The 57,167-nt window shown below is 72.7% G+C and carries 53 protein-coding genes and 1 pseudogene (2 of these 54 only partly in view); 17 read left to right on the top strand and 37 right to left on the bottom strand.

All coding sequences use genetic code 11. The features are described 5' to 3' along the window. From OG559_RS25365 to OG559_RS25355, 3 genes are all read right to left on the bottom strand, one after another. Window positions 1–190, bottom strand: partial view of a hypothetical protein gene (locus OG559_RS25365; protein ID WP_405107934.1) — the 5' portion only. It extends 815 nt beyond the left edge of the window; only the first 190 of its 1,005 coding nucleotides appear in the window; its start codon is at window positions 188–190; its stop codon lies off the left edge, out of view. Window positions 191–221: 31 nt separating this feature from the next. Next, complete coding sequence (locus OG559_RS25360; RefSeq protein WP_396672862.1) at window positions 222–746, bottom strand: hypothetical protein; 525 nt, start codon at window positions 744–746, stop codon at window positions 222–224. Window positions 747–891: 145 nt separating this feature from the next. Then, the gene (locus OG559_RS25355) at window positions 892–1,989 is read right to left on the bottom strand and encodes a serine hydrolase domain-containing protein (RefSeq protein WP_405107930.1); all 1,098 of its coding nucleotides are present in this window, start codon (window positions 1,987–1,989) and stop codon (window positions 892–894) included. Window positions 1,990–2,327: 338 nt separating this feature from the next. On the opposite strand from OG559_RS25355, the gene OG559_RS25350 reads away from it, so the two are divergent. Further along, on the top strand, window positions 2,328–4,409 hold the full coding sequence (locus OG559_RS25350) for a heavy metal translocating P-type ATPase (RefSeq protein WP_405107927.1): 2,082 nt from the start codon (window positions 2,328–2,330) through the stop codon (window positions 4,407–4,409). 94 nt (window positions 4,410–4,503) lie between these two features. Here OG559_RS25350 and OG559_RS25345 read toward each other — a convergent pair whose 3' ends face one another. The 3 genes from OG559_RS25345 to OG559_RS25335 all read right to left on the bottom strand — a co-directional run bounded on the left by OG559_RS25345 (window position 4,504) and on the right by OG559_RS25335 (window position 7,027). Further along, window positions 4,504–5,037 carry a hypothetical protein gene (locus tag OG559_RS25345; RefSeq protein ID WP_405107924.1) on the bottom strand — a complete coding sequence of 178 codons (534 nt, stop codon included), beginning with the start codon at window positions 5,035–5,037 and terminating at the stop codon, window positions 4,504–4,506. Between the two features lie 82 nt (window positions 5,038–5,119). Then, window positions 5,120–6,397, bottom strand: coding sequence for a hypothetical protein (locus OG559_RS25340; protein WP_405107922.1), 1,278 nt, complete (start codon window positions 6,395–6,397; stop codon window positions 5,120–5,122). A gap of 114 nt (window positions 6,398–6,511) precedes the next feature. Further along, window positions 6,512–7,027 carry a DUF6194 family protein gene (locus OG559_RS25335; protein WP_405107919.1) on the bottom strand — a complete coding sequence of 172 codons (516 nt, stop codon included), beginning with the start codon at window positions 7,025–7,027 and terminating at the stop codon, window positions 6,512–6,514. A gap of 65 nt (window positions 7,028–7,092) precedes the next feature. On the opposite strand from OG559_RS25335, the gene OG559_RS25330 reads away from it, so the two are divergent. Continuing rightward, on the top strand, window positions 7,093–7,911 hold the full coding sequence (locus OG559_RS25330) for a MerR family transcriptional regulator (RefSeq protein ID WP_405116951.1): 819 nt from the start codon (window positions 7,093–7,095) through the stop codon (window positions 7,909–7,911). A 4-nt stretch (window positions 7,912–7,915) separates the two neighbouring features. After that, on the top strand, window positions 7,916–8,530 hold the full coding sequence (locus OG559_RS25325; RefSeq protein ID WP_405107916.1) for an HD domain-containing protein: 615 nt from the start codon (window positions 7,916–7,918) through the stop codon (window positions 8,528–8,530). A 233-nt stretch (window positions 8,531–8,763) separates the two neighbouring features. Here OG559_RS25325 and OG559_RS25320 read toward each other — a convergent pair whose 3' ends face one another. The 3 genes from OG559_RS25320 to OG559_RS25310 form a co-directional block, all read right to left on the bottom strand. Beyond that, on the bottom strand, window positions 8,764–9,381 hold the full coding sequence (locus OG559_RS25320) for a lipoprotein (protein ID WP_405107914.1): 618 nt from the start codon (window positions 9,379–9,381) through the stop codon (window positions 8,764–8,766). Between the two features lie 136 nt (window positions 9,382–9,517). Next, a complete protein-coding gene (locus OG559_RS25315) occupies window positions 9,518–9,766 on the bottom strand; it encodes a hypothetical protein (RefSeq protein ID WP_405107911.1) in 249 nt (82 codons plus the stop codon). A gap of 153 nt (window positions 9,767–9,919) precedes the next feature. Continuing rightward, window positions 9,920–11,161, bottom strand: a complete 1,242-nt coding sequence (locus OG559_RS25310) for a hypothetical protein (RefSeq protein ID WP_405107908.1) — start codon at window positions 11,159–11,161, stop codon at window positions 9,920–9,922. Between the two features lie 140 nt (window positions 11,162–11,301). Between OG559_RS25310 and OG559_RS25305 the strand changes: the two genes are divergently transcribed. The 5 genes from OG559_RS25305 (at window position 11,302) to OG559_RS25285 (ending at window position 16,667) form a co-directional block, all read left to right on the top strand. After that, entirely contained in the window at window positions 11,302–12,852 is a 1,551-nt protein-coding gene (locus tag OG559_RS25305) for an NAD(P)/FAD-dependent oxidoreductase (protein WP_405107906.1), read from the top strand. A gap of 258 nt (window positions 12,853–13,110) precedes the next feature. After that, a complete protein-coding gene (locus tag OG559_RS25300) occupies window positions 13,111–14,349 on the top strand; it encodes an FUSC family protein (RefSeq protein WP_405107903.1) in 1,239 nt (412 codons plus the stop codon). 100 nt (window positions 14,350–14,449) lie between these two features. Then, window positions 14,450–15,175, top strand: coding sequence for a FadR/GntR family transcriptional regulator (locus tag OG559_RS25295; protein WP_405107901.1), 726 nt, complete (start codon window positions 14,450–14,452; stop codon window positions 15,173–15,175). Further along, window positions 15,172–15,999: a sterol desaturase family protein gene (locus OG559_RS25290; RefSeq protein WP_405107898.1), complete on the top strand. Its 828-nt coding sequence runs from the start codon at window positions 15,172–15,174 to the stop codon at window positions 15,997–15,999. The genes OG559_RS25295 and OG559_RS25290 overlap by 4 nt, the downstream gene beginning before the upstream one ends. Beyond that, a complete protein-coding gene (locus OG559_RS25285; protein WP_405107895.1) occupies window positions 15,996–16,667 on the top strand; it encodes a lysoplasmalogenase family protein in 672 nt (223 codons plus the stop codon). Before OG559_RS25290 ends, OG559_RS25285 begins: the two co-directional genes overlap by 4 nt. An 87-nt stretch (window positions 16,668–16,754) precedes the next feature. On the opposite strand, the gene OG559_RS25280 is transcribed toward OG559_RS25285, so the two are convergent. From OG559_RS25280 to OG559_RS25250, 7 genes are all read right to left on the bottom strand, one after another. Then, window positions 16,755–17,024 (bottom strand): GlsB/YeaQ/YmgE family stress response membrane protein, encoded by a 270-nt coding sequence (locus OG559_RS25280; protein WP_396672878.1) that lies wholly within the window; start codon window positions 17,022–17,024, stop codon window positions 16,755–16,757. Window positions 17,025–17,177: 153 nt separating this feature from the next. Then, window positions 17,178–18,761 carry a hypothetical protein gene (locus OG559_RS25275; protein WP_405107892.1) on the bottom strand — a complete coding sequence of 528 codons (1,584 nt, stop codon included), beginning with the start codon at window positions 18,759–18,761 and terminating at the stop codon, window positions 17,178–17,180. Continuing rightward, window positions 18,758–19,057, bottom strand: coding sequence for a YciI family protein (locus OG559_RS25270; RefSeq protein ID WP_350883301.1), 300 nt, complete (start codon window positions 19,055–19,057; stop codon window positions 18,758–18,760). The genes OG559_RS25275 and OG559_RS25270 overlap by 4 nt, the downstream gene beginning before the upstream one ends. Window positions 19,058–19,112: 55 nt before the next feature. Then, a complete protein-coding gene (locus OG559_RS25265; RefSeq protein ID WP_405107889.1) occupies window positions 19,113–20,435 on the bottom strand; it encodes a hypothetical protein in 1,323 nt (440 codons plus the stop codon). A gap of 46 nt (window positions 20,436–20,481) precedes the next feature. Then, window positions 20,482–21,306 carry an SDR family NAD(P)-dependent oxidoreductase gene (locus OG559_RS25260; RefSeq protein ID WP_405107886.1) on the bottom strand — a complete coding sequence of 275 codons (825 nt, stop codon included), beginning with the start codon at window positions 21,304–21,306 and terminating at the stop codon, window positions 20,482–20,484. After that, window positions 21,303–22,283 carry an alpha-ketoacid dehydrogenase subunit beta gene (locus tag OG559_RS25255; protein ID WP_396672883.1) on the bottom strand — a complete coding sequence of 327 codons (981 nt, stop codon included), beginning with the start codon at window positions 22,281–22,283 and terminating at the stop codon, window positions 21,303–21,305. The genes OG559_RS25260 and OG559_RS25255 overlap by 4 nt, the downstream gene beginning before the upstream one ends. Beyond that, complete coding sequence (locus OG559_RS25250) at window positions 22,276–23,211, bottom strand: thiamine pyrophosphate-dependent dehydrogenase E1 component subunit alpha (RefSeq protein WP_396672884.1); 936 nt, start codon at window positions 23,209–23,211, stop codon at window positions 22,276–22,278. Before OG559_RS25250 ends, OG559_RS25255 begins: the two co-directional genes overlap by 8 nt. A gap of 130 nt (window positions 23,212–23,341) precedes the next feature. Here OG559_RS25250 and OG559_RS25245 point away from each other — a divergent pair, with 130 nt between their 5' ends. Then, window positions 23,342–24,472: a mandelate racemase/muconate lactonizing enzyme family protein gene (locus OG559_RS25245; protein WP_405107881.1), complete on the top strand. Its 1,131-nt coding sequence runs from the start codon at window positions 23,342–23,344 to the stop codon at window positions 24,470–24,472. Between the two features lie 46 nt (window positions 24,473–24,518). Here OG559_RS25245 and OG559_RS25240 read toward each other — a convergent pair whose 3' ends face one another. The 7 genes from OG559_RS25240 to OG559_RS25210 form a co-directional block, all read right to left on the bottom strand. Continuing rightward, window positions 24,519–25,265 (bottom strand): metallophosphoesterase, encoded by a 747-nt coding sequence (locus OG559_RS25240; protein ID WP_405107878.1) that lies wholly within the window; start codon window positions 25,263–25,265, stop codon window positions 24,519–24,521. 86 nt (window positions 25,266–25,351) lie between these two features. Further along, on the bottom strand, window positions 25,352–25,705 hold the full coding sequence (locus tag OG559_RS25235; RefSeq protein WP_405107876.1) for an L-rhamnose mutarotase: 354 nt from the start codon (window positions 25,703–25,705) through the stop codon (window positions 25,352–25,354). A gap of 79 nt (window positions 25,706–25,784) precedes the next feature. Next, window positions 25,785–26,618, bottom strand: a complete 834-nt coding sequence (locus OG559_RS25230) for a carbohydrate ABC transporter permease (RefSeq protein WP_396672887.1) — start codon at window positions 26,616–26,618, stop codon at window positions 25,785–25,787. Further along, window positions 26,615–27,574: a carbohydrate ABC transporter permease gene (locus OG559_RS25225; protein ID WP_387017921.1), complete on the bottom strand. Its 960-nt coding sequence runs from the start codon at window positions 27,572–27,574 to the stop codon at window positions 26,615–26,617. Before OG559_RS25225 ends, OG559_RS25230 begins: the two co-directional genes overlap by 4 nt. A gap of 62 nt (window positions 27,575–27,636) precedes the next feature. Continuing rightward, entirely contained in the window at window positions 27,637–28,932 is a 1,296-nt protein-coding gene (locus tag OG559_RS25220) for an ABC transporter substrate-binding protein (RefSeq protein WP_396672888.1), read from the bottom strand. 13 nt (window positions 28,933–28,945) lie between these two features. Then, entirely contained in the window at window positions 28,946–29,947 is a 1,002-nt protein-coding gene (locus OG559_RS25215; RefSeq protein WP_405107871.1) for a Gfo/Idh/MocA family protein, read from the bottom strand. Further along, window positions 29,944–31,191 (bottom strand): M20 family metallopeptidase, encoded by a 1,248-nt coding sequence (locus OG559_RS25210; RefSeq protein WP_405107868.1) that lies wholly within the window; start codon window positions 31,189–31,191, stop codon window positions 29,944–29,946. Before OG559_RS25210 ends, OG559_RS25215 begins: the two co-directional genes overlap by 4 nt. 110 nt (window positions 31,192–31,301) lie before the next feature. Between OG559_RS25210 and OG559_RS25205 the strand changes: the two genes are divergently transcribed. Next, entirely contained in the window at window positions 31,302–32,129 is an 828-nt protein-coding gene (locus OG559_RS25205; protein ID WP_405107865.1) for an amidohydrolase family protein, read from the top strand. Between the two features lie 80 nt (window positions 32,130–32,209). Then, window positions 32,210–33,139 (top strand): diacylglycerol/lipid kinase family protein, encoded by a 930-nt coding sequence (locus tag OG559_RS25200; RefSeq protein ID WP_405107862.1) that lies wholly within the window; start codon window positions 32,210–32,212, stop codon window positions 33,137–33,139. Window positions 33,140–33,319: 180 nt separating this feature from the next. Here the strand turns inward: OG559_RS25200 and OG559_RS25195 are convergent, their stop codons facing one another. After that, window positions 33,320–33,886 carry a snapalysin family zinc-dependent metalloprotease gene (locus tag OG559_RS25195; RefSeq protein WP_405107859.1) on the bottom strand — a complete coding sequence of 189 codons (567 nt, stop codon included), beginning with the start codon at window positions 33,884–33,886 and terminating at the stop codon, window positions 33,320–33,322. A gap of 135 nt (window positions 33,887–34,021) precedes the next feature. Here OG559_RS25195 and OG559_RS25190 point away from each other — a divergent pair, with 135 nt between their 5' ends. Beyond that, on the top strand, window positions 34,022–35,380 hold the full coding sequence (locus OG559_RS25190; protein ID WP_405107856.1) for a glycosyl hydrolase family 18 protein: 1,359 nt from the start codon (window positions 34,022–34,024) through the stop codon (window positions 35,378–35,380). A 15-nt stretch (window positions 35,381–35,395) separates the two neighbouring features. Here OG559_RS25190 and OG559_RS25185 read toward each other — a convergent pair whose 3' ends face one another. Next, a complete protein-coding gene (locus OG559_RS25185) occupies window positions 35,396–36,115 on the bottom strand; it encodes a hypothetical protein (RefSeq protein WP_405107853.1) in 720 nt (239 codons plus the stop codon). A gap of 249 nt (window positions 36,116–36,364) precedes the next feature. On the opposite strand from OG559_RS25185, the gene OG559_RS25180 reads away from it, so the two are divergent. Beyond that, entirely contained in the window at window positions 36,365–37,363 is a 999-nt protein-coding gene (locus tag OG559_RS25180; RefSeq protein WP_405107851.1) for a DUF1996 domain-containing protein, read from the top strand. 129 nt (window positions 37,364–37,492) lie between these two features. Here the strand turns inward: OG559_RS25180 and OG559_RS25175 are convergent, their stop codons facing one another. From OG559_RS25175 to OG559_RS25155, 5 genes and pseudogenes are all read right to left on the bottom strand, one after another. Then, window positions 37,493–38,248: a dienelactone hydrolase family protein gene (locus OG559_RS25175; RefSeq protein WP_405107848.1), complete on the bottom strand. Its 756-nt coding sequence runs from the start codon at window positions 38,246–38,248 to the stop codon at window positions 37,493–37,495. Between the two features lie 97 nt (window positions 38,249–38,345). After that, complete coding sequence (locus OG559_RS25170; protein ID WP_405107845.1) at window positions 38,346–39,281, bottom strand: ion transporter; 936 nt, start codon at window positions 39,279–39,281, stop codon at window positions 38,346–38,348. Between the two features lie 143 nt (window positions 39,282–39,424). Next, window positions 39,425–40,060 (bottom strand): RICIN domain-containing protein, encoded by a 636-nt coding sequence (locus OG559_RS25165; RefSeq protein ID WP_405107842.1) that lies wholly within the window; start codon window positions 40,058–40,060, stop codon window positions 39,425–39,427. A 216-nt stretch (window positions 40,061–40,276) separates the two neighbouring features. Then, the gene (gene araB / locus OG559_RS25160; protein WP_405107840.1) at window positions 40,277–41,944 is read right to left on the bottom strand and encodes a ribulokinase; all 1,668 of its coding nucleotides are present in this window, start codon (window positions 41,942–41,944) and stop codon (window positions 40,277–40,279) included. 102 nt (window positions 41,945–42,046) lie between these two features. Next, window positions 42,047–43,230, bottom strand: a pseudogene (locus OG559_RS25155) (Cmx/CmrA family chloramphenicol efflux MFS transporter); the annotation flags it as partial. A gap of 472 nt (window positions 43,231–43,702) precedes the next feature. Between OG559_RS25155 and OG559_RS25150 the strand changes: the two are divergent. Together OG559_RS25150 and OG559_RS25145 are read left to right on the top strand one after the other, a co-directional pair. Continuing rightward, window positions 43,703–44,716, top strand: a complete 1,014-nt coding sequence (locus OG559_RS25150; RefSeq protein WP_405107837.1) for a LacI family DNA-binding transcriptional regulator — start codon at window positions 43,703–43,705, stop codon at window positions 44,714–44,716. Between the two features lie 369 nt (window positions 44,717–45,085). Next, a complete protein-coding gene (locus tag OG559_RS25145) occupies window positions 45,086–46,543 on the top strand; it encodes a cellulase family glycosylhydrolase (RefSeq protein WP_405107834.1) in 1,458 nt (485 codons plus the stop codon). 61 nt (window positions 46,544–46,604) lie between these two features. Here the strand turns inward: OG559_RS25145 and OG559_RS25140 are convergent, their stop codons facing one another. The 6 genes from OG559_RS25140 to OG559_RS25115 form a co-directional block, all read right to left on the bottom strand. Next, a complete protein-coding gene (locus OG559_RS25140; protein WP_405107831.1) occupies window positions 46,605–47,744 on the bottom strand; it encodes a DUF3103 family protein in 1,140 nt (379 codons plus the stop codon). A 78-nt stretch (window positions 47,745–47,822) separates the two neighbouring features. Then, entirely contained in the window at window positions 47,823–48,863 is a 1,041-nt protein-coding gene (locus tag OG559_RS25135) for an ABC transporter ATP-binding protein (protein ID WP_405107828.1), read from the bottom strand. Window positions 48,864–48,891: 28 nt separating this feature from the next. Then, window positions 48,892–49,875: an ABC transporter ATP-binding protein gene (locus OG559_RS25130; RefSeq protein ID WP_405116949.1), complete on the bottom strand. Its 984-nt coding sequence runs from the start codon at window positions 49,873–49,875 to the stop codon at window positions 48,892–48,894. 68 nt (window positions 49,876–49,943) lie between these two features. Continuing rightward, window positions 49,944–50,825, bottom strand: coding sequence for an ABC transporter permease (locus tag OG559_RS25125; protein WP_405116947.1), 882 nt, complete (start codon window positions 50,823–50,825; stop codon window positions 49,944–49,946). Window positions 50,826–50,845: 20 nt separating this feature from the next. Continuing rightward, complete coding sequence (locus OG559_RS25120) at window positions 50,846–51,790, bottom strand: ABC transporter permease (RefSeq protein WP_405107825.1); 945 nt, start codon at window positions 51,788–51,790, stop codon at window positions 50,846–50,848. Between the two features lie 17 nt (window positions 51,791–51,807). Further along, window positions 51,808–53,349: an ABC transporter substrate-binding protein gene (locus tag OG559_RS25115; RefSeq protein ID WP_405107822.1), complete on the bottom strand. Its 1,542-nt coding sequence runs from the start codon at window positions 53,347–53,349 to the stop codon at window positions 51,808–51,810. 406 nt (window positions 53,350–53,755) lie between these two features. Between OG559_RS25115 and OG559_RS25110 the strand changes: the two genes are divergently transcribed. After that, complete coding sequence (locus OG559_RS25110) at window positions 53,756–54,307, top strand: STAS domain-containing protein (protein WP_405107819.1); 552 nt, start codon at window positions 53,756–53,758, stop codon at window positions 54,305–54,307. A 60-nt stretch (window positions 54,308–54,367) separates the two neighbouring features. On the opposite strand, the gene nhaA is transcribed toward OG559_RS25110, so the two are convergent. Then, window positions 54,368–55,687 carry a Na+/H+ antiporter NhaA gene (gene nhaA, locus OG559_RS25105; RefSeq protein WP_405107817.1) on the bottom strand — a complete coding sequence of 440 codons (1,320 nt, stop codon included), beginning with the start codon at window positions 55,685–55,687 and terminating at the stop codon, window positions 54,368–54,370. A gap of 326 nt (window positions 55,688–56,013) precedes the next feature. Here nhaA and OG559_RS25100 point away from each other — a divergent pair, with 326 nt between their 5' ends. After that, on the top strand, window positions 56,014–57,167 hold the 5' portion of the coding sequence (locus tag OG559_RS25100; RefSeq protein ID WP_405107814.1) for a PHB depolymerase family esterase. Its footprint extends 142 nt past the window's final position; only the first 1,154 of its 1,296 coding nucleotides appear in the window; its start codon is at window positions 56,014–56,016; its stop codon lies off the right edge, out of view.

The raw sequence follows: 57,167 nt of genomic DNA, 5'->3' as shown, positions 1-57,167 counted from the left end.
GCAGCACCCGCCGCTTGATGACGGTGCCGGGCGTCAGGTGATCCACGATCTTGGTCAGCGCGCGAGGGTCCGAGCGGTGGCTGGGCGTCACGTCGAGCAGCGAGATCCCGAAGCTTCCCTTGTCCTCAGCCGGATCTGTGGCGCTGGCCTGGGCGGGTGTCCCCAGGCCAGCGACGCACAGCAGCACCACGCAGGACCATCCGGCGAGCCGGCGGCGTGGGCTAGAACACCGAATGCGTCACCGTCCCGCGGTAGGTGCCCGGGGCCGATCCCGCCGGGACCGTGAACTGGAACTGGGGGTTCCAGGTCGCCGTGTCCCCGGTCGAAGCGGTGGTGGCGTTGACCACCGTCTGAGGTGCGCCACTGAGAGTGACCGGCGCGGTCGGAGTGCAGGTGGTGGTGCCGACAACCGTGCAGAACGGGATGACATAGGTGATGGCCGACGCGGGAACCGTCGCCCCGGCCGCCGCGTTGGCGAAGGCGGTGGACGACACCTGCGCTGTCCATGTCCCCGTGCTCGGGGCCTCGCTACGCCCGTCGGTGACCTGGACGTTCCCGAACGAGACAGCGGCCGGGACGCCCACCTGGACAAAGCCGAGGTCCACCGGGTCAGGCGCGGTGATGTCCAACGAGCCGCTGAAGGCGGTGAATGACGTATCTGAGTCAACTGAGGGGGCGGCGGCTGCCGGGGCAGCGACCGCCACCAACGCAAGGGCGGCGACGGCACCCCCCAGCACGATTCTCACAGAGCGCACGAGACGTGACTCCCTTTCGACGATTGGATGCCACCGGACGCCTCCTTGACGGAGGCATCTGGATTATCCCGGTATGGGCGGTTTGACATTACCCGTCCCAACAGGGGCTGCGGCGCGAAAGGGCCAACCTGCTGGTTCAGTCCTCCCCGACCACGGACAGGTCGTCGCCGAGGGCCGCGGCGATGGCCGCGGCGCGCGAGTGGTCGCCCAGCCTGCGGGTGAGGTACGCGCAGGCGTGGTGGTGGGTGAGTGACCACCAGGCGGCGGAGCCTCCGATGCCACCCTTCGCGATCTTGCCGCGGTCGCGGATGAAGCCGAGTGTCCAGGTGAGCCTGGTGCCGAAGACCTCGTCGTATCCGGTGACCTGGGATCTCAGCAGCTCCGCGTGCAGGTGGGGACCGAGTAGCTGACGCAGGGGCCCGTCGTCGCTGGTGAGGTGGGCGAAGAAGCCGGCCACGGCGGTTGCGGTGGTGTGCAGGTTGACCGCCGCGAAGACCGACTGACGCCAGATCCTGGAGTTCGCCTGCGTGGTGTCGAGCACGCCTGCGGGTATCTGCAGCCACGGGGCCGCGTGGAGTTGAGTTGGCCAATCCGGACTTGCGTACTCCAGGTCGGCGACGCGGTCCAGGGCGCCGTCCGGTACGCCGAACCACGCGTCCAGCCCGAGTGCGGGGCGTACGACGCCGTCGTACACCTCGTGAAGGGTGGCACCGGCGGCGGCGCGCAGGATGCCGTCGATGAGGTGGCCGTAGGTGAACGCGTGCTCCCCCAGCGACGCGCCGGGCACGTACTCCGGTGCCGCCTCGGCCAGGCTCGCCCGCAGGGCGGTGTCGTCGAGCAGGTCGAGTGTGGCGGCCTCGGCCGGGAATCGCGGTTGACCCGCCTGGTGGGTGAGCACCTGACGTAGCGTGGTCCGTTCCTTGCCTCTGGTGCCGTATTCCTTCCAGTAGGTGGCGATCGGCTCGTCCAGGGACAGCGCGCCGTCGCGGACGGCGATCAGGGCGGCGAGCGTGGCGAAGACCTTGGACAGTGAGTACGGCTGCACCAGGGTGTCGTCGCGCCAGGGCCGCCGCCGTTCGGGGTCGGCCCAGCCGCCGCTGAGCCGGACGACCTCCCGGCCGTCGCGCCAGACCGACACTCCCGCCCCGGTTTCCCGACCGTCGTCCAGCAGCTGTTGGAAGACCTGGCGCACCGCGTCGTACCCGTGCTCGGCGAACCCTTCGACCTGAACCATTTCCGCTCCCCGCTTCGCGGCAACTGACTGCTGCGGGGCCCCGGGACAGGCGATGATCGTTCCGGCGGCACCGCAGACAGCCTCTGACGTCACAGACGCACCTCGGACAGATCGAGGCACGCCGTTCGCAAAATTTACCCCCCGGGGGTATGTGAGGCAATGGGCGACGCCGGCGCGACGGGTGGCTTCGGACTTTTCGCGGTCGATGACATCGCCCGACCCAGGCGGGGTACGCCCCCAAGTCCGGAGAAACCAGTCCCAAAGGGGAGATTTCAGCCCGCCCCTTGCACCTATACCCCCGGGGGGTATATTGGCCACGAGGACAAGGAGGCGATGAGATGCGCCAGGACGTTACAAGCGATGGTTCGGGCCGGCCGGCGAGCGAGCATGATCAGCACGCCGGGCACGGTGGGCATCAGGGGCACGACAAGCACGCCGGGCACGACCCCGAGGTGTTCCGCCGTAAGTTCTGGCTGAGCTTCGCGCTGACGGTGCCGATCGTGGTCACCAGCCACATGGTGATGGACTGGTTCGGGTACTCGCTCGACTTCCCCGGCAGGTCATGGGTCGGGCCGGTGCTCGGCACGGTCGTGTTCCTCTACGGCGGCTGGCCGTTCCTGGTCGGCGCGGTCCGCGAGCTGCGCGACCGCGCGCCCGGGATGATGCTGCTGGTCTCGATGGCGATCACCGTCGCCTACGTCGCGTCGCTGGCCACCACCGCCGGAGCGTTCGACCTCGACTTCTGGTGGGAGCTGGCCGCGCTGGTGACGATCATGCTGCTCGGGCACTGGCAGGAGATGAAGGCCATCGGCCAGGCCCGGGGTGCGCTCGCCGCGCTCGCCGCGTTGCTTCCCGACGACGCCGAACGCGTCACCGAAGACGGCGTCCAGCGGGTTCCCGTGGATCAGCTGCGCGTCGGCGACGTGGTGCTCGTCCGCCCCGGCGCCCGGGTGCCGGCCGACGGGCAGATCGTGGACGGCAGGGCCGAACTCGACGAATCGATGATCACCGGCGAGTCGCGGCCAGTGCCGCGAGGTGCCGGCGACCGGGCGGTCGCGGGCACGGTCGCCACCGACTCCGCGATCCGGGTACGCGTCGACGCGATCGGCGAGAACACCGCCCTGGCCGGCATCCAACGCCTCGTCGCCGAGGCGCAACAGTCACAGGGGCGGGCCCAACTGCTCGCCGACCGGTTCGCCGCCTGGCTGGTCTACATCGCCAGCGCCGCCGCCGTACTCACGTTCGTCGTGTGGTCCGCGCTCGGCGACGTCAACGAGGCGGTGATCCGTACCGTGACGGTCCTGGTCATCGCCTGCCCCCACGCCCTCGGCCTGGCCATCCCCCTCGTCATCGCGCTGTCCACCGCGCTGGCCGCGAAGTCCGGCATCCTGGTCAAGGACCGGCTCGCGCTGGAACGGATGCGCACCGTCGACGCGGTGCTGTTCGACAAGACCGGCACCCTGACCAAGGGCGAACATGCCGTCACCGCAGTCGCCGCGACCGCCGGCGGCAGCGAGGACGAGGTGCTCCGGCTGGCCGGGGCGGTCGAGGCGGACAGCGAGCACCCGCTCGCCCGCGCGATCGTGGCCGCCGCCGCCCGACCCGGGCAACCGCTACGGGCGACCGGCTTCGAGTCGCTGACGGGCCGAGGGGTACGCGCCACCGTCGACGGCGCTCAGTACGCCGTGGGCGGCCCCGCGCTCCTGCGTGAACTCGGCGCCGACGTCCCCGACGACATCACCCACGCGTCCGGGCAGTGGTCGGACCGGGGAGCGGCAGTGCTCTACCTCGCCCGACTCGACGCGACCGCGAAGATCGTAGGCGCACTCGCGCTCGAGGACGAGGTACGCCCGGAGGCCCGGCAGGCGATCGACCAGCTCCGACGGCTGGGCGTCAAGAAACTGATGATGATCACAGGCGACGCCCGCCCGGTCGCCGAGGCTGTCGCCGCCGACCTCGGGTTCCGACCCGGCGTCGACGAGGTGTTCGCCGAGGTCCTGCCGGCGGACAAGGACGACATCGTCGCCGACCTGCAACGGCGCGGGCTGACCGTGGCGATGGTCGGCGACGGGGTGAACGACGCTCCCGCCCTGGCCCGCGCCAACGTCGGCATCGCCATCGGCGCCGGCACCGACGTCGCCATCGAGTCGGCCGGGGTCGTGCTCGCCTCCTCCGACCCCCGCGGCGTCACCGGGATCATCCGCCTGTCCCGCGCCTCGTACCGCAAGATGATCCAGAACCTGGCCTGGGCCGCCGGCTACAACGTCATCGCACTCCCGCTCGCCGCCGGAGTGCTGGCCTGGGCCGGTTTCGCCCTGAACCCCGCCATCGCCGCCGTCCTGATGTCGGCGTCGACGATCGTCGTGGCACTCAACGCGCAACTACTCCGGCGGGTACAGCTCGCGCCGACCGAACAGTGAGATGGCGTTCGGCGTTCGGCGTTCCGCGCGAGGCGCGGTCGCGGGATCGCCGACGCCGACGTCTGGAGTGTGTCACGGCCCTGGGCGCCGGTGCTCAGCCAACTGGGAGAAGCACCGGCGTGGTGTTCCGGGCGAGCGCGCCCGCTACGGCCGGCGTGAATTCGGTGATCAACCGCCAGAGCATGGGTGCACCGGCAACAGCTGTGGCGGCGACGGTGGGATCGGTCTGCCGCAGGAAGGCGAGGTGACGGCAGGCATGAACAGCGACGTCCACGGGCCGGATCTCGGCGGGGGACGGGGCGAGGGGGTCGCCGGAACCCAGCACCGGCGTGGGCTCGACCGGCGTCGTGGGAGCGCCTGGACGAGGGTCGGGCAGTGCCACGTAGGTGACGGTCAGGCGGCGGCCGACGAAGCGCCACGACGTGGAGTGCAGGAGCCCGTCGAGGCGCTCCGGCGGCAGTTCTGCCAACGATCGCGCGACGACGTCGGGGTGTTCGTCCCGCAGCGGCGCGGCGGTGGCCCGGAACCGTAACCCGTCCTGGTCGGCGCTGATCAGGAGCACCTCGACGACGACGGTCGGGAGCGGCAGCGTCGTCGGTGCGGCGGCGATATGCGGTGGCGGTGGCACCTGATCAGCTTAGGGAGGAGGCCATCCGGGCCTCGGTCGGTCCCTGAGGGATTCACCCCTGCCGGGGATCGGGGCGGACCGCTCAGGCGGCGGACGCATCGGCGGGCACGGCCACCTCCCATTCCGTGCCTGCCCGGGTGTCGTGGATGGTCAGGCCGGCGGCTGTCAGGGCCGCCCGGATGCTGTCCGCAGCCTGGTACGCCTGTTCCCCGCGTAGCCGCTCGCGTAGCGCGAGGAGCGGTTCCACCAGAGGGCGGAGCCGGTCGTGTGGGTCTCGAAGACCTACCGTGGCGGCGTGTCCGAGCCGCACGATCAGGCTCCGGAGCACCGCGCGGGCCTGGGCGGTGCCCTCGTCCTCGTCGGTGTCCGCGCCCCAGACGCCGATCGTCTCCTCGAGGTCGAGGACGGCTTGCACCATGTCGTCGGCCGCTCCGGCGAGCCGGGCCGCCTCGAAGCGCCGCTCGCAGTCCAGGGTCACCTCCGGCAGGGGCGCCGGTTGAGCCGCCCGTGACGGTTGGACGGGGACACCGTCGACCCTCCCCGCGGCGAATCGGTCGCTGCGGGTCAACGCGCACAGCTCGGCCAGGCTCAGCGTGGCGCCGGCCGTCAGTACGCGGCTGCGGCCGGCGCGGCGTACGGTCAGGCCACCTCGGCCGGTGATCTCCACGCTGCCGCGGAGCAGGTCGACGATCACCGCGGTGTGTTCGTCCACCCCGAGAATCGCGGCGTCGGCCGGCAGTTCCCGTTCGAGGATGGTCAGCCGGCGTTCTCCCAGGTAGGAATAGCGGGTGTCGTGGGTTCCGCCCTCGGTGTTGTCGTAGTGCGGGATCACCACCACCTGGAGGTCAAGGCAGGCGAGCAGGTTCAGCCCCTCGCGCCAGTGCGGCGCGGCGCCGACCTTGTAGATCTCGTAGACCGGCACGGCGAGACACCCCATCGTGGCGGCGGCGGCCGAGGCGAACACGACCGCGCCTCGCGGGTGTCGGATCCGTTCGGCGAGGGCCGCCGAGACGGGCCGTCGATGCCAGTGGTCGAGGGCGTAGGACGGGCTCCCCGGGCCGGAGAAGACCCAGTCCGCGGTCTGCACCATCGCCAGACCCCGGTCGGTATCCGCCGATGCCTGACCGCGCATGCCCGGTGCCACCGACACCCGCAGCCCGACGCTGCGGTGGAAGTACTGCTGCGCGCGGGCGGAGATGTCGGCGACATTCTCCTGAAAGCCGTACGGCGTCTCGAGGAGCACCGCGTTCGGCCGGTCCGGCGACAGCCGGTCGACCACCGCCCGGTGAACGCTGACCATGGTCGGGCTGGTCTCGCCGGATCCCATGATCGCGAGCAGGCCGCACTCGACTCGCTGCATGAGCTGCCTCCTCGGCCAGACTCCAACCCGCGACCATCTCGGACCGTAACCCACCGAAGTGGTGATGTCACTCCGATCCGCTCCCGTCCGGATCCCCGACCGGCTCACGCCGGGTCAGCGCGAGTCGTGCTGCTCCCCACGCGCCCGCCGGTGCTCGCCGGCCGCCCGGCCGTGCGCGTGGGCGAGCAGCCGGTCGACCTCGGGGAGCCGCCGGATGCCGGGGTTGAGCACGCACGCCCAGCCGTACGTGCCGTAGGCGGGGTGCGGCAGGACCTCGTCGCACCGGGTGAAGTCGATTCCCGACCGGTGGTCGGGGAGCTCCGCGGGCGGATAGCCGAACCGGCGCTGGAACTCCTCGCGGCCGACGTGCACGTTGAGACGGAAGATTCCCGGCCGGTCGAGGTGCGAGTCCTCGTCGAACCCGGGGACGTCGTGTTCCACGATGGTGGCGAACGGCCGGCGACGGTCGGGCCCGACGAAGAAGAACCGGTCGCCCCAGCTCGCCTCCGGCGCACCGGACCGCTCGTCGGCCTGCACCTGTGTGACGTGCGGCAGCGCGACGATCCGCTCGACGAGTTCGGCCACGGCCGGTGCCGCTCGATCTCCGGAGGACTCAGGCAGAGAAGTCATGACCTTTACCGTATCGTTGCATCACCCTGTGAAGGTTTGGCGTTATCTGCTGCTGGGAGGCCGGGCTGAAGTCTCAAACGGGAGAACATGGGCGTTCGTACCGTCCCGCGGACCTCGCCCGGGAGCACGGCATCTCCACCCAGGCGGTCCGCAACTACGAACGCGACGGGGTGCTGCCGCCGGCCCCGCGCACGCCGAGCGGCTACCGCGCCTACTCGACCCTGCACGCGCACGCGCTGCGCGCCTACCTCGCGCTCGTCCCGGCGCACGGGTACGCGACCGCTGGCGAGATCATGCGCGCCGTCAACGCCGGCGACGTGGACACCGCACTACGGGCGATCGACCGCAGCCACGCCCAACTGCTCCGCGACCGGGAGACGCTCGACGTCGTCGAGGCGACCGTCGGGGTCCTGGCGGTCACCGGCGTACCCGCCGGGGCCGCACCGGCGGGGACGCCGGCCACGGGCCGGGCCGACCGTCCGCTGACGATCGGCCACCTCGCCCATCGGATCGGCGTGACGCCGGCCACCCTGCGCAAGTGGGAGCGGGCCGGCGTCCTCGTGCCGCAGCGCGGTCCCGACACCGGCCACCGGTTGTACCGGGTCGACGACGTCCGCGACGCCGAGCTGGCGCACCTGCTCCGGCGCGGCGGCTACCGGCTCGACCACATCGCCACGGTCCTGCGCCAGGTCCGCGCCGCCGCCGGCCCCGAGGCGTTGGCCGGCTCACTGGAGGGCTGGCGGCGGCGGCTCACCGACCGGGGGCGGGCCATGCTCACCGCCGCCGCGCGGCTCGCGGACCACCTGCCGCTCGGCGTCCGGCAGTTACCCACGTCGCAGGTCTCGGAAATGGACACTGGTGGCGGCCCTGCAGAGCAGGGGTAGACACGTGACGATCGACCACTCGCTGGTCATCCCGACCGACGAGCAGATCCGGGCGCTGCACGAGCGGTACGCGCCGACCGAGGAAGCCTTCGAACTCGTCTACACCCACTGCCAGATCATCTGTGCGGTGGCGGAGCAACTGCTCGACGGGTACCGCTCGGACCTGAACGTGGCTTTGGTGCGTGCGGGAAGTCTGCTGCACGACATCGGCGTCTATCGCCTCTACGACGCGTCGGGGCAACTCGATCACGAGAGCTACATCCGTCACGGGGTGCTGGGGCATGGGTTGCTGCGTGATCTCGGGTTTCCTGACCTGGTAAGCAGGTTCTGCTCCCACCACACCGGTGTCGGGCTCACTCGTCAGGATGTGCTGCGGCAGCGTCTGCCACTGCCGGTCGGTGACTACACAGCCGACTCCGTGGAGGAGCAGCTGGTGATGTACGCCGACAAGTTTCACAGCAAGACGACGCCGCCCGCCTTGGTGACGACGTCGTCCTACGCCGCAGGCGTACGGCGGTTCGGCGAGGACAAGGTGGCCCGGTTCATGGCGCTGGTGGAGAAGTTCGGTGAGCCGGATCTTCTGCCACTGTCCCGCCGCTATCGGCAACCGCTGATCTGAGCAATCCGCCCGATCACCATGTTGCCGTTCCGAAGGCGTAGCACTGGGCCTGCCGGGCGGTGCGGCTACCTGTCCAGGTCAACTCGGCCCCATCAGGACGGGTGTCGAAGTCGGTGCCAGGGCTTGAGTTGTTGGGCCGGGGATCTTCGCGTGTCGGTGTTCGAGAGGTGACGAGGTCACGGTCGTCGACCGTGCGCCCGGTCCGCGACGGGGCAGGTCGGACGCACGGTCGGTCACTTCGGCAGGTTCGCGCTCGACTTGGCCAGCTGGTACGCCGGGAGCATCGCCTCGAACTCCTCGTCGTCCATACCTCCGAGGGTGAGCATGAGCCGGCCGTGCGGGGTGGAGACCACGATCGCCCGCTTGCGGCTGCCCTCCTCGGTCCAGGTCGCCTCGAACGAGTCCAGCGCCCCGGCCTTGGTCGGGCGATACTGCGGGTCCTCGGCCTTGCTGCTGTACTCGTTGAGGAACTTGTCCACAGTGAGCTGCGGGTTCAGCGGGGCGGCTTCCTCGATCCGCCAGACCCGCAGGAAACCGATGTGCCCGGCGGGCTTCGCGTCGATCTCGCAGAGCAGCAGAGCGGGGCCGGCCCGGTAGTCCGTCCCGGAGGTGACCGCCTTCACCTTCCACTCCGGTGGCACCGAGAAGGCCATCGACAGCGGGCAGTCGCTGCCCTCGGGGCCGACCGTGGTGCCGGCCGTCGCCGGGGCGACCTCGTCGTACCAGGGCGGGCCGGCCGCGGCCGGCGACGCGGTCGGGCTGGCCGGCGACGAGGACGCCACGGTGGGCGTCGCCTTGTCGGCGCAGCCGGCCGTCGCGGTGAGGGTGAGTGCGGCCAGTAGTACGGCCACCCGTCGGAACATCTGTCGTCGCCCCCGTCGTGGTTCGCGCCGCCGGTGTCGCGGCGACGGATGCTAACCCGACCGCGCCCCGCCGTGCTGCCCACGCCGCGCCCTCGGCGCGGTCAGGTTCGGGTCCCCGGGGCCGTCAGGCGGCCTCCCGATCGGCGCGGGACCGTGGCGGGGCCGGTGCGGCGGACCGGGGGCGGGGTGCGGCCCCCCGGGTCCCGACGGCGCCGGCCCCCCGGGCCAGTTCCATGGCGCGCTCCGCGTTGTGCAGCGTCTCGCACGGGCCCTGCTGGCCCGCGCAGAGCAGGCTGCGGCAACGGCCGGTCTCGTCGGATTGGTGGGCCTCGGCGACGTCGTACGCCAGGCGCCACAGCAGCGGGTCCGTCACGTCGCTCGGTGCGGTTGCGTCGTGACTGGACCGGTGGTGCGTTGTGCCGGACACGCGGGACCCCTCTCGTCATCGCTGTCCCTGAACGTTCACCTTCCGGGGGCGCGCTAAACGCTGCCGGGCGGGGGCGTCGGTCACACCCGCGCGGCGGCGTCAGATGATGAAGTGGGTCCAGTAGGTCAGCCAGACCACGAACAGGGCACCCTGGAACAGGGCCAGGGCGGCGGTGAGCCAGGTGTCGACGGTGGCGCGGCGGGCCCACCGGGCGAGGACCAGTGCGACCGGGAACGCGGCCAGCAGGTAACGCAGCAGGCTCTTGTACACCGGCGGCCCCATCGACAGCGGCACCAGCACCACGATCAGGGTGTAGACCAGGTAGGGCAGCTCGGCGCGGCGGAACCCGGCGACGGCCACCGCCACGACGGCCAGGGCCAGCCAGACCCGCGCGGCGTCGGCGGCCGAGCCGCCGGTCAGGCCGTGGTACGCCACCCAGAGCGGGTTCTGCACCCTGATCCCCCAGCCCCGCTCCTGGGCATGCTGGTAGGCGAACCAGTCCCCCGTCTGCCACCCGGCGAACGCCATGAAGGCGAGCCACCCGGCCGGCAGTAGCAGCAGCGGCCAGCCGAGCCGCAGGTACCGGCCGAGCGTGCGCGGGTCCAGCCGGTACGCGTGCTGGCGCAGCAGGACCAGGGCGAGCGGGACGACGACGAGGAAGCCGACCGACCGGCTCAGCGCGAGGAAGAAGCCGACGACGCCGACGAGCAGCCACCGCCGCCGCTCGGCGTACCAGAAGGCGGCGAGGGCGAGGCAGAGGAAGAGCGACTCGGTCAGCGCCGCCTGGAAGAGGAACGCGGCGGGCAGCAGCAGCAGGTACCGGACGAAGCGCCGGGCCGCCGCGTCGCCGCCGCCGAGCCGCTCGCCGAGCCGGTGAGCGTAGTAGAGCTGGAACAGGAACGCGACGTTGGCAACCAGCAGCAGCGCCCATACGGTGTTCCCGCCCAGCAGCGCGGCGACCGGCCGGGCCAGGAACGGGTAGAGCAGCGGGAAGCCGAACTCGCTCCACCCGCCGGTGAGCGGCAGCCGGGCCAGGTGGTCGTAGAGGAGGGAGTCCCAGGCGTACCAGAGGGAGAGCCACCGGTGCGGCGACATGGCGTCCTGCTGGGCGCGCATCGCCGCCTCGTCCACCGGGGGTGCCCCGGGAACCCCGTCCCAGGCGGTCAGCGCGGTCACGGCGACCAGCGACAGCACGAGCTTGGAGCCGACGAAGACGGCCAGCACGAACCGCCACGGCGCGGGGACTCCGGCGGCCAGGCGGGCCGCCCCCCGCGTGGCCCGGCCCGGCCAGCCCCGTACGCCGGTCGGCCGGTCTTCGGCGTCTCCGCGCCCCTCGCTCATCTGGTGGTCCCCCGGCTCGTCCGCGACCGGCCGGGGATCCCCGCTCCCGGCCGGCTCACACCCGGCCGGGAGGTGAATTCGGCGGCGGACCGGGTAAGGGCGCTGCCTCATTCGGCAACTACGGGGAGGGCGGCACGGGCATGGGCGCGGAACCCGGCACGGTGGTCATCGGCGCGGGCCCGGCCGGCCTGACCGCGGCGTACGAGCTGCTCCGGCACGGCGAGCCGGTGCGGGTGTACGAGGCGGACGACGTGGTCGGCGGCATCAGCCGCACCGTGGAACGCGACGGGTGGCGCTTCGACATCGGCGGGCACCGGTTCTTCACGAAGGTGTCCCGGGTCGAGGCGTTCTGGCACGAGATCCTGCCCGACGAGGACTTCCTGCTCCGCCCCCGGATGAGCCGGATCTTCTACCGGGGCGCGCTCTACGACTACCCGCTCAACGCGCGCAACGCGCTGCGCAACCTCGGCCTGCGGGAGGCGGTGCGCTGCGTCGGGTCGTACGGCTGGGCCCGGCTGCGCCCGCCGAAGGACCAGTCGCACTTCGAGGGCTGGGTGTCGGCGCGCTTCGGCTGGCGGCTGTACTCGATCTTCTTCAAGACGTACACGGAGAAGGTCTGGGGAATGCCGGCGGACCAGTTGCAGGCCGACTGGGCGGCGCAGCGGATCAAGAACCTCTCGCTGTCCCGCGCGGTGTGGGCCGCGCTGCTGCCCCGGCGCAACCGCAGGGACGTGACCAGCCTGATCGAGGAGTTCCAGTATCCGAAGTTCGGGCCGGGGATGATGTGGGAGCGCTGCACCGAGCAGGTCCGGGCCCGCGGCGCGACGGTCAGCACCGGCACCTGGGTACGGGCGGTGCACCGCGATCCGGACGCCCGGCGGGTGACCGGCGTAACCGTCGCAGGGCCGGACGGCGAACGACGGGAGGGGGCCGCGCACGTCGTCTCCTCGATGCCGATCTCCGAGCTGGTGGCGGCGCTGGACCCGCCGGCACCGGCGGAGGTGCTCGCCTGCGCCGCGGACCTGCGCTACCGGGACTTCCTGACGGTGGCGCTGGTGGTGCCCGAGGAGTTCTCGTTCCCGGACAACTGGATCTACGTGCACGACCCGACCGTGCGGGTGGGGCGGATCCAGAACTTCGGCTCCTGGTCGCCGTACCTGGTCAAGGACGGCCGGACCTGCCTGGGCCTGGAGTACTTCGTCTTCGAGGACGACGAGATGTGGCGGCGGTCCGACGAGGACCTGGTCCGGCTGGCCACCGCCGAGTTGGAGCAGCTCGGCCTGGTCGCGCCGGGCGTCGTCGAGGCGGGCCACGTCGTCCGGATGCCCAAGGCGTACCCGGTGTACGACGAGCGCTACCAGCACAACGTCGACGTGATCCGGGGCTGGCTGGCCCGCGAGACGCCGAACCTGCACCCGGTCGGGCGCAACGGGATGCACCGCTACAACAACCAGGATCACTCCATGCTGACCGCGATGCTCACCGCGGAGAACATCGCCCACGGCATGACCCACGACGTCTGGTCGGTCAACGTCGAGCAGGACTACCACGAGCAGCGCACCGACGGGGGCGACGGCCGGCGGGGAACCGGTCGCGACGCCCCGACGGTCCCGGCCCCGCCCGGTGGCCCACGCCGACGGCTGGCTGCCAGGCGCACATCCGGCCCAGTCACCACAGCGCCGCCGAACTGACCGCCCTGGCCGACCACCTGGCCGAGCGGGATGCGCGTGCATGATCGTCTGCTGATTCTGGAGACCACGGCCGGCGTGACGTCTCACTTTTCATCAAACGATTTCGAAGTGCCGGTCCGGCCTGTGCGGGTGACCACTTCGAGCGTTACCCGCCCTCCGGCGGGGTACTGCGCTGCCCGGAACCGGTTGGCCGGGGTGACGGCGTGCCGTGCCCCGGTCCGCCGTGGCAGCAGGCGGGCGGGCGGCGGGAGGCGCGGGATGCGGAGCTGGGAACGGGGCGTGGTGGGCCGGTCACGGGATCGGGTACGAGCCGAGGCCAACCGGCCGTGGGACCGGGCTCGGGAATGGGTACGAGCCGAGGCGAACCGGACGCGGGACTGGGCGCGGGCGGCGGTGGGCCGGTTGCGGCGAAACTGGGTGGACGTGGTCGAGGCGGCCCTCGCGGCGACGGTGGCGTGGTTCGTGGCCTCCCGGCTCATCGGCCACCCGGACCCGTTCTTCGCGCCGACCGCAGCCCTGGTCGTCCTCGGCGAAGCGCGCGGGCAGCGGCTCCGACAGACGATCGAGATCGTCCTCGGCGTCGCGGCGGGGGTGCTGATCGCCGAGCTGGTGGTGCAGGCCCTCGGCCCGGGCAGCGGAACGCTGCTGGCGGTCCTGGTGCTGACCATCGGCCTCATGGTGACGATCGGGGCGAGCAGAACCCTCGTCGTCCAGGCGGCGATCTCCGCCCTGTACCTGGTCGCGGTGGCCGCGCCGAAGGGCGACCTGGTGCCGTTCCGCTTCGTCGACGCGCTGGTCGGCGGCGCGGTGGCGCTCGCCGTCAGCCAGCTCACCGTGGGCCGCAACCCGCTCGCGCCGCTGGTCGCCGAGGCGCGCCGGACGTTCGCCGACCTCGCCGAGGTGCTCACCCACATCGACGAGGCGCTGGCGCGGTGCGACGAGGTGGCGGCCCGGGCGGCGCTGGAGCGGGCCCGCGAGGTCGACGGCTGCGTGGAGCGGCTGCGGACGGCGGTGCAGGCCTGCGGCGAGACGCTGCGGCTCGGCGTGCGCCGCCGCCGGCACCTGGGCCGGGTCGGGACCGTCGAGGCCACCGCCCGGCAGCTCGACTACGCGGCCCGCAACATCCGGGTGCTGGCCCGCGCCGGGGTCACGCTGGCCCGGCTGCACGAGGCCACCCCGCCCGAGGTGGGTGCCGCGATCCGCGCGCTGGCCGAGGCGGTACGGGCCGCCGGGGCGGCGCTGGCCACCGACCTCGCCGGCCGGCAGGAGGCGGCCCGGCACGCCGAGCAGGCGGAGGCGACGGCACTCGAAGCGGTCCGAACCGCCGCCCAGCTGCTCAGGTCCAACCCCCCGCTACCGGTGGTGATGATCATCGGACAGATCCGCGCCACCGCCATCGACCTGCTACGCGGCGTCGACGGAGAAGACGACTCGGTACTGACCCGAGTGGACCAGGCCCTCTCCCCACCCACCCCCACCCCCACCCCCTCACGTTGATCAACAGGTTTGCGTCAGGCCCGGATCGCAAACCTGCGGGGTGGTGGGTGGTGGTCCAACCAGTTGACGGGTTGATGTGGTGGGGGACACACTGCTCGGCATGGTGTTTGTACCTGTGCCCCGGGGGTCCGTGTCCGATCACGTCTTCGGGCAGCTCCGCGACGCGGTGGTCAGCGGCGCGTACCGGCCCGGCGACACGCTGCCCGGTGAGCGGGAGCTGGCCGCCGCCTTCGCGGTGAACCGGCACGCCGTCCGGGAGGCGCTACGCCGGTTGCAACAGCTCGGCCTGGTCCGGGTCAGCCAGGGCGGCGCGACCCTGGTGCTGGACTGGCGGGTGCACGCGGGGCTCGACCTCGCGCTGTCCCTGGTCCGCTCCGGTGACGTCCTGCCCGTCGACACGCTGGTGCGGGACATGCTGGAGATGCGGGCCTGCATCGGCGTCGACGCGGCCCGGCTCTGCGCCGAACGGGCCGACGCGGCGACGCGCGAGACCGTCACCCGCGCCGCGCAGGAGTACGCCGGACTCGCCCCCGACCTGCCCCGGATGGCCGAGGCCAACATCGCCCTGTGGCGGCATGTGGTGCGCGGCTCGGGCAACACGGCGTACCTGCTGAGCTTCAACAGCCTCGTGGCCGGCGCGCTCGCCGTCGGCGAGGTGCCACCCGAGCGGCACGCCGCCGAACTGCTCGACGTGGCCGGGCACCACCGGCTCGCCGAGGCCGTGGCCGCCGGCCGGGGCGACGCCGCCGCCGAGCAGGCCCGGTCCCTGCTCACCGCCGCCCTCGCCACCCCCGTCACCCCACCCGGAAGGGAATGTCGAGCATGATCCCCGCCGTGCTCTACGCCGTACCCGCGTTCCTGCTGCTCATCGTCGTGGAGGCGCTGTCCTACCGGTTCGCCCCCGACGACGACGAACGCGGCTACGAGCTGCGCGACACCACCACGAGCCTCACCATGGGCGCCGGCAGCCAGGTGATCGGCCTGCCGTGGAAGCTGCTCACCGTCGGCCTCTACGCCGCGGTGTGGACGGTCGCGCCGATCCAGCTCTCCCCCACCAGCGTCTGGACCTGGGTGCTGCTGTTCTTCGCCGACGACCTGGCCTACTACTGGTTCCACCGCACCCACCACGAGGTACGGCTGTTCTGGGCCGGTCACGTCGTGCACCACTCCAGCACGTTCTACAACCTGTCCACCGCGCTACGGCAGAGCTGGACGCCGATGACCACACTGCCGTTCTGGCTGGCGCTGGCCCTGCTCGGCGTCCCGCCGTGGATGATCTTCCTCCAGCAGTCGGTGAGCCTGTTGTACCAGTTCTTCCTGCACACCGAGCGGGTCCGGGTGTTGCCCCGGCCGATCGAGTGGCTCTTCAACACGCCGTCGCACCACCGGGTCCACCACGGCGTCAACGCCGAGTACCTGGACCGCAACTACGGCGGGATCCTCATCGTCTGGGACCGGCTGTTCGGCACCTTCGAGCCGGAGCGCGCCCCCGCCCGGTACGGGCTGACCAAGAACATCGGCACCTACCACCCGCTGCGGGTGGCCACCCACGAGTACGGGGCGATCTGGGCCGACGTGCGGGCCTCCGGGTCCTGGCGGCACCGACTGGGCCACGTGTTCGGCCGTCCCGGCTGGCAGCCCGCCCGATGAGGCGCCTCATCCCCTTCGGCGTGGCCGCCGCCGTCGAACTCGTCGGCGTCGCCACGGACAGCACCGCGCTCCAGTGGCTGGCCAAGCCGCTGCTCGCCCCGCTGCTGCTGCTCTGGCTGCTGCGCTCCGGCCGACGCTTCGACGGGTTCGCGCTGGGGCTGATCTTCGCCACCGGCGGGGACGTGGCGCTGCTGCTGCCCGGCGAGCCCGCTTTCCTGGCCGGAATGGGCTTGTTCCTCTGCGCCCAGATCAGCTTCATCGTGACGTTCACCCGGCACCGACGGCCGCCGGTGGCGGTGGTGGCCGCCTACCTCGTGCTGTGGGCGCTGGCCAATGTCGTGCTGTGGGGCCCGCTCGGGGAGCTGCGGCTGCCCGTGCTCGGCTACAGCCTCGCCCTGTGCCTGATGGCCGCCGCGGCGGCCGGCGTGTCGGCCCGCGCGGCGGTCGGCGGGGCGTTCTTCCTCGTCTCCGACCTGCTGATCGGCCTGGACGCGGCCGGCACCACCCTGCCCGGCCACGGGCTGCTCGTGATGAGCACCTACATCACGGCGCTGCTCCTGCTCACCACGGCGTGGGCGGCTGCCGGTGGGCCCGACGCCGCGCGCCGGCCGGACCGGCGTACCGACGGGGACCCGGCCGCCACGGCGGACGCCCCAGCCACGCCCTGACACGACGCCGGCCGCCGGCCCGCCCTGATCAGGGCGGGCCGGCGGCCGGGAAGCGCGAGCGGCGCAGCGGCCGTCGGACGCGGCGGGTCAGTGTCGGCGGCGGCCGTAGGCGCCGGCGGCGAGCGCCACACCGACCGCGGCGAAGATGACCTGGATCAGCAGCTCGATCCAGTCGATGCCGGCGGTGTCGTCCACGCCGAACGCGCCGGCCACGAGGGTGCCGAGGATCGCGGCGACCACGCCGATCAGCAGGGTGAGCCAGATCGGGATGGTCTGCTTGCCCGGTACGACCAGCCGGCCCAGCGCGCCGATGATCAGGCCGATGATGATGGCGGTGAAGAACCCGGTTACTTCCACGGTGGGCCGTTCCTTTCGAAGTGTTGTCGCCTGCGTCCTCCACGGTGCCCCCGGAGGCCGCCCGGCCAAACCGCCGACGGCCCGACCGGCGCATTCTTCACAGGACTGTCATGGTCCCGCGCGGCAACCGTCACACCCCGTGGCCGGCCCCGGTCAGCCGGCGCAGTGGGCGTACCTGGCGGCCCGCTCGGCCAGCCACAGCCACCGGCGCTGCGTCTCCCCGGCGGTGGCGGCGACCATGGCGAGGGCGTCGCCGCGCACGACGGTGAGGGCCGCGCCGGTTGCCGACGGGTCGTCGAGCAGGGCCGCGCCGTCGCGGAACGCCTCGGCCTCGGCCGAGCCGCCGAACCGGGGGGCCACCTCGTCGCGCCAGAAATCCGCCCAGGCCAGCTCCGGATCCCAGGAGAACCGGGCGTACGCCAGGTAGCTGATCTCGTTGGTCGGGTGGTACGCGGACGGCTCGGCGAAGATGGTCAGCCCCCGCATCCCGGCGGCCCCGGAGCGGGTGGCCATGTCGGCGTACATCTCGGGAACCCAGGAGTGCCGCTGCCGGTTCCACTGCGACCCGGCGTGGGTGCGCAGCACGCTGGTCGTGTGTGGCAGGCGGTCGACGTGCTCGGCGGTCAGCCGGTCCCGCTGGTCGTACCAGAACCCGCGGTTCACGCAGTACTGGTACGCCACGTCGTCGGGCAGGTCGGCCAGTGGCTTCTGGGCGTCCAGGTCGAAGATGTTGTCCCAGTACACCTCGACGAGGTGACGCAGCGGCACCCCGGCCGGACCGTTGCGACGGGCGGTCTCCAGCAGGGTCGGGTAGACCGACCGCATCGCCTCGTACGACCAGGAGGTGCGCTCGCCGCCGGCGCGGGCGGCGCACCGGGCGCAGGCGCAGCTTCCGTAGTCGCCGGTCTCGAAGTTGATCCCGCCGACGGGCAGGGTGTCCAGCAGCCAGTCGATGGCGTCGCGGTGCCAGGCCAGGTTGTCCGGCTGGGACGGGCAGGCGGCCATCATGTACTCGCTGGCCGGGAAGTGCAGGTCGCCGAACTCGCCGATGTCGAAGCCGACCTTCTTCGGCAGCTCGGCGGCGAGGTCGGGGCGCCGGCGCAGCCAGGTGGCCAGGTTGTACCGGTGCCGGCCGTCGAAGTAGATGCCGCCGTAGGCGTTGATCCCGACCCCGGCGATGATCCGCACGCCCCGGGCGTTGGCGTACTCGCACAGCTCACGGGCCGCCTCGACGCCGCCGTGGGCGTCGCGCAGCAGCCCGTACACGACGATCCCGCCGATCCGTTCGCGGCTGCAGAAGTCGACCAGCCGGCGGTAGTCGGCGCCGAACGCGTCGGCGGACTTCGCGTACGGGTTGAGCGCGCCGATCTCCTGCTGGCCGAGCTGCCGGGTGTCCCAGTTGGTGGAGTGGTCCCAGGTCCACAGGGTGCGCAGCGGCAACCCGGGGGCGGCGGCGGACGCGCCGACGGGCAGGCCGGCCGGGGTGGCCGCCGCGACCAGGGCGCGGGCGGCGTACACCAGGCCGGCGAACGGGTCGCCCGTGAGCCGGATCTCGCCCCGCTCGGGCACGTCGGTCCGGTGGCCGCCCTCGGGCAGCGCCGGGTCGACGGCGAGGCGGACCGGCACGGCGTCCGGGCCGCCCTCGCCGAAAGCCTCGCGCAGCAGCCCGGCGGCGAAGGGCGCGTGCTCGGCCCCGAGCACCCGCACGCCGGAGACCTGGCGGTACGACGACATCATGTCCTCCCGATGGTGTGGGCGGTGGCGGCGAGGTAGTCGACCACGTCGATCGCGGTCCACACGCCGTGCCGCCAGTAGGGATCCTGTTCGACGAGGGTGCGGGCGGCGGGCGCGTCGGCGGCCCGCAGCACCAGCACGGAGGCGCTCAGGTCGGCACGCGCCCCGGCGATCAGGGCGGTGCCGTCGGCGAGCAGGGCGCGCACGTGCGCCAGGTGCGCGGCCCGGTGGGGTTCGCGCCGGACGACGACGTCGGCGGCGAAGGTGGCGGTGACCAGGTAGGTCGGTTCGAACTTCACGCGATCCCAGCCCTCACGGTCCCGGCCCTCACGCCCCGGCCCCGAGGGCGCAGACTCATGCCTCGGCCCCGATCGCGCCGAGCAGTCGCCGCATGGCGACCCGGTAGACGGTCTGCGGGCGGCCCGCTCCGGTGCTGACGTGCACCCCGACCTCCTCGGCGAAGCCGGCCGCGCGCAGCGCCTTGAGCAACCGGCGGGCCGAGCGCGCCTCCACCCCGTACGCGTCGGCCAGCCCCCGGGCGGTGACCTCGTCGGGGTCCATCTGGTGCAGGGCCTCCAGCAGCCGCCGGGTGGACAGCGGCCCGATCCCGAGCTGCTCGGAGACCCGCAGCACGCCCGGGGCGGTCTCCCGCAGCCGGGGCCGCACGGCGGTCTCCCGGCTGGAGTAGACCTCCCCGTCGGGGAACACCACGTGGGTGTCGCCGCTGTGCCGGCCCAGCGCGAGGGCCTTGCGGGCGTTGTCCTCGGCGGCGGCGATGGTGGTGCCCGCGCCGAAGCCGACGGCGTGCTCGACGTCGACCCCGCGCAGGGCGAGCAGGGAGGCGTGCCCGTCCCGGTGCCGGGCGATGGCGCTCTCCACGGTGCCCCGGGTGGTGGTGATCAGCAACGTCCGGTCGTCGACGGCGGCCAGCCGGCCGCGCATCCGCTCGGCGTGCTCCAGCAGCGCCTCGCGTACCCGCAGCCGTTGCCGTTCCGCCTGGTACGGGTCCTGCGCCCGGGTCGTCGGCACACCCAGGTCGACCATCATCACGGCGATCTGGGTGGCCCGGGACTGGCGGATCTCGGCGGCGAGCCAGGCCCGGCGCAGCGCGTCGCGCACCGACGCGCGGGTGTGCTCGACGCGCCACACCGGGACCCCGCTGTCGACGAGGTCCCGGTGCACCGCGCCGAGGCAGGTCAGGCACGCCTCGACCGCGCCGGAGGCGTACCGCTCCCGGTGATACGCGGTGATCTCGTCCAGGCCGGTGAAGAGCAGCCCGGAGGAGTCGGCGATCGGCAGGATCTCCGTGGGCGGGGCGACCTCGATGTCGTGGTACGTCTCGCGGACGGTCTCCGCCTCTATGGTGTCCACACTGACCCGGGGCAGCTTCCCGCCGGTGGCCAGCAGCATCCGCGACAGCGTCCGGTACAGGTCGATGCCGGCGTGCGGGACGTAGTCGATCTCCGCCCGCAGCTCGTCGGCCGCGTTGGCGAACGCGTACGGGATACGCCCGGTGAACAGCAGCACCTGGCACACCTCGTCCAGCTCGCGGGCCAGCTCGGGGGCCTGCTCGGGGCGGGTGTACACGCGTGTTGTCACCGCCTCCGCGCGGCCTTCCCCGAGCGCCACCTCCTGCACGAGCCGGATCGAGTCCTCCGGGCCGATGATCCCGATCACGATGCTGCCTCCACGTGGTGTCCCGCTGGCCTAGAGGGTGGGGTGCTCAGCCCGTGCAGACCGTGCCGACCAGGCCGGCGCTGACGGGCGACGCCAGCAGCACCAGCACCGAGGCGACGTCCTCGGGGCGGCCCAGCGCGGCCTCGATCGCGGCGACCCGCCCGCCGTCGGTGCCGTTGACCCGCGCCTCGTCCAGCGACCGCCGCATCAGCGGCGTGTCGATGTCTCCCGGGCAGAGCGCGTGCACGCGGATCCCCTGTGGACCGAGCTGTCGGGCCAGCGTGATCGCCAGGCCGTGCAACCCTCCCTTACTCGCGCCGTAGGGTACCGAGCCGGAGCCGGTCTGGACGCCCGCCTTCGATCCGACCAGCACGAGCACCCCGTCGCCGGGGCTCAGGTGCCGGGCGGCGTGCTTGGCGACCAGGAACGGGCCGGTGAGGTTGACGGCGATGACCCGCGCCCACAGCTCGACCGGCACGTCCCGCACGTCCAGGCCCTGGCCGCCCATGATCCCGGCGACGTGCAGCACGGCGTCGACGCCGCCCAGTTCGGCGGCGACGGCGTCGAGCGCCCCGGCGACCTCGGCCTCGACGGTGACGTCGACGCCCCGGGCGCAGGCGCTCGCCCCGGCGGACCGGGCCTCGGCGGCGGCCTCGGCCGCGCCGGCGGCGTCTGCGTCCAGCACGGCGACGGCCGCGCCGGCCCCGGCGGCGGCCAGCACGGTGGCCCGGCCGATGCCGGACGCCCCGCCGACGACGACCACCCGCCGCCCGGCCAGCAGGCCGACCGGCGGGGTGCCGCCGCCCACGCCCGGTCCGGGCGGCTGGGTGCCGCCGCCGCCCGGGTCGGCCGCCGGGGCGCCGCCGCTCACGCGCGGACCGTGCGGCGCACCGCGTCGGCCACGGTCGCCGCCTCGGGCACCACGACCGCCTGGAGGGCGGGCGCGGCGGGCATCGGCACGTCCGGGGCGGCCACCCGGGCGATCGGGGCGCGCAGGTCGGCGAAGCACTCGGCGGCGGCCCGGGCGGCGATCTCCGCGCCGAAGCCGCCGGTCAGGTTGGCCTCGTGGGCGACGACCAGCCGGCCGGTGCGGGCCACCGACGCGGCGACCGTGTCGAAGTCCAGCGGGTTGAGCCAGCGCAGGTCGATCACCTCGACGTCGACGCCCTCCTCGGCGAGGGTCGCGGCAGCGTCCAGGGCCGCCGACACCATCCGGGACCAGGCGACGACGGTGACGTCGGCGCCGGGCCGGACCACCCGGGCCCCGCCGATCTCCTCGACGGGGGCGTCGGTGCGCACCGGGCCCCGCGTCGGGTAGAGCATCCGGGCCTCGGCGACCACCACCGGGTCGTCGCTGACGACCGCGGTGCGCAGCATCTGGTACGCGTCGTCCGGCGTGGCCGGCAGCGCCACCCGCAGGCCGGGGGTGTGCGCGAAGTACGCCTCCGTCGAGTGCGAGTGCTGGGCGCACGCCCCGGGCGAGTAGCCCTGCTGCATCCGGATCACCAGCGGGGCCTTCCACCGGCCCGCGCTGGAGTAGTGGATGTTGGCGATCTGGTTGACGATCTGGTCCATCGCCACGAACGAGAAGTCGGCGTACATGATCTCGGCGATCGGCCGCAGGCCGGTCATGGCCGCGCCGAGGGCCATGCCGAGGAAGCCGGTCTCGGAGATCGGGGTGTCGAAGATCCGGTCGGAGCCGAACCGCTTGTGCAGCCCCTTGGTGGCGCCGAACGGCCCGCCGGGCAGCGCGACGTCCTCGCCGAAGTAGATGGTGTCGGTCCGGCTGTCCAGGGCCCAGGTGAGCGCCGCGTTGACGGCCTGGATGTAGCGCATCGACTCAGACATAGACGTGCTCCTTGGCGGTCGCCGGGTCCGGGGTGGGCACGGCGCGGGCGGCGGTGACGGCGGCCTCGATCTCGTCGGCAACCTCGGCGTCGATGGCGTCGAGCCGGGCGGCCAGGTCGGCGTCGGCGGCCCGGCGGATGCGGGCCAGCGGCTCGCGTTCCCGGGCGGCGGCGATCTCGCCGGCCGGGCGGTAGTGCTGCACGTCGCCGCTGTAGTGGCCGACCAGTCGCTCGGTCATCGCCTCCACGATGGACGGCCCGGAGCCCTCCCGGGCCCGGTCCACGGCCTCGGCCATCGCCTCGGCGACGGCGTCGGGGTCGTTGCCGTCGACCACCCGGCCGGGCAGGCCGTAGCCGGCGGCCCGCTCGGCGAGCTGCCGGACCCGCACCATGTCCTCGATCCGGGACATCTCGGAGTAGACGTTGTTCTCCACCACCAGCACCAGCGGCAGGTCGAGCACGGCGGCGAGGTTGAGCGCCTCGTGCACGTTGCCCTGGTTCATCGCGCCGTCGCCGATGCTGACCACCGACACGGCCCCGCTGCCGGTGCGCTGGGCGCTGAGCGCCGCGCCGGTCGCGATCGGCACCCCGGCGCCCACAATGGAGTTCTCGCCGACGAACCAGCGCCCCGGGTCCGACAGGTACGGCGACGCGGCCCGCCCGCCGCAGAGGGCGGAGTCGCGGCCCATCATCTCGGCGAACAGGCCGGTGAGGTCGACGCCCCGGGCGATCGCCCAGCCGTGTCCCCGGTAGGTCGCGGTGACGTGGTCCCCGTCGCGCAGCGCCCGACAGGCACCGACCGGGACGGCCTCCTGGCCGTTGCACAGGTGGATCGAGCCCGGGATCTCGCCGGCGTCCTTGAGGGCGGCCAGCCGCTCCTCGAACCGGCGGATCCGGGCCATCAGCCGATAGTCGTCGGGCAGGCCCATCACACCCCCTGAGATAATTGAGCCTTATTCCGGCTCGTTGGTTGAGGAGCCTAGACCAGCAGTCCAAGGCTATGGAAGAGTGCACAAGCAAGTTTGTGGCCGTTATTGGTCTCTAATTTGGGGAGCGGGCATGGAGATCGCCGAGGTGGAGTCCGTGGTGCGCGGCGACGCGCACTTCGTCCAGCTGCGCACGTCGGACGGGCTGACCGGGGTCGGCCAGTCCGCCTGCTGGGGATACCCGACGGCGGTGCACGCCGTGGTGGAGACGTTCCGGCCGTACCTGCTCGGGGCGGACCCCGACCGGATCGAGCACCACTGGCACCACCTCTACCGGATGGGGCCGTTCCGCGGCTCGGTGCTCACCGCCGCCGTCTCCGCCGTCGACCTGGCCCTGTGGGACCTGCTGGGCAAGCGGCTCGGCGTGCCGGTGTGGCAGCTGCTCGGCGGCCGGGTACGCGACCGGATCCGGCTGCACCTGCTGCTGGGCGGCACCGGGGCGGAGGCCCTCGCGGCCGAGGCCGCCGCCGCCGTCGCCGACGGCTTCACCGCCGTGAAGTTCGACCCGCTGCCCGCCGACTACGGCGACGTGTCGCTGGCCCGCCTCGTCGCCGAGACCGAGGCCACCACGGCGGCGGTGCGCGACACCGTCGGCCCGGACGTCGACCTGCTCGTCGAGCTGCACCGCAAGCTCACCCCGTTGCAGGCCACGGCCGTCGTGCCGGCGCTGGCCCGGCACCACCCGCTGCTGGTGGAGGACCCGATCCAGATCGACAGCGTGAGCAGCCAGGCCGAGGTGGCCCGCCGTGCGCTCGGCGTGCCGATGGCCAACGGGGAACGGCTGCACACCATCTGGGAGTTCAAGGAACTGCTCGCCCAGGGCGGCGCCCAGTACGTCCGGCCCGACATCGGGCTCGCCGGCGGGCTCAGCCACGGCCGGAAGATCGCCGCGCTGGCCGAGGCGTACCACGCGGCCGTGGTCACCCACAACTGCCTCGGCCCGCTGCTGACCATGGCCTCGGTGCAGCTCGACACGGTCATCCCGAACTTCGTCACCCAGGAGTACTCCCCGATCGACGACCGGCTCGCCGACGGGCCGGCCCGGGCCTGCGTGCGCCGCGAGGGCGGGTTCCTGCCGGTGCCGCAGGCCCCGGGGCTGGGCGTGACGCTCGACCTGGCCGACGAGCGACCGCTGGACCTGACCGGCCGGCCACTGACCCGCATCCCGCTGCGCGCCGACGGTTCGGTCGCGTACGCGGTCTAGGGAAGGGCGCCTGCTGCCCGCCGCCGCCCGCGGCGACCCCGCATCCTCAGACCACCACCCGGTAGTGGGTGGTCAGCAGCCCCGCATCGTCGTGGACGTGGAACGCCACCCCGGGCGGCTGCCGCAGATCGACCAGCGGCCCGTCACCCTCCCAGGGCAGCCGGAGCGTGGAGACGACGCCGGGCGCGATCCGCAGTGGCCGCCCGGCGAAGGTGCTCGCGGCGGCGGTGTGGAAATGCCCGGTCAGGACCGCGACGACCTGCGGATGAGCGGCCAGCAGTGCGGCCAGCGGCTCGGCGGGAAACAGCCGGATCGAATCGATGACGGGGTGGTGCAGTTCGACCGGCGGGTGGTGGAAGGAGACGAAGACCGGTGTCCCGGCCGGCACCGAGCCGAGTTGGTCGGCGAGCCAGTCCATGGTCTCCGCGTCGAGGTGGCCGTCGTCCTCGCCCGGAATCGACGAGTCGGCGAGCAGGAAGACCGCGCCGGCGACGTCGTACCGGGTGTTGATCGGGCCGTTGCCGCCGCCCTCGTCACCGAGCAGGCCCCTGCGGTACGCGTCGCGGACATCGTGGTTACCGGGGCAGAGCATGACAGGCAGCGGGGACGCGAAGAGCTTCGCGGCGGTCCGGTACTCGGCCACCTCGCCGTGGTCGGCGATGTCCCCGCTGATCAGGATCGCGTCGACCGGTCGGGGCAGGGCGTGCAGGTGGTCCATCACCCGGGCGGTCCGTTCGGCTGACCGAGGATGGCTGTCGAGGTGCGTGTCGCTGAGATGCGCGATGACGAGCATGCTTCCCCCCAATGGCTGTTCTCATCCTGGGCATTAGGGGAAGCATGCTCGCTGATCATGCCCGCGTCAGGTAGCGGCGCGACAGTTCAGCGGGTCGGCGCGCGGCCGGGGTGGTGGAAGACCGGGTGCGCCCACAGCGGCTCGCCGTCGGCGTCGGCGATCTCGGCGAACAGGTGGACCAGCGACGCCGTCCAGCGGGCCTGCACGTCCGAGGCGCCGGTGACCGCGCCCGCGCGGGCGAAGCCCCACCGGGTGCGCAGCACGCAGATCAGCAGCAGGTCGCGCCGGTAGATGGCGTAGTCGTAGATGCCCGCCTCGTCCAGCAGCGCGGACAGCTCCGGCCATATCTCGGCGTGGCGGCGCTCGTACTCGGCCTCCGCGCCGGGGCGCAACCGGTACAGGTGGCAGACCTGCTCCCCCGGCCCGGCGGTCGCGCTCACCGGACGCCCTGCCGGGCCGGGGGCAGGGCAGCCACCGGCCCGGGTGGACAGGGGGCCGCCCTGGGTCGACCGGAAACCGTCACTTGCCGGAGCCGGCGAGCGCGCCGGAGACGAGCTGCCGCTGGAAGACCAGGTAGATGATCAGCACCGGCAGCAGGGCGACGATCAGCCCGGCGCTGACCAGCGGCACCGACACGTCGTACTGGCCGCTGAGCATGGAGACGCCGACCATCAGCGTCTTGCTGTCCGAGCCGCCCATGATGACCAGGGGCAGCAGCAGGTCGTTCCACATCCAGACGAAGTTGAAGATGGCCAGCGCCGCCAGGGCCGGGGTGGCGATCGGGGCGAGCAGCCGGAACAGGATGGTCAGGTGTCCCGCGCCGTCGACCCGGGCCGCCTCGATCAGCTCGTCGGGAATCTGCTGGAAGTACCCGGCGAGCTGGTACGTGCCCAGCGGCAGCCCGAACGCGGCGTACGCCAGGATCAGGCCCTGGTACTGGCCGGACATGCCCAGGTCCAGCACCGTCTGGTAGAGCGGGTAGATGATCGCCTGGCTGGGGATCGTCAGCGTCACGATGATCAGCAGGAAGACGATCTTCCCGCCGCGGAAGCGCATCTTCGTCACCGCGTACGCGACGAACAGCGCGGCGAGCACCGACAGCACCAGCCCGCCGAGCGTGGTGATCAACGAGTTGAGCAGCAGCCGGGGCATGTTCATCCGGCGGAACGCCTCGAAGTAGTTGTCCAGGGTGATCCCGGCCGGCAGGCCCAGCGGGTCGTGGGCGAAGCCGGACTGCGTCTTCAGGGAGCTGACCACGGTGAACAGCAGCGGGTAGATCGCCGCGACGGCGACGACGACCAGCGCGAAGGTCAGCAGGTAGCGCCCGATCCGGGCGGAGTGGCGCGGGTTCATCGCGGCTTGCGGGTCCCCTCTGTGAACATGTGCCGCACGCTGAAGATCGACAGCACGGCGACGAAGACGAACAGGGCGATGCCGATGGCCGAGCCGTAGCCGCGGTCCAGGAACTGGAAGGTGGTGAGGAAGACCAGGTACTCGGGGAGCATGGTGGCGTCGCCCGGCCCGCCCTGGGTCAGCGCGTAGATCAGCGGGAACAGCCAGATCAGCACGCCGGAGGCGCAGACCACGCTCCAGTACGCCACGGTCGGGCGCAGCATCGGCACGACCACCGACCACAGCCGCCGGAAGAACCCGGCGCCGTCGAGGTACGCCGCCTCCAGCATCTCGTCGGGGATGGTGGACAGGCCGGCCAGATAGGTCATCACACCGAGCCCGAAGAAGCTCCACAGGGCGACCGCCACCAGCGAGAACAGCGCGCTGTACCGGCCGTTGAGCCACTCGATCGCCAGCGGTTCCAGGCCGACGCCGCGCAGCAGGGCGTTCAGCGGCCCGTCGGGGGAGAGGATCTGCCGGAACATGATGCCGACGACGATGGGCGCGATGGTGTACGGCACGAAGTAGACGGCCCGGAAGAACTTCCAGCCCGGCGAGCGCTGGTGGATCAGCAGCGCCAGCACCAGCGGGAGCACGATCCACACCGGCAGGGTGGCCACCACCAGCAGGGCGTTGCGGAAGCTGGTGAGGACCATCGAGTCGTCGAACATCCGGGTGTAGTTGTCCGCCCCGGCGAACTCGCTGCCGCCGAACCCGCTGGACGACTCGAAGCTGGTGAGCACGCCCCGCACGAGGGGCACCAGCTTGAACAGCACGGCCAGCACGAGGGCGGGCAGCACCAGCGCGGCGGCCAGCCACCACTCCCGGGCCCGCCCGGGTCGTGGCGGGCGGCGGGCCGGCGCGGGCGGGGTGTCGGCGGCCACCGGCTCCGACACCGGCGCGGTGGAGATCGTCATCAGGGTTCCTTCCCCCGGGCTGGCCGGGCGGGGCGACACGGCGTCGCCCCGCCCGGATGCTGCTACTTGGTCTGCTTCTTCGTCGGGCTACGCTCCAGTGCCTGCTGCATCTGGTCGGCCCACTTGTCGACGGTGAGTTGGCCGAGGGTGACCTGCTGCCAGCCGCGGGCCAGGGCGTCGGCCTCGGGGCCGGAGAGCATCACCCCGGCGTGCAGGGTCGGCTGGGCGACCATTTCCTGGATCTTCTGGAAGGCCGGCGACGAGGGCAGCAGCGCCTTGTCGACGTTCTTGTTCAGCGGCTGGCCCTTGCCGTGCTTGACCCACAGCTCGCCGTTCTCCTTGCCGGCCAGCCAGCTGATGAACTCGAGGCCGGCCTGCTTCTTCTCGCTCCACTGGGTCACGCCGTAGACGGCGCCCTCGATGCCGGAGAACTTCTGCGCCAGCGGCGCGGACGGGTCGACCGCCGGCCACCGGGTGACGCCGAGCTTGTCGTCGCCGAGGGCCTTGCCGAACGCCTCCCAGTTCACCGCGTCGGAGATGATGGTGCCGGCGAACGCGGCGTCGCCGCGCTGGAAGATGTCGGCGCCGTCGGGAAGCATGGTGATCGACGGGGCGTTCTTGTTGGCCCAGCCCTTGGTGGTGATCTCGGCGAGCTTCTCCAGCACCGAGACGAGCTTCGGGTCCTTCCAGGACAGCTTGCCGGCGAGCAGGGCGCGGATGTCGTCCTCGGTGAGGTAGTTGCGGGCGATCTCCGGGAAGTCCCAGTAGGCCGGGAAGGTGCCGGACAGCCCGAGGGCCAGGCAGGTCTTGCCGGCCTTCTTCACCGCGTCGCAGGCCGCGCCGAACTCGTCCCAGGTCACCGGCGGCTTCTCCGGGTCGAGCCCGGCGGCGGTCAGGACGGCCTTGTTGTAGTAGAGGACGTTGCCCTGGTAGGAGAAGGGCACGCCGTAGCAGGGCTTGGCGGTGTCGAAGCCCTCGCAGGCGCCGCTGTAGGTGACCAGGTCCTTGGTGATCTCGGCGGCCTTGTCACCCAGCGGCACGTACGCGCCGCGCCGGTCGAACAGCTCCAGCCCGGCGTTGTTGGCCATCACGTCCGGCCCCGACTGCGAGGTGATGTACGGGCCCTGCACCTCGGGGTACTTGTCGAACGGTACGGACTGCATCTCCAGCTTGATGTCCGGGTGGCCGGCCTCGAAGCTGGTCTTGACCTGCTTCCAGTACTCGGTGCCACCCGGCTCCCAGGTCAGCACCTTGAGGGTGACCGGGCCGCCGGCGGCGTCGTCGCCGCCGCATGCGGTCAGCAGCGCGGCGGCTGCCATGCCGGCGGCGAGGACGCCGGCCAATCTCCGTCGAAACATCGGGTAGCTCCTGTCACAAGTGGGGGCTCGGGGGGATCCGGCGGACCGCGCCGCCGGCGGTGGCGCTGTCGGCCACGGCCTCGGCGACCCGCACGACGTGCAGGCCGTCGGCGAGCGGGACGACCGCCGTCGGTTCGGTGCCGTCGACCTGGCCGAGGAAGTGCCGCAGCTCGGCGGCGAGCGCTCCGCCGCCGTCGACCGGGGAGAGGAGCCAGTCGGGCGCCTCGGTCGATTCGCCCTGGACGAGCAGGGTGGGGTGGCCGAGGTCGACGTGCGCGACCCCGTCGGTGCCGTACACCTCGACCAGGTCCGAGGTGTGGTTCGGGGTGTGTTCGGGGAGCAGGTAGCTGTTGCGGATCGACGACACGACGTCGTTGGCGTGCCGCAGCTCCGCCCACACCAGGACCGGGGTGGCCGATCCGGGTCGGGTCCGGGCCGCCGCGCGGACCTCGACCACGGGCGCTCCGGCGTACCAGAGGGCCAGGTCGATGTCGTGCACGGCGGTGAGCAGCGCGGGGTGTTCGCGCGGGAAGAGCCGGCTGAGCGTCCGGGGCCGGTCGCGGCGGGACGAGACGGCGAGCACGTCGCCGAGCCGGCCGGCGCGGACCGCGTCGTGCAGGGCCCGGTGCGGGGCGCTGTAGCGCAGGATGTGCCCCGGCTGGCAGAGCACACCGGTGCGCCCGGCGGCGGCCACGATGGCGGCGGCGTCGGTGACGGTCGCGGCCAGCGGCTTCTCCACCAGCACGGGCACCCCGGCGGTGAGCAGGTCCACGGCCACCGGGCGGTGCGCCGGGCCGGGCACGCACACCGACGCCGCGTCGGGCGGGGAGGCGGTGAGCAGGTCCGCCACGGAGGCGTACGTCTGCGGCACCCCGTACTCGACGGCGACCCGCTGCCGGATCGCGGCGTCCGGCTCGACCAGCGCCCGCACCGGCACGCCGAGCGACCGGTACGCGGCCAGGTGCCGGACGCCGAACGCCCCCGCGCCGACCACGGCGACCGACGGGCGGCTCATGCGCGGACCGCCTCGTCGGCGGCGACGCGGTCGCCGGGGGCAGCCTCACCGGCTCCGTCGGGCTCGTCGGCGCCGGCCTCGGCGAGCCGGCCGGCGAGGACGGCCCGGGTGAGACGCTCCAGGGCGGTCACCCCCACCCCGATGCAGCGTTCGTCCACGTCGAACGCGCCGGAGTGCAGCGGCGCGCCGCCGCGCTCCCCGGTGACCCCGAGCTTGACGTACAGGCTGGGGCCGAGCGCGCCGAGCAGGGCGAAGTCGTCGGTGGTCAGCGGGGGCGCGGTCAGGTCGGCGACCTCGACCAGGCCGGGCAGCTCGGCGTGCGCGAGCGCCACCAGCGAGGCCGCGTTGCGCACCGGGGGCATCTCGTTGGCCCAGGTGAACCGCAGGCCGAGGTCGAGCGCGGCGGCCTGCTGCCGGGCGATCCGCTCGATGACCTCCTTGAGCCGGGCGCGGGTGGCCTCGTCGTGGGTGCGCAGCGTGCCGGTCGCCTCCGCCCGCTCGGCGACCTGGCTCTGGCTGGCCCCGCCGTCGATCGTGCCGATGTTGAAGGCGACCAGCTCGTGGGGGTTGCGGGAGCGGGCCACTCCGGCGTGCAGCAGGGTGATGATGCCGGCCAGGCCGAGGATGGCGTCGCGGCCGAGCGCCGGGGTGGCGGCGTGCGCGGCCCGGCCGAGCACCTCGACCCGGAACGCGTCCTTGGCCGCCATCGCGGTCATCCGGTCCACGCCGACCGTCCCGACCGGCAGGTCGGGCCAGCAGTGCAGGCCGAGGACGGCGTCGAAGCGACGGCCGCGCAGGGCGTCGTCGGCGAGCACCGCGGCGGCGCCGGAGTCCTCGCCGAACGGGATCTCCTCGGCCGGCTGGAACAGCACGGTCACCGAGCCCCGGGCGGGCGGGTCGGCCGCGAGCCGGGCCGCGACGCCGTGCACGACGGTCATGTGCACGTCGTGCCCGCAGGCGTGGCAGACCCCGGCGTTGCCGGACGCCCAGGGCACCTCCTTGGCGTCCTGGACCGGATAGGCGTCCATATCGGCCCGAAGCAGAACGGAGGGGCCTGACGCACGTCCTTCGATCTCGGCTACGAGGCCGGTGCCGGCGACTCCGGAGCGGACCCGGGCGATCGGGGCGAGCCGTTCGGCGAGAACCGCTGCCGTCTGCCGTTCCGTGAACCGCAGCTCCGGGTGCTGGTGAAGCTGCCGACGCAGCCGTACCAGATCGTCAACGTCCTCGTGCGCCTGCACCACGCGGTCCACCCCTCGCCTGCGGCCGATAATCCGGACCTAATTGAGACAAGAACCTAAAGGAGGGGTCCTCCCACGTCAATGGGGCTGCCGGAATCGGCTAGGGTCCGGCCATGCCACGCGCCGACGCACACCTGCACCTGTTCGCCGACGGTTACCCCGGCCGCTACGGACGGTCCCCGGCCGGGGGCGACGAATTCGCCGTCTACCAGACGTTGCGCCGCGAACACGACATCGACCGGGCGCTCGTGGTCGGCTACGAGGGCGCACCGGAGTTCGCCGGCAACAACGGCCATCTCGCGCGGCTCGCGGCCGAGCACGACTGGATCGCGCCGCTGGCCTACCTGCCGGCCACCGGCACGGACCGGCGCGGCCTGGACCGGCTCCGGTCGGCGGGGTTCGCGGGCGTCGCCGCGTACCTGCCGGACCCGGCCTCGGCCGACGCGTTCGCCGGCTGGGCCGCGACGGCCGCCGGGTCGCTCAACGACGCGGCGGCGGTGGTCAGCCTCAACGCCGCCCCGGAGGCCGCCGGCCGGCTCGGTCGGGCGATGGCCGCCCTCGACGGGTGCGCGGTGCTCCTCAGCCACCTCGGCCTGCCCGGCCGGCACGCGACGGTCCCGACATCGGAGGCGGTCGCGGGCCGGCTCGCCCCGCTCACCGAGCTGGCCCGGCTCCCGCACGTCGGGGTCAAGGTCTCCGCCCTGTACGCCGTCAGCGACCCCGCCGACGCGTACCCGCACGCCGCCGCCCGGCCGTTCGTCGACCTGCTGCTGGACCGCTTCGGCCCGGCACGGCTGTACTGGGGCTCGGACTTCTCCCCCAGCCTGGACCACGTGTCGTTCGCGCAGACGCTGCACCCGGTCGGGCTGGACGGGCTCTCCGCCGCCGAGGCGGCCGACGTGTTCGGCGGCAACCTCCGCCGCGCCCTGGGCCGGCGCTGACGCAGTCGATCCCCCGTTCCCGAGGCCCAGCGGAGTTCCGGCGGGACCCCCGGGGCCGGGCGGAGATAGGGTCGGCACCCATGCGGACGAAGCAGGAGTTGGGCGCGGCCATCCGGCGGGAGCGGCGGGCGGCGCTGGTGGTCAACGCCCGCTCGCGTCAGGGCCGCCGGCTCTACGAGCACGCCCGTGCCCGGCTGGCAGAGGCCGGCTTCACCCTGCTCGGCTGCTACCCGGCCGACCGCCCCGGCGAGCTGGAACGGAGCCTGGACGACGCCCTCGCGCTCGGGCCGGACCTGCTCGTGGCGGGCGGCGGCGACGGCACGCAGAGCGCCGCTGCGCGGCTGCTCGCCCACCGCGACGTCGCGCTGGGACTGCTGCCGCTGGGCACCACCAACAACTTCGCCCGCACCCTCGGCCTCCCGCTCGATCTCGACAGCGCCGTGGCCGTCCTGGCCGAGGGCAAGGTGATTGACGTCGACCTGGGGCTGGCCGGGGACGTGCCGTTCGCCAACCACGTCGGCGTCGGGCTGTCGGCCGACATCATGCTCCGGACTCCCCCCGCCCTGAAGCGGGTCACCGGCCGGCTCGCGTACCCGGCCACCGCGCTGGCGCTGCTGGCCCGGCACCGGGCGCTGCGGGCCACCGTCCGAACCGGGGGAACGACGCACGAGTTCCACACCCACCAGATCTACGTGGCCAACGGCGGCTTCCACGCCGGGCGGCCGATCACGGCCGACGCCGACGCCGACGACCGGCTGCTGGTCGCGTACCCGGTCGGCGGGCCGACCCGGCGCGAGCTGCTGCGGGACACGGCCCGCAACGCGGCCACGGGTCACCGCCGCACGCTGGCCGAGACCCCGTTCCTCGCCGTCGGCGAGCTGTGGCTGGAGACCGACCGGCCGGCGCGCGTCGAGGTCGACGGCGAGCTGTGCGGCCACACCCCGATCCGGATCGGCCTGGCCGCCAACGCATTGCGGGTGATGGCCCCCGCCGACACCGAGGACCGCTGACCGGCCGCCACACCGCTCCAGGCCGCACGCCCTCCGGCCGTCCGCGCTGAAGCGGTGATCAAGAGGTTTGCGTCAGGTTGCGGCCCGAGTCCGACGCAAACCTCTTGCTCACCGCGCAGGGTGGGGCCGGGGCCGGCGCGGTGCGCCGACCCCGGCCCGGGGTGGTGGGTGGTCGGGGGATCAGCGCTGGGCGCCGGCGGTTGCCGGGGCCGGCCAGCTGCCGGTGAAGACGCCGGCGCCGGTCGCGGTACGTGCGGCGAAGCCGAAGAGCGAGTCGACCCTGGCGGCCTCGGCGGAGCTCGGGTACGGGTTGGTGCAGGAGGTGCCGGCGCTGCCGCCGGACATCAGGAGGGCGCAGTTACCGTTGTAGTTGTCCGGCAGGCCGAGGATGTGCCCGATCTCGTGGGTCATGATCCGCAGCGGGCTGTACTGCTGGGCCTGGTAGTAGTCGATGACCACGCGACCGTTGCCGAGGCTCGTGCGCTGGGCGTACGAGCCGCCGCCGTAGGTGTAGGAGATCACCAGGTTCGAGCCGCACTGGGCCATGTTGATGTTGTTGGTGTAGTTGTTCCAGATCGTGGCGGCCTGGTTGGCGTAGCTGGCGAAGGGGCCAGCCTGGCTGGTGTTGTAGCAGACGTTGCGGACGGCGGCGGAGGCCGGCGCGGCCTGCACGGCGGTGAGGCCGAGCGTCGCCATCGCGGCGGCGGCGAGGGTGGCGAAGATCCGGGACACCTTGGACAGACGCATGGGTCACGCTCCACTGAGTGACGGGGCGAGCGGGGACCGGGTCAGCGTATTCATCGACATAGATCGATAGCAACGCCTCTTTATATTTAACAATCTTTACTGATACGCTCCCGCCCATCGACGAGAGGAGATGTCATGAGACTTCGACGCGGGGCCACCGCCCTGCTGGCGGGGGCGACGCTGGTCGTCGCCACCGGAGCCATCACCGCCACGGGCGGTCTCGCCGCGGCGGCCACCGACCCGGCTAGGGCCGCCGCCGTGGCCTGCTCCGCCCCCGGCTGGGCCGAGGGCACCAGCTATCCGGCGGGCACCCGGGTCAGCTACGCCAGCCGGCTCTACCAGGCCCTCGTTACGCACACCCCGCCGGCCGGCGCGGGCTGGAACCCCGCAGCCACGCCCGCGCTGTGGAAGGACCTCGGGGCCTGCGACGGCACCCCCACCCCCACCCCCACCGCGACCTCGTCGCCCTCCCCCACCGCGTCGCCGACCGCACCGCCGACGCCGACGCCGACACCGACCACGACACCCCCGCCGGGCACCGAGACCTGCGCGGTCAAGCCGAGGCCGGCCGGCAAGGTGCTCCAGGGATACTGGGAGAACTGGGACGGCGCGGCCAACGGCGTGCACCCGCCGCTGGGCTGGATCCCGATCACCGACTCCCGGATCACCGCCCACGGGTACAACGTGGTCACCACCGCGTTCCCGGTGATCCGCGCCGACGGCACCGCGCTGTGGGAGGACGGCATGGACGTCACCGTGAAGGTGCCCACCCCGGCGGAGATGTGCCGGGCCAAAGCCGCCGGCCTGACCGTCCTGATGTCCATCGGCGGCGCGACGGCCGGCATCGACCTCGGCTCGGCGACCGTCGCCGACCGGTTCGTCGCCACCATCGTGCCGATCCTCAAGCGCTACAACTTCGACGGCATCGACATCGACATCGAGACCGGCCTCACCGGCAGCGGCAACATCAACCAACTCTCGGCGTCGCAGGCGAACCTGATCCGCATCATCGACGGCGTGCTCGCCCAGATGCCCGCCGGGTTCGGCCTCACCATGGCACCGGAGACCGCGTACGTCACCGGCGGCAGCGTCACCTACGGCTCGATCTGGGGCGCGTACCTGCCGATCATCAAGAAGTACGCCGACAACGGCCGGCTGTGGTGGCTGAACATGCAGTACTACAACGGCTCGATGTACGGCTGCTCCGGCGACTCCTATTCGGCCGGCACCGTGCAGGGCTTCACCGTGCAGACCCAGTGCCTCAACAACGGGCTGACGATCCAAGGCACTACGATCAAGGTCCCGTACGACAAGCAGGTGCCCGGCCTTCCCGCGCAGCCCGGAGCGGGCGGTGGCTACATGACCCCGTCCCTGGTGTCGCAGGCGTACAACAGCGTCAGCGGGCTCAAGGGCCTGATGACCTGGTCGATCAACTGGGACGGCTCCAAGAGCTGGACCTTCGGCGACAACGTGAAATCCCTCCAGGGCCGCTGACCGAGCAGTTCCGGATCACCGGCCCGGACCTTTTCCGGGCCGGTGATTCCGTTCACCGCCCCGCGAGCTCCGAACCGCGATCGCTGTTTCCGGCCCGTCCACCGCGTTCCGCTCCCGCGACTCGGCGACAGCGCGCTCACTCCGGCGAAAGTACTCCAGCGCCCGCTCCCGCGCCTCGGGCGTCACGGTGAGCGTGCGGTCCGGGTGCCGGGCCGGGATCGTCTCGCCCAGCTCAGCGAGCAGGATCCGCACCGGTACGTCGTTCTGGTCCATGTCACCGAGCAGGTAGATCCGCCGGTGTCCGGGCACCGCGTGGTACCGCTCGCGGACGATCTCCAGGTTGGTCCGGCTCGGCTCGGAGGCGTACGCGATCAGTGCGTCCCAGCAGCGTCCGGAGGAGTCCGGCCGGTCATTGAGCCGGTCCACCTCGTCGGCGAGGTCGCCGATCACCAGTTCGGGTGTCAGCCAGGACTCCAGCCCCGCCGCGCCGGCGGCAGTGCCGGCGACAATGATCTTCGAGCCCTCGGGCGGCGCCAGGGTCAGGGTGCCGTCGTCAAACGCGGCACGGAGACCGTCAAAGTCGGTCGCCTTCCACTGCCAGACGACGACGCCGTCGGTGTAGACGCAGAGCGTGGTCAGAACGTAGTGGTCTCGTTCACGGACGAAGATCAGGCGTTGCCGCCCCCGCACGACATCGTCCTCGACGGTGCGCCAGGTTGGAGTGGTGTCCGGCATGCGGCGAGTCTAGCGATCTTGGACGATCCGGTAGGCCGGTCGTCAGGCGGCCGGACAGCGCAGGCAGACCGCACTCCTGACCCCCGGGCCCACCCGTGCGGAGTGGAGCGAAACCCACTCTCGACCACATTGACAATTGTCGCCCACTTCGGTTCTCCTGAGAGGTGAGAGCGCTCTCACCCCCCATCCGTCCCGTTGACGGCCCGGCGATCCCGGGCCGGTGCCCGGTGCGCCGGGCGAGGAGGAAGCATGCGGTTCACCCGAGGGCGTGGCGGCAACGATCCGACCGGACACCCGTACCTGCGCCGAGCCGGCGCGCTGACCGTCGCCCTGCTGACCGTGGTCGCCGGCGGGGTGCTGGCCGGCCGCGACGCCGTCGACGCGCAGGCGGCGTCCAGCGGCCACGCCGACCACGCGTACGTGCTCAGCCCGGTGCAGGAGCGGGCTGCCCTGGAGCTCCAGCTCGCCCCGGTGCGCGGCTCGGAGTTCCGGGCCGACTGCCCGAGCAAGGGACGCGCCAACGATGACCCAATCGTCCGGCCGGGCCAGCCGGGCGCCTCGCACATGCACGAGTTCTTCGGCAACACCTCGACGAACGCGTACTCCACCCTCACCTCGCTGCGGGCCGGCGGAACGACCTGCAACCCGGTGGCCGACAGGTCCGCGTACTGGGTGCCGACGCTCTACCAGAACGGCACGGCGGTCGCGCCGCAGAGCGTCCGGATCTACTACCAGGGGATCACCGACCGGGCGAACGTCCGGCCGTACCCCCAGGGCCTGCGGATCGTGGTGGGCAACCCCCTCGCGACCAACCCCGACCAGAACCCGGCGGCCCGGTGGAACTGCGTCGGCATCCCCCAGGCCAGCCGCGACCTACCGGTCTGCCCGGCCGGCTCCAGGCTGGAGACGTACCTCGACTTCCCGACCTGCTGGGACGGGAGGAACCTGGACAGCGCCGACCACAAGAGCCACATGGCGTTCGGCCTGGGCGGCGTCGGCGGCACCTGCCCGACCAGCCACCCGGTGCCCGTGCCCCGGCTGGAGTACCTCATCACGTACGACGTGCGCGGGACCGGGCTCACCCTGGGCGGCACCCGCGACGGGGCCAACGTCACCACGGCCCCCGGCTACACCTTCCACGGCGACTTCTTCAACGCCTGGGACGAGCAGGCCCTGGCCGACCGGGTCCAGCAGTGCGTCGTCAGTGGCTACATCTGCGGCAACGACGGCAGACCCATCCAGCAGTGACCCGGCACGGCGGCGCGCGCCGACCGGGACCGCGATGTCACTGACCTGAAGTCGATCAAGGCGGACGGGGCGGGCAGGCGGACGGGGGCAGGGAAGCGGGCGGCCGGGGCGGCCGAGCCCCGGTCGCGCTCAGCCGCGGAAGGTGCGGTCCAGCAGGTCGAACAGGGCGGCCCAGTGCCGCTCGGCGGCCCGCTCGTCGTAGGCGGCGGTGTCGGCCATGGTGAACCCGTGGGCGGCGCCGACGTACAGCTCGGACCGGTGCCGGACCCCGACCGCGTCGAGCGCCGCCTCCAGCGTCGCGATCTGCTCGGGCGTCATGGACCGGTCCTGGTCGGCGTGGGCGAAGTACAGCTCGCCGGTCACCGAGCCGATGCCCAGGTGGGGGCTGTCCGGCGAGTCGGTGACGACCCGGCCGGCGTGGAAGCTGGCCATCGCCGCGATCCGGTCGGGATGCGCCTCGATGGCGCGCAGGGCGTTCGTACCGCCCATGCAGTAGCCGGTGACCACGACCGGGCCGGACGCGACGTCGCCCCGGGTGGCCAGGAAGTCCAGGTAGGCCGCCGTGTCCCCGGCCACCACCTCAGGGGTCAGCGCGGCGACGAGCGGCATGATCCGCTCGAAGGCCAGGCCGCGCTCCTCCGGGTCGTTCAGGCGGGAGAGGTCGAACAGCGGGGCCCGGCCGGCCCGGTGGAACAGGTTGGGCGCCAGCACGACGTGCCCCCGCGAGGCGATCCGCCCGGCCATCTCGACCAGCCGGGGTCGCAGGCCGAACGCGTCCATGAAGAACAGCACGGCCGGGAACGGTCCGTCGCCGTCCGGCCGGGCCAGGATCGCGTCGGCGACGCCGTCGCCCACCGGCACGTCCACCGTCGTCGTGTGCGCCACGTCATCCTCCGTCGGTCGTCGTCCCGCCGCACCCTATCCGCCCGGTCGCCGGCCCCGCTCCGGCCCGCCGGCGCGGTCAGCCCGGGTCGCGGCGCGGTCAGCCCGGGTCGCGGCGCGGTCGGGGCGGCCGGTCGTCCCGGTCGATGCGCAGCTCCCGCTCCAACTCGCCGATGACGGCCCGCAGGTCGTCCAGCCGCTGCGTGAGCGCGATCCGGTCCACCTCGTCGGGCACCCCGTCGCCGTCCTCGTCGTGGCCGGGCGCGAGCCGCTCGGTCATCTCCAGCCGACGGGCCTCCTCCATCGAGTTGACGATGACCGCGATCAGGATGTTCAGCAGCAGGTTCACGGTGATGATGACGTAGCTGACGTAGTAGACCAGGGTCCACGGCGACAGGGCCATGCCCTGCTCGACGAGGTCCGGCAGCGTCTCCAGGGACAGCAGCACGAACAGGGTCAGCAGCGACCGTCCGATGTCGCCGTACTGCTCCGGCTGGGCCTCGCCGAAGATGAGCCAGCCGGCCATCCCGTACACGTAAAGGGTCACCCCGGCCAGCGCGAGGAAGCCGGCGACGCCCGGCAGGCTGCGCAACAACGCCGCGACGATGGTGCGCAGCCCGGGCGAGAACCGCACCAACCGCAGCATCCGGGCGACCCGCACGACGCGCAGCAGCGCGGAGTCGCCGTGCAGGCCGGGCAGGAAGATCGCGACTGTCACGACGAAGTCGAAGACGTTCCATCCGTGCCGGAAGAAGTCCTGCGGCCGGCGACCGTAGGCCAACACCCGGACGGCGATCTCGGCGACGAAGGCGGCCCGGAAGACCCACTCCAACCATTGCAGCACCGGCCGCGCCGCCCCCAGGTCGTGGTACGTCTCGACGCCGAGCACCACCCCGTTGGCCATGATGAGCACGACGATGGCGACCTCGAAGAGCCGCGACCGGACGACCCGTAGGCACCACCCGGCCAGCCCTGGCGGCCCGGCCCGGCGCCCCGGTCGGTCCTCGGTCGACGCCGGCCAGGGTACGTCGAGCATGGCCCCACCCTACCGAGGGCACCGACCGGCGACGTCACGCGCCGGGGGGCGTACGCAAGCCACGTCGAACGATGACCGCCACCGACGGGGTCAGGCCCCGCCACGAGCGCGGAGCCTCACCCACCACAGGAGCACCGTCGGGATCAGCCCCAGGTTCCGGCGTACGCGAGCCGCCAGTGCTGGTTGGTCCCGCCCCAACAGTCGCCCTGCACGACCCGGGCGGCGTGGGCGGTGCTGGCGTTCGCCACGTCCAGGCACTTGTCACTGTGTCGCGCCCGGATCTCGTAGAAGCCGTTGGAGAGCAGGACGAAACGCCAGTGCTGGTTCGTCCCGCCCCAGCAGTTGCCCTGCACGACCGGCGTGCCGTGGGCGGTGCTGGCGTTCGCCACGTCCAGGCACTTGTCACTGTGCTGCGCCCGGATCTCGTAGTAGCCGTTCCCGACCGCGATCCACCGCCAGTGCTGGTTCGTCCCGCCCCAACAGTTGCCCTGCACGATCGGTGTGAGGTGGGCGGTGCTGGCGTTCGCCACGTCCAGGCACTTCTCACTGTGCTGCGCGCGGAACTCGTAGTAGTCGATCGCCTGAGTTCCCAGTGCCGCACTTCCCCGAGCCTGCGGCGTGCCGGCACCGGCCTGGGCTGCTCCGGCGCCGAGCAGCAGCAGGCTGCTGGCCAGGAACACACCGAGCAGCGACTCCAGCGTGACACGCAGGGTCCTCCGGCGATCGCGTGACCTGCCGGGCAGGCTTCCCGACTGTGTCTTTCCGCTTACTTCGATCACTACAGCTCCTTACCTGTTGTGGTAATCGGACGGTGACCAGGTCGATCCAGCATCGCGGAGGCCGGTGCTGTCCGGTGGTTTCCCGGACAGCACCGGGCAGAGTCGACTCGTCGCAGCGCCCCGGCCGGGAGCGTCGGCCGCGCGATCCGAGCGGTGGGCCGCGTCGCCTTGGCGCGCAGCTTCGGGCTCATGCCATCGCCCCGAGGGGGCCGCCGCCTACCCGGCCGGGTCGTGGTCGACCGCCCGCCGGGCGGCGTTGCGGATGGCGCGCAGGCGTAACAGCACGTCGTCGCCGCCCCGGCCGAAGTGGTCGTGCAGCCGCCGGTACTCGGCGTACAGCGCGTCGTAGGCGCGGGCCCGCTCCGGGTCGGGCCGGTACACGTCGCGGTCGACCCGGCCCATCGCCGCCGAGGCGGCCGGCACGTCGGGGTACGCGCCGGCGGCGACCGCCGCGTGGATCGCCGAGCCCAGTGCCGGGCCCTGCGCGGAGCCGATGATGCCCAGCGGACGCTTCGTGACGTCGGCGTAGATCTGCATCAACAGGGCGTTGGCGGTGAGCCCCCCGGCCACGATCAGCTCGTCGACCGGCACGCCCGCCTCGGCGTACGCCTCGATGATCATGCGGGTGCCGTACGCGGTGGACTCCAGCAGGGCACGGTAGACGTCCGGCGGCCGGGTGGCCAGGGTGAGCCCGACGATCAGCCCGCTGAGGTCGTGGTTGACCAACGGGGAGCGGTTGCCGTTCCACCAGTCCAGCGCCACCAGGCCGTGCGCGCCGACGGGCTGGGCGGCGGCGGCAGCGGTCAGCGCCTCGTGCGAGGCGTAGCCGGCGGGGGCGGCGTGCGCGACGTACCAGCCGAAGATGTCGCCGACGGCGCTCTGGCCGGCCTCGTAGCCCCAGGAGCCGGCGCTGATCCCGCCGTCCACGACGCCGCACATGCCGGCCACCTCGGACAGCTCGGTGGCGTTGACCATGTGGCAGGTGGAGGTGCCCATGATGACGACCAGCCGGCCCGGGTCGAGGGCCCGCGCGGCGGCGGCGGTGACGTGGGCGTCGACGTTGCCGACCGCCACGGTGACGCCCTCGGGCAGGCCGGTCCACGCCGCAGCCCGCGCGGTCAGCCCGCCGGCCCGGGCACCCAGCGGGGCGAGCGGGCCATCGATCTTGGCGACAAAGTCGGCGAAGCCGGGGTGCAGGGCGGCCAGGTAGTCCCGGGACGGGTACCGGCCGTCCTGGTAGAGGCCCTTGTAGCCGGCGCCGCACACGTTGCGGGTCTCGACGCCGCAGAGCTGCCAGACGATCCAGTCGGCGGCCTCGATCCACCGCTCGGCCCGGTGGTAGACCTCCGGGTCCTCCTCCAGCAGTTGCAGGCCCTTGGCGAACTGCCATTCGGCGGAGATCTTCCCGCCGTAGCGGCCGATCCACGGCTCGCCGCGGGCGTGGGCCAGGGCGTTGATCCGGTCAGCCTGGGGCTGGGCGGCGTGGTGCTTCCACAGCTTGACCCAGGCGTGCGGGCGGGTGCGCAGCTCGGGCAGCTCGCACAGCGGGGTGCCGTCGGCCAGGGTGGGCAGCACCGTGCAGGCCGTGAAGTCGATGCCGACGCCGACGACGCGACGCGGGTCGATGCCGCTGGCGGCCAGGGCGGCCGGGACCGCGTGTCGCAGCACGTCGCGGTAGTCCTGCGGGTCCTGCAGGGCCCAGTCCGCCGGCAGCGCCCGCCCGTCGACGGCGAGCACCGAGTCCATCACGCCGTGCCGGTAGTCGTGCACCGCCGTGCCCAGCTCGGCGCCGTCGCCGACGCGCACCACCAGCGCCCGACCCGACAGCGTGCCGTAGTCGACACCGACGACGTACCGGTCCCCCGGCCCTGGCGAAACGCTCACGACACCCTCCGCTCACCCGCTCACGACATGTGCGGCAACGCTCGATCGGTCGCCGCCGTCCCTCGGCCCGCGACCCGCGACCCGCAATGGGGCGCTCGCGTGGGTCATCGCATCGGCTGGCCGACGCGGGGTGCGACGAATCGCCGCAGCGGCAGGCCGATGAGCAGTGCGACCGCCACCAGGAGGCCGCTGACCCACACCGGACCGAGGTCGCCAGCATCGGCCCCGAGGGTCGCTGCCGCAACGACGGGGCCACCGGCAGCACCGATGTTGAGCGCCGCGGTCGCATACGACCCTCCCATGGTGGGGGCGCCCGCTGCCTCGTAGAGCACCCTGGCGATCAGGGTGCTGCCCAATGCGAAGGAAAGCGTGCCCTGCACGAACACGAGGAGCAGAAGCGCCACCGGCTGGGCAGCCAGGGCCGCCAACGCGACCCAGCCGAGCAAGAGCAACGGGCCACCGACAGCGATCACGAGGCCGGGACGCTGATCGGAGAGCCGTCCCGCGAGGGTGACGCCGACGAAGGACCCAACGCCAAAGAGCACCAGCACGACCGAGACCCACAGCTCGCCCAGGCCGGCGGTGTCGGTCACGATCGGTGTCAGGAAGGTGAACGTGGCGAAGGTGGCAGCGTTGACCAGGGCACCGAGCAGCATGACCAGGACCAGCCTGGGCATCGCGAGTTGGGCGATCTCGTGCCGAAGAGACAAGCCGGCCCGAGCGTCCCGAGGGGTCCTTCCGACCCGGGCCGGGATGCCCTTCACGACGCCGAAGGCAGCGGGAAGGCAGAGCAGTGCGATCGCCCAGAAGGTCGCCCGCCAGCCGAGCAACGTGCCGAGCACCGCACCGCCGGGAACCCCGGCGATGGTGGCCACCGTCGTGCCCGAGAGCAGCACCGCCAGCGCGCGCCCTTTCTGATCAGACGCGACGAGCGTGGCCGCCGTGCTCAGTGCCACAGCCAGGAAGCCCGCGTTGGCCAGGGCGGCGATCACCCGGGTGACAAACAGAACCGCGAAACTCGTGGTGAGGGCGCCTGCGACGTGGGCCACGGCGAAAACCAGCACGAAGCCCAGCAGGCTGGCCCGGGCGGGCCACCAGCGCGCAAGCGCCGCCATCAGCGGCGCACCGACGATCATCCCGGCAGCGAACGCCGAGGTCAGAAGCCCGGCGGCCCCGACCGACACGCCGAGGCTTGTGGCGATGTCCGGCACCAGGCCGGCGAGCATGAACTCCGAGGTGCCCATGGCGAAGACCGCCACGGCAAGCAGGTAGAGCGGCAGAGGCATCAAGAGCTCCGAGGTGAGAGGAAACGAGGAGACGTCTCGTCACCGCGGCCAGCACCCCAGGGGCGCACGCGAATGTCCCATGCAGCGAGACTGCTGGGGAGCGGGCGATGAACTCAGTGGTTCAGGGGGCTGACGGCGTGACCGAAAGCCCCCACCTTGGATGCCTCAGGGCTCGACATGGCGCGAACACTACTCAAGACCACCGGTCATCACGCAACCGGTTTTGCCCCGGGGCGCGTGTCGTCACCCTCGCCCCCCACGACAGCGTTCACATACGTCGTCGTCAAGATGCTGGCCATCGAGGTCCGCGGCCGGCCCCGGGCGACCGGAGGTTTCGGAGATGTTTCGGCTGTCGGGCGGTGGTGGAGGAGGAAACGCCCGCGACGACTGGAGCGGCAGCGGTTCCGGGAGGGCCGACCGCCGAAAGTTTCGGGATATGCTGCGGCCGGGCCGACCTCGTGAGGGAGATGTCATGGAGCAGCGGCGGGCGACGCTGGCGGAGATCGCGCGCGCCGCCGGCGTGTCGGTCCCCACCGTCTCGAAGGTGCTCAACGGCCGACCCGACGTCGCGCCGGGCACCCGCCGGCGCGTGCAGACGCTGCTCGACGAGCGTGGCTACACCGCGCGCGGGTCCAGCCGGCCGGCTGCCCGGGCCGGGCTGATCGACCTGGTGCTGCGGGACCTGGGCAGCCCGTGGGCGATGCAGATCATCGACGGGGTGGAGGAGTTCGCCTACCGTGCCGGGTTCGGCGTGGTCGTCTCCGCGGTGCACGGCCGGCACCGCAACCGCCCCGACCGCCGGTGGACCGAGCAGCTCGCCGCCCGGCGCTGCGACGGCGTGCTCCTCGTGCTGTCCGACATCTCGACCGGCCAGCGCGGGCAGCTCGACGAGCTGGGCATCCCGGTGGTGATCATCGACCCGGCCGGGCAGCCCGAGGCGGCCATCCCCTCCGTCGGCGCCACGAACTGGGCGGGCGGGCGGGCCGCCACCGAGCACCTGCTCGGCCTCGGGCACCAGCGGATCGCCGTGATCGGCGGGCCGGCCGCCGTGCCGTGCAGCCGGGCCCGGGTCGACGGGTACCGCGCCGCCATGGACGCCGCCGGGCGGCGGATCCCCGCCGGCTACGTCCGCGCCGGGGACTTCACCTCACCGTCGGGCTACCGGGAGACGAACGCCCTGCTCGACCTGACCCGGCCGCCCACCGCGATCTTCGCGTGCTCCGATGAGATGGCCTGGGGGGCGTACGAGGCCCTCTACGAGCGCGGGCTGCGGGTGCCCGACGACTTGAGCGTCGTCGGCTTCGACGACCTGGACGCCGCGCGATGGGTGGTGCCGCCGCTCACCACCGTCCGCCAGCCGCTGACCGAGATGGCGGGGATGGCCGCCCGGATGCTGCTCAACCTGATGGACGGCGAGGAACTGGGCAGCCACCGCATCGAGCTCGCCACCCCGCTGATCGTCCGGCACAGCACGCGCGCCCGCTGACCGCACTACGCCGCACGCACCGCACGGGACCACAGGCACCGCAGGCACGGCACGCACCACACGGGACGCAGGCACCGCATGGCACGGCACGTACCACACGGGACCGCAGGCACCGCAGGGCACGGCACCGCCGCACGAAGCCGGCCGGCGTCCGTGGTCGCCGAACCGGGCAGCAGGCTTCCGGGACTTCGATGTATCGACATGTTGCATGAAGGTTACGGACGCCTTTAAGCTGCCGTGGGAGCGCTCCCGAGGACTCCGCCGATCGGGCGGATGCGCGCGTAGGCACGTCCCGCACCACACCCCCACCGCCGGGGCGACCCCCGTCCCGGGCCCCGCCCCACCACCCCCGACGGAAGAGACGGTCCGATGAAGAGAGTCCCCCGCCCGTCCCGACGACACCTGGCCATGGCAGGCGCCGTCGGCGCGCTGACCCTGGGCGCGACGGCGGTCCTGCCGGCCACCAACGCCATCGCGGCCACCGGCTGCGCCGTCACCTACACGACCAACAGCTGGGCCGGCGGGTTCACCGCCTCGGTCACCATCAAGAACCTCGGGGCCGCGGTCAACGGCTGGACCCTCGGCTTCAGCTTCCCCCACTCCGGGCAGCGGGTGGCGCAGGGCTGGTCGGCCACCTTCAACCAGACCGGCAGCGCCGTCACCGCGCAGAGCCTGAGCTACAACGGTTCGCTGGCCACCGGAGCGAGCACCAACATCGGCTTCAACGGCTCCTGGACGAGCAGCAACCCGGCACCGACGTCGTTCACGCTCAACGGCACGGTGTGCACGGGCGGGACGACGCCCACCACCGCGCCGCCGACCACGCCGCCGCCGACCAGCACTCCCCCGCCAACGACGCCCCCGCCCACCACGCCGCCGCCGGGGGGCACGACGCCCGTGGCGATCAACGGCCAGCTCCGGGTGTGCGGGGTCAACCTGTGCAACCAGTACGGCAAGCCGATCCAGCTGCGGGGCATGAGCACCCACGGCCTCCAGTGGTTCTCCCAGTGCTACAACGACGCGTCCCTCGACGCGCTGTCCAAGGACTGGCTGGCCGACCTGCTGCGCGTCTCGATGTACGTGCAGGAGGACGGCTACGAGACCGACCCCGCCGGCTTCACCAACCGGGTCAACACGCTGGTCGACGAGGCCACCGAGCGCGGCATGTACGCGCTGATCGACTTCCACACGCTGACGCCCGGCGACCCGATGTTCAACCTGGCGCGGGCCAAGACGTTCTTCGCCGCCGTGTCGGCCCGGCACGCCAGCAAGAACAACGTCATCTACGAGATCACCAACGAGCCCAACGGCGTGAGCTGGTCGACCATCAAGAACTACGCCGAACAGGTCATCCCGGTCATCCGCGCCAACGACCCGGACGCGGTCATCGTCGTCGGCACCCGCGCCTGGTCCTCGCTCGGGGTGTCCGAGGGCGGCAACTCCACCGAGGTCGTCAACAACCCGGTGAACGCCGGCAACATCATGTACGCGTTCCACTTCTACGCCGCCTCGCACAGGGACAGCTACCGCGCCGAACTGGAGCGCGCCGCCGCCCGGCTGCCCATGTTCGTCACCGAGTTCGGCACCGTCACGTACACCGGCGGCGGCGCGGTGGACGCGGCCAGCAGCACCGCCTGGCTGGACCTGCTCGACCGGCTGAAGATCAGCTACGCCAACTGGACGTTCTCGGACGCCGACGAGGGCAGCGCCGCGTTCCGCCCGGGCACCTGCTACGGCGGGACGTACACCGGCCCCTCCGTGCTGACCGATTCCGGCACCTTCATGCGCAACCGGATCCGCACCCCGGACAACTTCCCCACCAGCTGAGCCCGCCACCCGTACCCGGTGGGACCGCCCGCGCTCGGCGGCCCCACCGGGTACGTCGTGGTCAGAGCGGCTGTACGAAGTACGGGGAGACGTCGAACCAGCCGTTGCCGGCCGCGCCGCCCAGCCGGCCGCTGCTGGCGGTGGACAGGGTGTACCAGGAGTCCACGTAGTCCGGGTCGTCGGTGTACCAGGAGGTCGGAATGGCGTCGAGGATCGCGCTCACCAGCGGCTGGTACACCCCGCCGTCCACGATCACCAGCAGCGCGCCGACGATCGCCTGGACCAGGGCCTTGTAGTTGGTGTCGCCGTCGTCCTCCATCATCACCACGTCGGCCAGGTTGTACTTGTAGGCCGAGAAGTGCACCAGGAGCTGGTTCGGGCGGTAGGTCGTGCCGTCGTGGTCGAGGTAGGGCATCTGGACCAGGTCGACCGTGGGCTTGCCGTCGAGCCCGAACCCGGCCACGAGGCTGTAGATCTCGGCGTCACCCTTGAGCCAGGGCTCGTGGTCGTCGTTGAGCCGTACCGCGTCGACTTTCGTGGCCCAGTAGCCGGACGCCGCCGCGGTCCGCGCGGTGGTCGCCGCCCGCGCGGCGGCGGTGTCGGTGACGCCCCGGCGGGCCAGTTCCCCGCGCATCAGCTTCAGGCCGGCGGACAGCGCCCGGCCGGTGTCGACCTCCACCAGCAGCACCGGGCGGTCGGGAACCCGGGCGGCGTCCAGCCGCACCGGCCGGGCACCCCGGTCGTAGGCGGTGACGCTGGTCAGTTCGTCGTCGGTGGGGGTCGCCGCCACCAGCGGAACCGCGCCCCGGGTCGCCGCGGCGCGCATGTCCGGGGTGGCCCAGCGCAGCCGCAGCAGCGACCCGGCCGTTGCCGGCAGGCCCTTGGCCGCGAGCACCCGCCGGTTCGCGGCCCGCGCCTCGCCGGGCAGGCCCGCTGCCGCGAGCGGGACGGCGAGCAGGTCGGCCGGGCCGTCGGCGGTGGCCGCGAGGACCGCCCGGGTCGCCGCCGGGTCGGCGAGGGCCCCGGCGAGCCGGCGGGCCAGCCCGTCGGTGACCGAGAGGACGGCGCCGGCCGGGGCGGCGGCGGGCGCGGGGCCCCGGTGCTCGGGGAAGGCGTACGCGGGGGTGGCAACCGGGGCGGCCAGGACGGCCGCCGCGAGGCCGGCCGCAAGCGCGGCGCGGCGGAGGGTGGGAGTGTGCACGCGGGCTCCTCTGCATGGTCCGACCGCCGGCTCGTGGCGACGGTGCAGAGAAGATATACATCCAGACTGTTGCACTTATCAATGTTCTGGGTCGACCCGCATCGCGCGGACGGCCTCCCCCGCGTACAGGCAGGCGGCCTCGTGCCCGGCGGCGACCTCGACCAGCGCCGGGTCGGTCTCGGCGCAGTCGGGGCGGGCCTGCGGGCACCGGGTCCGGAACCGGCAGCCGCTCGGCGGGTCCACCGGGCTCGGGATGTCGCCGCTCAGGATGATCCGCCGGCGGTGCCGCTCCACCTTCGGGTCGGCCACGGGGATGGCCGACAGCAGCGCGGCGGTGTACGGGTGGGCGGGCTCCCCGTACAGCTGCGCTGGCGTGCCGGTCTCCACGATCCGGCCCAGGTACATCACGGCGACCCGGTCGCTCATGTGCTCGACGGCGGCCAGGTCGTGCGCGATGAACAGATAGGTCAGCCCGAGGTCGCGCTGCAGCCCGCGCAACAGGTTCATGATCTGCGCCTGCACGCTCAGGTCGAGCGAGGCGATCGGCTCGTCGAGGACGATCAGGTCGGGTTCCCCCGCCAACGCCCGGGCGATGCCGACCCGCTGGCGCTGCCCGCCGGAGAGCTCGTGGGGATGCCGGCCGGCGAGGTCGGCGCGCAGGCCGACCATCTCCAGCAGCTCCGCGACCCGCCGGCGGCGGGCGTCCGCGGAGTCGACGAGCCGGTGCACCACCAAGGGCTCGGCGATGCTCGCGCCGATCGTGAGCCGCGGGTCCAGCGACGCCTGCGGGTCCTGGAACACCATGGCCACCCGGCGGCGCAGGCCGCGCAACTGGCGGCGGGACCACCACGTCACGTCCCGGCCACCGACCCGGACCGACCCGCAGGTCGCGTCGACCAGGCGCAGCAGCGCCAGGCCGGCGGTCGACTTGCCGCTGCCCGACTCGCCGACCAGCCCGAGCGTCTCGCCCCGCCGGATGTGCAGCGACACCCCGTCGACGGCGCGGACGGCGGTGCCACCGGGCGCGGGGAACCACACCCGGAGCTTGTCGAGCTCGGCGACGGGCTCGCCCGGACCGGCGGCGGGAAGGGGTACGCCCCGGGCGGTGTCGGCGGTCATGCGTCCTCCGAGAGCGGGGTGTCGGCGGTCATGCGTCCTCCGAGAGCGGGTAGAAGGTGCGCACCTGGTGACCGGGGCCGACCGGCACCAGGGGCGGCAGCTCGTGCTCGCAGCGGGCGTCGCCGCGAACCGGGCAGCGGGGCCAGAAGGCGCAGCCGGCGGGCAGTTCGAGAGGGCTCGGCGGCGACCCCTGGATCGCCGGCAGGTCCCCGTCCCGAAGGCCAGGGCCGGGCCGGGCCGCCAGCAGCGCCCGGGTGTACGGGTGCGACGGCGCGTCGAACACGGCGTCGACCGGCCCCTGCTCGACGATCCGCCCCCCGTACATGACGGCGACGGTGTCGGCGACCCCGGCGACCACGCCGAGGTCGTGGGTGATCCAGACGACGGCGGTGCCGAGCCGGTGGCGCAGGTCGGTGACGAGCTCGACGATCTGCGCCTGGGTGGTGACGTCCAGCGCGGTGGTCGGCTCGTCGGCGATGAGCAGGGCCGGCTCGCAGGCCAGGGCCATCGCGATGACGACCCGTTGCCGCATCCCGCCGGAGAACTGGTGCGGGTACGCGTCCACGCGCTGCCGCGGCGACGGGATGCCGACCAGGTCGAGCAGCTCCATCGCCCGTTCCCGGGCCTGGCGGCGGGTCATGCCCAGGTGCTCCTCGCAGGCCTCGGAGACCTGCCGGCCCACGGTCAGCACCGGGTTGAGCGAGGTCATCGGGTCCTGGAAGACGAAGCCGACGTGCCGGCCGCGCAGCCGGCGGCGGCGCGGCTCGGGCAGCGCGGTCAACTCCTCGCCGAGCAGCCGGACCCGGCCGGTGACCCGGGCCGTGCGGGGGGCCAGCCCGGTGGCGGCCAGCACGGTCATGCTCTTGCCGCTGCCGGACTCGCCGACCAGGGCGAGGGTCTGCCCGGCCCGCACCGACCAGCTCACGCCGGCGACCGCCCGCGCCGGGCCCCGGCGGGTGCCGAGCGTCACCGTCAGGTCCTCGATGGCCAGCACCGGCTCGGCGTCGGTCACGGCGCCAGGGTCGCGGTGGGCCGCCCCGGGATCACGGCCGGACTGTGCCGGGGTTCCCGTCCGCTCGCTCATGCCCCGCTCCTCCTCGCCTCGCCGACGGTGAGCTGACGCGGGTCCAGCACGTCCCGCAGCGCGTCGCCGACCAGGTTGAAGGCGAGCACGGTGAGGAAGATGGCGGCGCCGGGGAAGACGCCGAGCCACCACGCCTCGGTGACGAACCCGCGTCCGTCGTAGAGCATCCGGCCCCACGCCGGGTCCGGCGGCTGGATGCCGAGGCCGAGGAAGGACAGGGCCGCCTCGGACAGGATGGCGAAGGCCAGGGACAGCGACGTCTGCACGATCAGCGGCGCAGCGATGTTGGGCAGCACGTGGCGGCGGAGGATCCGCGCGTCCGACGCCCCGATCGACACGGCCGCCCGGACGAAGACCTGCTCCCGTACCGAGAGCACGCCCGCGCGGGTGACCCGGGCGAAGATCGGGGTGTAGACCACCCCGATGGCGACCATCGCGGTGAGCAGGCCCGGCCCCAGCACGGCGACGATCGCGACGGCGAGCAGCAGCACCGGGAACGCGAAGAGCACGTCCATGCCGCGCATCAGGACGTTGTCCACCCAGCCCCGGTACCAGCCGGCGAGCAGCCCGACGGTGACCCCGACCAGCAGCGCGATGCCGACGCTGACCAGGCCCACCTGCAACGACACGCGGGCGGCCACGAGCACCCGGCTGAGCACGTCCCGGCCCAGCTCGTCGGTGCCGAACGGGTGGTCGAGGCTGGGCGGGCGGAGCATCCCGTCGACGTCGACGTCGTTGACCCCGTCCGGCGCCAGCCACCGGCCGGCCACCCCGACCACGAGCAGCAGGAGCAGGACGACGGTGCCGACGACGGCCGGCGGGTCGTGCCGCAGCGCGGACAGCGCCCGGCGCAGCATGCCGTCCCCCGGGCCGCTCACCGGGTCGTTCTCCCGGCCGCTCACCGGACGCCGATCCGCGGGTCGAGGCGGGCGTAGAGGATGTCCACCAACAGGTTCATCAGCAGGAACAGGGCGGCAACGAACAGCACCGCGCCCTGGAGCACCGGGTAGTCGCGGGCCTGGACGGCGTCGTAGGTGAGCCGCCCGACGCCCGGCCAGGCGAACAGCACCTCGATCACGATCACCCCGCCGATCAGGCTGGCAAACTGCACCGCCACCACGGTGACCACGGGGATCAGCGCGTTGCGCAGCACGTGCCGGACGACCACGACCCGGGAACGCAGCCCCTTGGCCTCGGCGGTGCGCACGTAGTCCTCGGAGAGCACCTCCAGCACCGAGGAGCGGATGAACCGGGTGAGGATCGAGGCGGTGACCAGCCCGACCGCCGCGGCCGGGAGGAGCACGTGGGACGCCCACCCCGCCGGGTCCTCGGTCAGCGCCACGTACCCCGACGGCGGCAGCCAGCCGAGCACCCCGGCGAAGAGCAGGATGCCCATGATGCCCATCCAGAAGTCGGGCACCGACACCCCGAACTGGCTGAACACCCGGGCGGCGTAGTCGAGGGCCGAGCCGCTGCGCACGGCGGAGAGCACCCCCAGCGGGAAGGCGACCAGCAGGGCGAGCAGCACGGCGGTCACCGCCAGCGACAGCGTGGCCGGCAGCCGCTCCAGCACGATGGTGGTGACGGGCTGGCCGCTGCGGAAGCTGACCCCGAGATCGCCGGTCAGCGCGTGGCCGACGTAGCTGACGTACTGCGCGACGAGCGGCCGGTCGAGCCCGGACCGCTCCCGCAGCGCGTCGTAGGTCTGCTGGTCGAAGCGGGTGCCGAGGGCGACCCGGACCGGATCGCCCGGCACCAGTTGGAGCAGGAGGAAGACGACGAGCGTCACCCCCAGCAGGACGACGACCGACTGGAGCAGCCGGCGGAGGACGAAGCGTGCCACGCGAGGCTCCCGTCAGCTCACCGGTCGAGGCCGACGTCGCGGAACCGGACGGCCCGGTCGGAGCGGACCTGGTACCCGGTCACCTGCTTCGACCAGCCCTGCACCACCTCTGGGTTGTACAAATAGAGGTAGCTGGCGTCGTCGACGATCTGCTTCGCGGCCTGGTCGTACGTCCGCTTGCGGGCCGCCGGGTCGGTCTGGGTCCGGCCGGCGTCGAGGAGCTTGTCGACGGCCGGGTTGCTGTACTTGTGGAAGTTGAACGTCGCACCGGTGCGGTGCTGGGCGTAGTAGAACTCGTCCGGGTCGATGTTGCCGAGCCAGCCCAGCATGAACGCGTCGAAGTTGCTCTTGCCCTGCTCGTCGAGCCACTGGGCGAAGTCGAGGGTGCGGATCTTGACGGTGATCCCGACGTCCTTGAGCTGGGCGGCGATCACCTGGGCGGCGGCGACCGTCTCCGGGTACTCGTTGGTCACCATCAGGTCCATGGTCAGCCCGCGCACGCCGGCCTGCCCGAGCAGCTGCCGGGCCTGGGCCGGGTCGTGCCGGTACGGCGCGTACTCGTGGTACCAGGAGCTGCCCTCGGGGATGGCGGTCTGGTTCGGCTTCGCCAGGCCGAACTTGGCCGCCTTGGTGATCGCCTCGCGGTCCAGGGCGAAGGCGATCGCCCGGCGCACGTTCACGTCGTCGTACGGCTTGCGGCCCTGGTTGAGCGCCAGGTACCAGTAGTCGGTGGAGGGCCTCGACTCGACGGTGACGCCGCCGCCTTTCTCCTTCAGCGCCGCAACCTGCTGGGGCGGGAGGTTGTCGGTCCACTGGACCTCGCCGCTGCGCAGGTTCTGCAGCGCCACGGTGGGGTCCTTGACGAAGGTGAAGGTGACCCCGTCGAGCTTGGGCCGGCCGCCCCAGTAGGCGTCGTTGCGGACCAGCTTGACGCTGTCGCCGGAGGTGTAACCGGCCACCGCGAAGGGCCCGCTGCCGACCGGCTTGGTCTTGACCGCCCCGGACTCCACGTTGGACTTCTCGACGATCGCGACGCCCTTGAAGCCGCCGAGGTTGGCCAGCAGGTTCGGGGTGGGCTTGGTGAGCGTGACGACCACGGTGGTCGGGGCTGGCGCGGCCACCGACTTCACGGTCTCGAACTTGTACGCCTGGTTCAGCTTCTCGGAGATGATCCGGTTGTACGAGTAGGCGACGTCCTCCGAGGTCAGCGGCGATCCGTCGGAGAACCTGACCCCCTCGCGGAGGGTGAAGGTCCAGGTGAGCTGGTCGTCGCTGGTGGTCCACCTCGTCGCCAGCGACGGGCCCATGCGCAGGTCCGCGCCCGGCTCGACCAGGGTGTCGTAGACGTTCTCCAGCACCTGGAAGCTGTAGTAGGCCGAGGTCCTGTGCGGGTCGAGCTGGTCCGGTTCCCCGCCGATGGCCGCGGCGAGCGTCCCCCCGGCGCCCCCGCCGCCCGGGTCACCGGCGCCGCCGACGTCGACGCTCTCGCCGGAGCTGCACCCGGCTGTCGCAGTGAGCGCGAGCGCGAGCACCGCGCCGGCCAGCCTGGATCTGGTCATGGACCGGTCCCCTCCCCTGGTGAGCGGGGCGGGCCCCGCAGCCGTCGAGCGCCGCGATCCGTCCCGTCCACTTTCGACGGCTTCCCACCACCATGCCCGCCCCGGCCCGAATGCGAAACCTGAGGCGAGGAAACCAGGGGGCGACGGGAGCCCCTGCGGCGGCGTCACCGCCGCGAGCCCCGCCGATCCCGGCGGCCTTCGGTTTTGTCACGCAACTGTCATACGACTGGGAGATCCCCTCCAAAACCACGTAGCAGGGTTGCGGTTGCCCAGACGCCGCGGCGGCCCCGTGCCGCCGTCAGGCGGTGACCGACGGGTCCGGGCCGGGTCGGTCGGGGTCACCCCGATGCCCGGCCGACGTCCTCCGGGGCCCGACCGCGGCAGCGGACAACGAGAGGAATCCGGGATGACCGTCGTACCGGACGATCGCCTGATGACACTGATCTGCGACGACTGCGGCGACACCACCACCGGTCACGCCTGCGTGCTGCCCGACGCCGAGGTCGTCTGGACGCTGGTGTCCGAGCACGGCTGGAGCGGCTCACCCTTCGCGGTCGGCCCGCACCGCTGCCCGCCGTGCAGCATCGCCGGCCCGGAGGGCGGCCCCCGCTGGGCCGGCCCGGCCCTCGGTCTGGACCACGTCGACGACTGCGACGAGGTCACGGGCCGGGACGAGGGCGCCCTGCGCGCCGCGCTCGACGACACGGTCGAGTTCGACGGGCGGGCCGTCGTGGACCTGCACGGCGTGGAGCAGATCGACCCGGCCGGGCTGGGCCTGCTGGTGCGCGCGCACCAGCAGGCCAGGAACCGGGGCGTCGTGCTGTGCCTCGCCGCCCCGTCCCGGTTCGTCCGCACCGTGCTGCACACGATGCGACTGGACGGCGTCTTCCCGGTCTTCGACACCCAGCGCGAGGCCCTGCTGGACCGACCCCGACCCGTTCGTACCCCCGGGCGGTGAACCCCGGCCCGCCCGGCGCCGGGGTGACCACCGGACCGGGCGGGTGTGGACCCGGTCGGTTCAGCGGCCGTCGGGCCGCCCGGGCTCCGGCTGGTAGACGTCGGGCACCCCGTCGCGGTCGAGGTCGACGTTCTCGGCCTCGTGCACCTGCCGGTACAGCCGGCTGCGCCCGCGCAGGATCACCGTGGCCAGGACGGCGGAGACCAGGGAGCCGGTGAGCACCGCCACCTTGACGTGGCCGTCGCGCTCGCTGCCGAGCCCGAAGGCCAACTCCCCGATCAGCAGCGAAACGGTGAACCCGATCCCGCCCAGCAGCGCCAGGCCGAGAACATCGAGCCAGTTGAGCCCCTCGTCGAGGTCGGCCCGGGTGAACCGGGACACCAGCCAGGTGGCCAGCATGATGCCGATCGGCTTGCCGAGCACCAGGCCGACCACGATGCCGACCGCCGCCCGGTCGGTCAGGGCGCTGGCCAGCCCGGCGAGGCCGCCGATGGTGACACCGGCGGACAGGAACGCGAAGACCGGCACCGCGACGCCGGCGGAGAGCGGACGGAACCGGTGCTCGAAGTGCTCGGCCAGGCCCGGACCGGCGTCCGGGCCCCCGGCGGCCCGGCTGCGGAGCACCGGCACGGTGAAGGCCAGCAGCACACCGGCGACGGTGGCGTGCACCCCGGAGGCGTGCACCAGGGCCCAGGTCGCCGCCGCCAACGGCAGCAGCAGCCACCAGGAGCGCACCCGGCGCCGCACCAGCAGGGCGAAGACCGCCAGCGGGACCAGTGCGCCCAGCAGTGGCCCGACGGCCAGGTCGGAGGTGTAGAACACGGCGATGATGACGATGGCCAGCAGGTCGTCGACCACGGCGAGGGTGAGCAGGAACGTGCGCAGCGCCGCGGGCAGGAACCGCCCGACCACGGCGAGCACGGCCAGCGCGAAGGCGATGTCGGTCGCGGTCGGGATCGCCCAGCCCTTCGCCGCGTCGGCGTCGGCGATCAGGGAGTAGAGGACTGCCGGCACGAGCACCCCGCCTGCGGCGGCGGCCACCGGCACCGCGGCCCGGCGCGGGTCGCGCAGGTCACCGGCGACGAACTCGCGCTTGAGCTCCAGCCCTGCGACGAAGAAGAAGATCGCCAGCAGGCCGTCGGCGGCCCAGGTGGCGAGGCTGAGGTCCAGGTGCAGCGCCGCCGGGCCGAACCGGAGGTCCCGCAGCGCCTGGTATCCGTCGGACCAGGGCGAATTCGACCAGATCAGGGCCAGCAGGGCCCCGGCGAGCAGGAGCGCCCCGCCGACGGTCTCCTTGCGCAGGATGGCCGAGATGCGACTGGTCTCACCCCACGAGCGTCGGGCGAACAGGCTGGTACGGCGCCGGGGGGCGTCGGTCACGGGGTCTCCTCGTCGGCAGGGGTCGCGTCATCCATCGCCGACCAGACTTCCCGGCACACCAGGACACCAACGTTAGCCTGCACCCGGGCCGGACCGCAGCGGGGGGAAAGGATCGCCGCCGGCGCCGGCCGCCCGGCCCGCCCCGCCGCGGCGGGGCGCGGACACCGGACACGGGTGCGGATGACACCGCCACCCCGGCCCGCGAGGTTGCCAGACGCACACGGCCTATCCATACTGATGGATGTTCCTGAGCCGGACATGATCGGGCGCCGGGCAGCCTCGATCGGCAACCCTGTCGCATTCGCATCCTCCGGAGGAACCCGTCGATGAGAGCGAAGATCAGACTGCTGTGCGCCGCCCTGGCGGCCGCCGCGGTGACCGCGCTGACGGCGCTGACCGTCCCCACCCCCGCGTCGGCCGCGGCGCTGACCGAGGTCACCGGCTTCGGCACCAACCCGAGCAACCTGCGCATGTACCTGTACGTTCCGGACAACGTCGCGCCCCGACCGGCGCTGGTGGTCGCGGTGCATTACTGCACCGGCACCGGCCCGGCCATGTACTCCGGCACCCAGTTCGCCGCCCTGGCCGACCGGTACGGCTACATCGTGGTCTACCCGTCGGTGACCCGGAGCAGCCAGTGCTTCGACGTCGCCTCGCCCCAGGCGCTGCGCCGCGACGGCGGCAGCGACCCGGTGGGCATCAAGTCGATGATCGACTACGTCCGGCAGCACTACCCCGTCGACCCGAACCGGATCTTCGCCACCGGCGTCTCCTCCGGGGCGATGATGACCAACGTCCTGCTCGGCCTCTACCCCGACGTGTTCGCCGCCGGCTCGGCGTTCGCCGGTGTTCCGTTCGCCTGCTTCGCCACCACGAACGGCTCGGAATGGAACAGCGAGTGCGCCAACGGGCAGATCACCAGAACCCCGCAGGCGTGGGGCGACCTGGTCCGCAACGCCTACCCCGGGTACGCCGGCAAGCGGCCCCGGATGCAGCTCTGGCACGGCACGAACGACGAGGTCCTGCGCTACCCCAACTTCGGGGAGGAGGTCAAACAGTGGACCAACGTGCACGGGCTGAGCCAGAACCCGACGTACACCGACACCCCGCAGTCCGGACAGACCCGCACCCGGTACGGCGGCAGCGGCCCCACCGCGCCGGTCGAGGCCATCAGCATGAGCGGCGTGTCGCACAACCTGCCCGTGGACGCCGCCCAGGCCGTCCGCTTCTTCGGCCTCGACAGCACCACCCCACCGACCACCCCGCCACCCACCACGCCGCCGCCGACCACCCCGCCACCCGGCGGGGCCTGCCGGATCGGGTACGCGGTCAACGCCTGGAACAGCGGCCTGACCGCCTCCGTCACCATCACCAACACCGGCAGCGCCGCGGTCAACGGCTGGACCCTGGCGTTCACCCTGCCCAGCGGACAGGCCATCACCAACGGCTGGAACGCGTCCTACTCCCCCAGCAGCGGGGC

Source organism: Micromonospora sp. NBC_01405 (genome assembly GCF_045040155.1).
Lineage (GTDB): Bacteria > Actinomycetota > Actinomycetes > Mycobacteriales > Micromonosporaceae > Micromonospora.
The sequence above is the reverse complement of the archived record's forward strand: the minus strand, read 5'-3'. Positions and strand labels throughout refer to the sequence as shown.

Bases quoted from the DNA above. Each gene is read 5' to 3' on its own strand.
- OG559_RS25170 (WP_405107845.1), bottom strand. From the start codon at position 39,281: ATGCTCGACGTACCCTGGCCGGCGTCGACCGAGGACCGACCGGGGCGC.
- OG559_RS25225 (WP_387017921.1), bottom strand. From the start codon at position 27,574: ATGACGATCTCCACCGCGCCGGTGTCGGAGCCGGTGGCCGCCGACACC.
- OG559_RS25200 (WP_405107862.1), top strand. From the start codon at position 32,210: ATGCGGACGAAGCAGGAGTTGGGCGCGGCCATCCGGCGGGAGCGGCGG.
- OG559_RS25250 (WP_396672884.1), bottom strand. From the start codon at position 23,211: ATGGGCCTGCCCGACGACTATCGGCTGATGGCCCGGATCCGCCGGTTC.
- OG559_RS25290 (WP_405107898.1), top strand. From the start codon at position 15,172: ATGATCCCCGCCGTGCTCTACGCCGTACCCGCGTTCCTGCTGCTCATC.
- OG559_RS25110 (WP_405107819.1), top strand. From the start codon at position 53,756: ATGACCGTCGTACCGGACGATCGCCTGATGACACTGATCTGCGACGAC.
- OG559_RS25180 (WP_405107851.1), top strand. From the start codon at position 36,365: ATGCGGTTCACCCGAGGGCGTGGCGGCAACGATCCGACCGGACACCCG.
- OG559_RS25195 (WP_405107859.1), bottom strand. From the start codon at position 33,886: ATGCGTCTGTCCAAGGTGTCCCGGATCTTCGCCACCCTCGCCGCCGCC.
- OG559_RS25245 (WP_405107881.1), top strand. From the start codon at position 23,342: ATGGAGATCGCCGAGGTGGAGTCCGTGGTGCGCGGCGACGCGCACTTC.
- OG559_RS25350 (WP_405107927.1), top strand. From the start codon at position 2,328: ATGCGCCAGGACGTTACAAGCGATGGTTCGGGCCGGCCGGCGAGCGAG.
- OG559_RS25335 (WP_405107919.1), bottom strand. From the start codon at position 7,027: ATGACTTCTCTGCCTGAGTCCTCCGGAGATCGAGCGGCACCGGCCGTG.
- OG559_RS25135 (WP_405107828.1), bottom strand. From the start codon at position 48,863: ATGACCGCCGACACCGCCCGGGGCGTACCCCTTCCCGCCGCCGGTCCG.
- OG559_RS25255 (WP_396672883.1), bottom strand. From the start codon at position 22,283: ATGTCTGAGTCGATGCGCTACATCCAGGCCGTCAACGCGGCGCTCACC.
- OG559_RS25305 (WP_405107906.1), top strand. From the start codon at position 11,302: ATGGGCGCGGAACCCGGCACGGTGGTCATCGGCGCGGGCCCGGCCGGC.
- OG559_RS25215 (WP_405107871.1), bottom strand. From the start codon at position 29,947: ATGAGCCGCCCGTCGGTCGCCGTGGTCGGCGCGGGGGCGTTCGGCGTC.
- OG559_RS25115 (WP_405107822.1), bottom strand. From the start codon at position 53,349: ATGACCAGATCCAGGCTGGCCGGCGCGGTGCTCGCGCTCGCGCTCACT.
- OG559_RS25230 (WP_396672887.1), bottom strand. From the start codon at position 26,618: ATGAACCCGCGCCACTCCGCCCGGATCGGGCGCTACCTGCTGACCTTC.
- OG559_RS25310 (WP_405107908.1), bottom strand. From the start codon at position 11,161: ATGAGCGAGGGGCGCGGAGACGCCGAAGACCGGCCGACCGGCGTACGG.
- OG559_RS25190 (WP_405107856.1), top strand. From the start codon at position 34,022: ATGAGACTTCGACGCGGGGCCACCGCCCTGCTGGCGGGGGCGACGCTG.
- OG559_RS25240 (WP_405107878.1), bottom strand. From the start codon at position 25,265: ATGCTCGTCATCGCGCATCTCAGCGACACGCACCTCGACAGCCATCCT.
- OG559_RS25340 (WP_405107922.1), bottom strand. From the start codon at position 6,397: ATGCAGCGAGTCGAGTGCGGCCTGCTCGCGATCATGGGATCCGGCGAG.
- OG559_RS25185 (WP_405107853.1), bottom strand. From the start codon at position 36,115: ATGCCGGACACCACTCCAACCTGGCGCACCGTCGAGGACGATGTCGTG.
- OG559_RS25285 (WP_405107895.1), top strand. From the start codon at position 15,996: ATGAGGCGCCTCATCCCCTTCGGCGTGGCCGCCGCCGTCGAACTCGTC.
- OG559_RS25205 (WP_405107865.1), top strand. From the start codon at position 31,302: ATGCCACGCGCCGACGCACACCTGCACCTGTTCGCCGACGGTTACCCC.
- OG559_RS25355 (WP_405107930.1), bottom strand. From the start codon at position 1,989: ATGGTTCAGGTCGAAGGGTTCGCCGAGCACGGGTACGACGCGGTGCGC.
- OG559_RS25220 (WP_396672888.1), bottom strand. From the start codon at position 28,932: ATGTTTCGACGGAGATTGGCCGGCGTCCTCGCCGCCGGCATGGCAGCC.
- OG559_RS25150 (WP_405107837.1), top strand. From the start codon at position 43,703: ATGGAGCAGCGGCGGGCGACGCTGGCGGAGATCGCGCGCGCCGCCGGC.
- OG559_RS25275 (WP_405107892.1), bottom strand. From the start codon at position 18,761: ATGATGTCGTCGTACCGCCAGGTCTCCGGCGTGCGGGTGCTCGGGGCC.
- OG559_RS25295 (WP_405107901.1), top strand. From the start codon at position 14,450: ATGGTGTTTGTACCTGTGCCCCGGGGGTCCGTGTCCGATCACGTCTTC.
- OG559_RS25300 (WP_405107903.1), top strand. From the start codon at position 13,111: ATGCGGAGCTGGGAACGGGGCGTGGTGGGCCGGTCACGGGATCGGGTA.
- OG559_RS25145 (WP_405107834.1), top strand. From the start codon at position 45,086: ATGAAGAGAGTCCCCCGCCCGTCCCGACGACACCTGGCCATGGCAGGC.